Annotated in this window: 47 protein-coding genes, 1 tRNA gene and 1 pseudogene (1 of these 49 only partly in view); 25 read left to right on the top strand and 24 right to left on the bottom strand. The window is 75.7% G+C overall.

What is annotated here, in order from left to right; genetic code table 11:
• Window positions 1-144 (bottom strand): Ig-like domain-containing protein (locus FMM08_RS24055; RefSeq protein WP_369431670.1); only part of this gene is annotated, 144 nt, incomplete at its 3' end.
• Between the two features lie 408 nt (window positions 145-552).
• Window positions 553-843, bottom strand: a complete 291-nt coding sequence (locus FMM08_RS05310) for a hypothetical protein (RefSeq protein WP_147925265.1) — start codon at window positions 841-843, stop codon at window positions 553-555.
• A gap of 529 nt (window positions 844-1,372) precedes the next feature.
• On the opposite strand from FMM08_RS05310, the gene FMM08_RS05305 reads away from it, so the two are divergent.
• Window positions 1,373-2,077 (top strand): APH(3') family aminoglycoside O-phosphotransferase, encoded by a 705-nt coding sequence (locus FMM08_RS05305; protein WP_222710426.1) that lies wholly within the window; start codon window positions 1,373-1,375, stop codon window positions 2,075-2,077.
• Here FMM08_RS05305 and FMM08_RS05300 read toward each other — a convergent pair.
• Together FMM08_RS05300 and FMM08_RS05295 are read right to left on the bottom strand one after the other, a co-directional pair.
• The gene (locus FMM08_RS05300; RefSeq protein WP_147925264.1) at window positions 2,050-2,622 is read right to left on the bottom strand and encodes a hypothetical protein; all 573 of its coding nucleotides are present in this window, start codon (window positions 2,620-2,622) and stop codon (window positions 2,050-2,052) included. The two genes, FMM08_RS05305 and FMM08_RS05300, sit on opposite strands and share 28 nt — an antisense overlap.
• Window positions 2,612-2,839, bottom strand: a complete 228-nt coding sequence (locus tag FMM08_RS05295; protein WP_147925263.1) for a hypothetical protein — start codon at window positions 2,837-2,839, stop codon at window positions 2,612-2,614. The genes FMM08_RS05300 and FMM08_RS05295 overlap by 11 nt, the downstream gene beginning before the upstream one ends.
• Before the next feature lie 104 nt (window positions 2,840-2,943).
• Here FMM08_RS05295 and FMM08_RS05290 point away from each other — a divergent pair, with 104 nt between their 5' ends.
• The 4 genes from FMM08_RS05290 to FMM08_RS05275 are packed head-to-tail and all read left to right on the top strand — an operon-like array spanning window position 2,944 to window position 6,279.
• The gene (locus FMM08_RS05290) at window positions 2,944-3,615 is read left to right on the top strand and encodes an SDR family NAD(P)-dependent oxidoreductase (protein ID WP_147925262.1); all 672 of its coding nucleotides are present in this window, start codon (window positions 2,944-2,946) and stop codon (window positions 3,613-3,615) included.
• Between the two features lie 39 nt (window positions 3,616-3,654).
• Entirely contained in the window at window positions 3,655-4,365 is a 711-nt protein-coding gene (locus FMM08_RS05285; protein WP_147925261.1) for a hypothetical protein, read from the top strand.
• A 46-nt stretch (window positions 4,366-4,411) separates the two neighbouring features.
• Window positions 4,412-4,981 (top strand): ArsR/SmtB family transcription factor, encoded by a 570-nt coding sequence (locus FMM08_RS05280; protein WP_147925260.1) that lies wholly within the window; start codon window positions 4,412-4,414, stop codon window positions 4,979-4,981.
• Window positions 4,978-6,279, top strand: a complete 1,302-nt coding sequence (locus FMM08_RS05275; protein WP_147925259.1) for an MFS transporter — start codon at window positions 4,978-4,980, stop codon at window positions 6,277-6,279. The genes FMM08_RS05280 and FMM08_RS05275 overlap by 4 nt, the downstream gene beginning before the upstream one ends.
• A gap of 62 nt (window positions 6,280-6,341) precedes the next feature.
• On the opposite strand, the gene FMM08_RS05270 is transcribed toward FMM08_RS05275, so the two are convergent.
• On the bottom strand, window positions 6,342-6,644 hold the full coding sequence (locus tag FMM08_RS05270; RefSeq protein ID WP_147925258.1) for a putative quinol monooxygenase: 303 nt from the start codon (window positions 6,642-6,644) through the stop codon (window positions 6,342-6,344).
• A 58-nt stretch (window positions 6,645-6,702) separates the two neighbouring features.
• Window positions 6,703-7,089, bottom strand: coding sequence for a beta-sandwich lipoprotein (locus tag FMM08_RS05265; protein ID WP_147925257.1), 387 nt, complete (start codon window positions 7,087-7,089; stop codon window positions 6,703-6,705).
• Between the two features lie 102 nt (window positions 7,090-7,191).
• Here FMM08_RS05265 and FMM08_RS05260 point away from each other — a divergent pair, with 102 nt between their 5' ends.
• The 4 genes from FMM08_RS05260 (at window position 7,192) to FMM08_RS05245 (ending at window position 11,312) form a co-directional block, all read left to right on the top strand.
• Window positions 7,192-7,665 (top strand): deoxyribodipyrimidine photo-lyase, encoded by a 474-nt coding sequence (locus tag FMM08_RS05260; protein ID WP_187279551.1) that lies wholly within the window; start codon window positions 7,192-7,194, stop codon window positions 7,663-7,665.
• Window positions 7,666-7,834: 169 nt separating this feature from the next.
• Entirely contained in the window at window positions 7,835-9,400 is a 1,566-nt protein-coding gene (locus FMM08_RS05255) for a methyl-accepting chemotaxis protein (protein ID WP_187279550.1), read from the top strand.
• A gap of 370 nt (window positions 9,401-9,770) precedes the next feature.
• Window positions 9,771-10,322, top strand: a complete 552-nt coding sequence (locus FMM08_RS05250; RefSeq protein ID WP_147925254.1) for a ribonuclease FAU-1 family protein — start codon at window positions 9,771-9,773, stop codon at window positions 10,320-10,322.
• Between the two features lie 114 nt (window positions 10,323-10,436).
• Entirely contained in the window at window positions 10,437-11,312 is an 876-nt protein-coding gene (locus FMM08_RS05245; protein WP_147925253.1) for an FkbM family methyltransferase, read from the top strand.
• Here the strand turns inward: FMM08_RS05245 and FMM08_RS05240 are convergent.
• From FMM08_RS05240 to FMM08_RS05235, 3 genes are read right to left on the bottom strand one after another with little or no spacing between them, the layout of a single operon-like run.
• A complete protein-coding gene (locus FMM08_RS05240; RefSeq protein WP_187279549.1) occupies window positions 11,255-12,595 on the bottom strand; it encodes a glycosyltransferase family 2 protein in 1,341 nt (446 codons plus the stop codon). The genes FMM08_RS05245 and FMM08_RS05240 overlap by 58 nt on opposite strands.
• Window positions 12,592-13,665: a glycosyltransferase family protein gene (locus tag FMM08_RS22865; RefSeq protein WP_187279548.1), complete on the bottom strand. Its 1,074-nt coding sequence runs from the start codon at window positions 13,663-13,665 to the stop codon at window positions 12,592-12,594. The genes FMM08_RS05240 and FMM08_RS22865 overlap by 4 nt, the downstream gene beginning before the upstream one ends.
• Window positions 13,662-14,669: a WcbI family polysaccharide biosynthesis putative acetyltransferase gene (locus FMM08_RS05235; protein ID WP_222710424.1), complete on the bottom strand. Its 1,008-nt coding sequence runs from the start codon at window positions 14,667-14,669 to the stop codon at window positions 13,662-13,664. The genes FMM08_RS22865 and FMM08_RS05235 overlap by 4 nt, the downstream gene beginning before the upstream one ends.
• 86 nt (window positions 14,670-14,755) lie before the next feature.
• Here FMM08_RS05235 and FMM08_RS05230 point away from each other — a divergent pair, with 86 nt between their 5' ends.
• Window positions 14,756-15,946 carry a glycosyltransferase gene (locus tag FMM08_RS05230; RefSeq protein ID WP_222710423.1) on the top strand — a complete coding sequence of 397 codons (1,191 nt, stop codon included), beginning with the start codon at window positions 14,756-14,758 and terminating at the stop codon, window positions 15,944-15,946.
• Here FMM08_RS05230 and FMM08_RS05225 read toward each other — a convergent pair.
• The 4 genes from FMM08_RS05225 to FMM08_RS05205 are packed head-to-tail and all read right to left on the bottom strand — an operon-like array spanning window position 15,859 to window position 19,424.
• Window positions 15,859-16,800 (bottom strand): glycosyltransferase family 2 protein, encoded by a 942-nt coding sequence (locus tag FMM08_RS05225; protein WP_147925251.1) that lies wholly within the window; start codon window positions 16,798-16,800, stop codon window positions 15,859-15,861. The two genes, FMM08_RS05230 and FMM08_RS05225, sit on opposite strands and share 88 nt — an antisense overlap.
• Window positions 16,797-17,879, bottom strand: coding sequence for a hypothetical protein (locus FMM08_RS05220; protein ID WP_147925250.1), 1,083 nt, complete (start codon window positions 17,877-17,879; stop codon window positions 16,797-16,799). The genes FMM08_RS05225 and FMM08_RS05220 overlap by 4 nt, the downstream gene beginning before the upstream one ends.
• Window positions 17,876-19,009, bottom strand: coding sequence for a glycosyltransferase family protein (locus tag FMM08_RS05215; protein WP_222710422.1), 1,134 nt, complete (start codon window positions 19,007-19,009; stop codon window positions 17,876-17,878). Before FMM08_RS05215 ends, FMM08_RS05220 begins: the two co-directional genes overlap by 4 nt.
• A gap of 58 nt (window positions 19,010-19,067) precedes the next feature.
• Complete coding sequence (locus FMM08_RS05205; protein ID WP_147925247.1) at window positions 19,068-19,424, bottom strand: DUF952 domain-containing protein; 357 nt, start codon at window positions 19,422-19,424, stop codon at window positions 19,068-19,070.
• 476 nt (window positions 19,425-19,900) lie between these two features.
• Between FMM08_RS05205 and FMM08_RS05200 the strand changes: the two genes are divergently transcribed.
• From FMM08_RS05200 to FMM08_RS05185, 4 genes are all read left to right on the top strand, one after another.
• Entirely contained in the window at window positions 19,901-21,787 is a 1,887-nt protein-coding gene (locus FMM08_RS05200; RefSeq protein WP_147925246.1) for a peptidoglycan D,D-transpeptidase FtsI family protein, read from the top strand.
• A 444-nt stretch (window positions 21,788-22,231) separates the two neighbouring features.
• Window positions 22,232-22,316: transfer RNA gene (locus FMM08_RS05195), tRNA-Leu, on the top strand.
• A 350-nt stretch (window positions 22,317-22,666) separates the two neighbouring features.
• On the top strand, window positions 22,667-23,611 hold the full coding sequence (locus FMM08_RS05190) for a universal stress protein (RefSeq protein WP_147925245.1): 945 nt from the start codon (window positions 22,667-22,669) through the stop codon (window positions 23,609-23,611).
• A gap of 74 nt (window positions 23,612-23,685) precedes the next feature.
• On the top strand, window positions 23,686-25,761 hold the full coding sequence (locus FMM08_RS05185) for a HelD family protein (protein ID WP_222710421.1): 2,076 nt from the start codon (window positions 23,686-23,688) through the stop codon (window positions 25,759-25,761).
• Between the two features lie 21 nt (window positions 25,762-25,782).
• Here FMM08_RS05185 and FMM08_RS22860 read toward each other — a convergent pair whose 3' ends face one another.
• Entirely contained in the window at window positions 25,783-26,304 is a 522-nt protein-coding gene (locus FMM08_RS22860; RefSeq protein ID WP_187279547.1) for a DUF6328 family protein, read from the bottom strand.
• A gap of 41 nt (window positions 26,305-26,345) precedes the next feature.
• Between FMM08_RS22860 and FMM08_RS05175 the strand changes: the two genes are divergently transcribed.
• The gene (locus FMM08_RS05175; RefSeq protein WP_147925244.1) at window positions 26,346-27,080 is read left to right on the top strand and encodes a DUF2207 domain-containing protein; all 735 of its coding nucleotides are present in this window, start codon (window positions 26,346-26,348) and stop codon (window positions 27,078-27,080) included.
• A gap of 104 nt (window positions 27,081-27,184) precedes the next feature.
• Here FMM08_RS05175 and FMM08_RS05170 read toward each other — a convergent pair whose 3' ends face one another.
• Window positions 27,185-27,469, bottom strand: coding sequence for a hypothetical protein (locus FMM08_RS05170; RefSeq protein ID WP_147925243.1), 285 nt, complete (start codon window positions 27,467-27,469; stop codon window positions 27,185-27,187).
• A 249-nt stretch (window positions 27,470-27,718) separates the two neighbouring features.
• On the opposite strand from FMM08_RS05170, the gene FMM08_RS05165 reads away from it, so the two are divergent.
• Both FMM08_RS05165 and FMM08_RS05160 read left to right on the top strand, forming a co-directional pair.
• Complete coding sequence (locus FMM08_RS05165; RefSeq protein WP_222710419.1) at window positions 27,719-28,174, top strand: MarR family transcriptional regulator; 456 nt, start codon at window positions 27,719-27,721, stop codon at window positions 28,172-28,174.
• 67 nt (window positions 28,175-28,241) lie between these two features.
• Window positions 28,242-29,459, top strand: a pseudogene (locus FMM08_RS05160) (MFS transporter); the annotation flags it as partial.
• Between the two features lie 128 nt (window positions 29,460-29,587).
• On the opposite strand, the gene FMM08_RS05155 reads toward FMM08_RS05160, so the two are convergent.
• From FMM08_RS05155 to FMM08_RS05145, 3 genes are all read right to left on the bottom strand, one after another.
• Window positions 29,588-29,866 (bottom strand): SHOCT domain-containing protein, encoded by a 279-nt coding sequence (locus FMM08_RS05155; protein WP_222710418.1) that lies wholly within the window; start codon window positions 29,864-29,866, stop codon window positions 29,588-29,590.
• An 80-nt stretch (window positions 29,867-29,946) separates the two neighbouring features.
• The gene (locus tag FMM08_RS05150; protein WP_147925242.1) at window positions 29,947-30,630 is read right to left on the bottom strand and encodes a response regulator; all 684 of its coding nucleotides are present in this window, start codon (window positions 30,628-30,630) and stop codon (window positions 29,947-29,949) included.
• Window positions 30,627-31,862 carry a sensor histidine kinase gene (locus FMM08_RS05145; RefSeq protein WP_147925241.1) on the bottom strand — a complete coding sequence of 412 codons (1,236 nt, stop codon included), beginning with the start codon at window positions 31,860-31,862 and terminating at the stop codon, window positions 30,627-30,629. The genes FMM08_RS05150 and FMM08_RS05145 overlap by 4 nt, the downstream gene beginning before the upstream one ends.
• A 243-nt stretch (window positions 31,863-32,105) precedes the next feature.
• On the opposite strand from FMM08_RS05145, the gene FMM08_RS05140 reads away from it, so the two are divergent.
• Window positions 32,106-32,879, top strand: coding sequence for a metal-dependent hydrolase (locus FMM08_RS05140; RefSeq protein ID WP_147925240.1), 774 nt, complete (start codon window positions 32,106-32,108; stop codon window positions 32,877-32,879).
• A gap of 126 nt (window positions 32,880-33,005) precedes the next feature.
• Here FMM08_RS05140 and FMM08_RS05135 read toward each other — a convergent pair whose 3' ends face one another.
• The 3 genes from FMM08_RS05135 to FMM08_RS05125 form a co-directional block, all read right to left on the bottom strand.
• A complete protein-coding gene (locus tag FMM08_RS05135) occupies window positions 33,006-34,820 on the bottom strand; it encodes a DEAD/DEAH box helicase (RefSeq protein ID WP_147925239.1) in 1,815 nt (604 codons plus the stop codon).
• A 43-nt stretch (window positions 34,821-34,863) separates the two neighbouring features.
• On the bottom strand, window positions 34,864-35,763 hold the full coding sequence (locus FMM08_RS05130) for a diguanylate cyclase domain-containing protein (protein ID WP_147925238.1): 900 nt from the start codon (window positions 35,761-35,763) through the stop codon (window positions 34,864-34,866).
• A gap of 65 nt (window positions 35,764-35,828) precedes the next feature.
• Window positions 35,829-36,515 carry a DedA family protein gene (locus tag FMM08_RS05125; RefSeq protein ID WP_222710417.1) on the bottom strand — a complete coding sequence of 229 codons (687 nt, stop codon included), beginning with the start codon at window positions 36,513-36,515 and terminating at the stop codon, window positions 35,829-35,831.
• Between the two features lie 77 nt (window positions 36,516-36,592).
• Between FMM08_RS05125 and FMM08_RS05120 the strand changes: the two genes are divergently transcribed.
• The 4 genes from FMM08_RS05120 (at window position 36,593) to FMM08_RS05105 (ending at window position 38,425) form a co-directional block, all read left to right on the top strand.
• Window positions 36,593-36,799 (top strand): hypothetical protein, encoded by a 207-nt coding sequence (locus FMM08_RS05120; RefSeq protein ID WP_147925237.1) that lies wholly within the window; start codon window positions 36,593-36,595, stop codon window positions 36,797-36,799.
• Between the two features lie 75 nt (window positions 36,800-36,874).
• Window positions 36,875-37,408, top strand: a complete 534-nt coding sequence (locus tag FMM08_RS05115; RefSeq protein WP_147925236.1) for a YbhB/YbcL family Raf kinase inhibitor-like protein — start codon at window positions 36,875-36,877, stop codon at window positions 37,406-37,408.
• A complete protein-coding gene (locus FMM08_RS05110) occupies window positions 37,405-37,983 on the top strand; it encodes a YbaK/EbsC family protein (protein WP_255472062.1) in 579 nt (192 codons plus the stop codon). The genes FMM08_RS05115 and FMM08_RS05110 overlap by 4 nt, the downstream gene beginning before the upstream one ends.
• A 7-nt stretch (window positions 37,984-37,990) precedes the next feature.
• On the top strand, window positions 37,991-38,425 hold the full coding sequence (locus FMM08_RS05105; RefSeq protein ID WP_147925235.1) for an SRPBCC family protein: 435 nt from the start codon (window positions 37,991-37,993) through the stop codon (window positions 38,423-38,425).
• Between the two features lie 249 nt (window positions 38,426-38,674).
• Here FMM08_RS05105 and FMM08_RS05100 read toward each other — a convergent pair whose 3' ends face one another.
• Window positions 38,675-39,559, bottom strand: a complete 885-nt coding sequence (locus FMM08_RS05100; RefSeq protein ID WP_222710416.1) for a transglutaminase domain-containing protein — start codon at window positions 39,557-39,559, stop codon at window positions 38,675-38,677.
• A 256-nt stretch (window positions 39,560-39,815) separates the two neighbouring features.
• On the opposite strand from FMM08_RS05100, the gene FMM08_RS22855 reads away from it, so the two are divergent.
• Both FMM08_RS22855 and FMM08_RS05095 read left to right on the top strand, forming a co-directional pair.
• Window positions 39,816-40,364: a hypothetical protein gene (locus FMM08_RS22855; RefSeq protein WP_187279563.1), complete on the top strand. Its 549-nt coding sequence runs from the start codon at window positions 39,816-39,818 to the stop codon at window positions 40,362-40,364.
• On the top strand, window positions 40,273-41,223 hold the full coding sequence (locus FMM08_RS05095; protein WP_147925234.1) for a tetratricopeptide repeat protein: 951 nt from the start codon (window positions 40,273-40,275) through the stop codon (window positions 41,221-41,223). Before FMM08_RS22855 ends, FMM08_RS05095 begins: the two co-directional genes overlap by 92 nt.
• On the opposite strand, the gene FMM08_RS05090 is transcribed toward FMM08_RS05095, so the two are convergent.
• The gene (locus FMM08_RS05090; RefSeq protein ID WP_222710415.1) at window positions 41,196-42,416 is read right to left on the bottom strand and encodes a DUF418 domain-containing protein; all 1,221 of its coding nucleotides are present in this window, start codon (window positions 42,414-42,416) and stop codon (window positions 41,196-41,198) included. The two genes, FMM08_RS05095 and FMM08_RS05090, sit on opposite strands and share 28 nt — an antisense overlap.
• 80 nt (window positions 42,417-42,496) lie before the next feature.
• On the opposite strand from FMM08_RS05090, the gene FMM08_RS05085 reads away from it, so the two are divergent.
• Window positions 42,497-43,090: a hypothetical protein gene (locus FMM08_RS05085; protein WP_147925232.1), complete on the top strand. Its 594-nt coding sequence runs from the start codon at window positions 42,497-42,499 to the stop codon at window positions 43,088-43,090.
• 2 nt (window positions 43,091-43,092) lie between these two features.
• Here the strand turns inward: FMM08_RS05085 and FMM08_RS05080 are convergent, their stop codons facing one another.
• Window positions 43,093-44,838, bottom strand: partial view of a PEP/pyruvate-binding domain-containing protein gene (locus tag FMM08_RS05080; protein ID WP_222710414.1) — the 3' portion only. Its footprint extends 984 nt past the window's final position; 1,746 of the gene's 2,730 nt are visible here — the last part of the coding sequence; its start codon lies beyond the right edge, outside the window — the gene reads right to left on this strand; its stop codon occupies window positions 43,093-43,095.

Below are 44,838 nucleotides of genomic sequence, written 5' to 3'. Positions count from 1 at the left end.
CACCGCGGTGTAGGACGCCCCCAGCTCCAACGGCTCCTCCGGAGACCAGGACCCATCCCCAGCACCAGCCCCGGTGATCTGCACCCCGTCAGCACCGGTGACCACCACCGCCTGCAGCTCACCACCGCTGACCGTGGCCCGCACCACCGGCACCGGAGAGGTCACCCCACCCCCACCCGCCGGCCCAGATGCACCCGCCGAGGCAGACGCACCCGCCGAGGCAGTCCCACCAGCGTCCACACCGTCGATGGCCAACGACACCCGCGCCGCCGGAGCAGCGCTCCTCGACGGCGACGCACCAGCACTCCCAGCAGCACCCTGCGCCGCGGGCTTGCTGCCGAACGGGCCGCACCCCGTGAGCACACCGCCCACGCCCACGACCCCACCGGCGACGACCAGCAGGAACGCCCGACGGCTCGACCCGACCCTCGCGACCTCAGCGGCCACGACCGCCTCCGCTCTTCTTCCGCAGCGGCGCAGCGGCGGCGAACAGGGACGTGACCACGACGGCCGACCCCACCCACACGACAGCGGCCACGTCGATCAGCGCGCTCACAGCGAGCACCTCTCGGCGGACGCGACGGTCCAGCGGGTGCCGCAGCGCTGCGCCAGCCGGCGCAGGTGCTCCAGCACCAGCAGCTGGCCAGCGGTCCAGCCTGCACAGGCGGTCTCGTCCACCAGCAGTTCGGGCGCCCCGAGCTGGATGGCGCGGCGGACCTGCAGGGCGAACAGGCCGAGGTCGTCGCCGTGCCCCAGCGAGGGGGCGGTGAGCGAGCGGACCGGGCAGGTCGGCAGCGCGCCGCGGTGGCGCGGTCGGGGGAAGTCGCGGACGTGCACGGTCATGGGACGTCGCCGCGGCGTTCTACGTTGCACTCCTCGTGTTCGGAGCCGTCAGGCCTGCGGGAGGGCCAGTGCGAGCACGAGCACCACGACCGCCGCCGTGACGACCGCCAGCTGCAGGTAGGCGGTGCGGCGCTTGTAGCGGCGCACCTCGCTGGTCGAGCGCATGTGAGTCCCCTCCATCGATGACGACGACGTCGGCTCGCGCCGCCGCTCGCCACGGGCGAGCGCGGGGCCGACGCCGCCAGGCTGCCGCGCAGCCACCACCGGACGGATCAGCCTGCGATCGGGTCTGGTCGTGGGAGCGTCATCCCCTGGGAGTACACCTCGCGGGGGCGCTCCTCGTCGTCGTCGTCATGACCCAGCGGAGGGGTGGGACCTCAGGCGGAGCGGCCAGACGGTCCGGATCAGCCACGCCTGCAGTCTGCCCCGGCACCCGCGGCGCCTAGGGCCAGTCGGCCCGGACGTCTGCCGCGACCTGAGAGGGTCCGGCGCGTCGAACGTCTCCGGTCTGAGAGGTCCAGGAGGTCCAGTGGACGAGTGGGTCCCGGTGACCACCGGGAAGTCGGGGGCGCGCGTCTGGCGCGGCCGCGGGGTGCACCGCAAGCAGGACTCCCCCGAGAGACTGGCTGCCGAGGCCGCTCGGCTGACCTGGCTGAGCGCCCAGGGGCTCCCGTGCCCGCGGGTCGTCTCGCTGAGCGACGACGCCCTGGTGACCACCACAGTCCCCGGGCGCCCGCTGACCGCCCTACCTCCGGCCGCTCAGCCGCGCGCCATCACCGCCCTTGCCGAGGTGCTGCGGGCCCTCCACTCCCTTCCTGTGGCGAGCTGCCCCTTCGACGCCCGCCTGAGGACGACGACGGCAGCCGCTCGGTCCCGCGCCGCACTCGGCCTCGTCGACCTCACCGCACCGGACGGCGCACGCCGCGGCTGGTCCGTGCCGCTGCTGCTCGCCGAGCTCGCGGCGACCCTGCCCACGCAGGAGGAGCTGGTGGTCTGCCACGGCGACCCCGGACTCCCCAACGTGCTGTTCGACGACGACGGCGAGGTGACGGGCCTGCTCGACGTCGAGCGGCTGGGCGTGGCCGACCGGTGCCGCGACCTCGCGATCGCCGCGCGGAGCACCCGCGACCGGCTGGGCGGGACGCGGGCGGAACAGCTGCTCGAGCACTACGGGGCCAGCGACCGGGACGCCCTGGTGCTGCCCTTCTACCGCCTGCTCGACGAGTTCTTCTGACGCGCCCGCCGAGGCAGGTCCCCGTAGCCGGCGCGCACCACGTGGACGGCCTCGCCCAGCACGCGGCGCAGCGCCGTCAGCTGGTGAGCCGTCCACTGCGGACGGTAGGAGTCGAGGTGGAAGACGTACGGCACGTTCGCGGCGACGAGCTTGTCGTAGCAGCGGTCCACCGACCGCCCTCGCGGGTTCCACGCGCCGCCGGTGCTGCGGCTGACGTCACCGGCCCAGTTCCACAGGTTGAGCCCCGCATCCACCTCCAGCCACGTCCTGCGTCCCGCGAGCCAGTCCTGCGCGGGTCCGAGGTCGGAGACCAGCACGCTGCGGTCGCCGGCCTGGTCCTCGTCGTACTCCCAACCGGCGCGCGCCGCACCGGCGAGGCACTCCTCCTCGCTGTCCCAGCCCAGGACTCGTCCTCCGCAGGCGGCGATCCGGTCGCCCCAGCCGTCGCGCTCGGGTCCCCACCAGTGCCAGCGCAGGCGCCCGTCGAAGCGGATGCCGCACGGCGCGCCGCGGTCCGGCGCGGCCAGATCCGCCTCAGTCCCCATCGCCAGCTCGGCTCGACCGGTGGCCGCGGACGTGGGCGGGGTCGTGCGGGCGCTCCCCCACCTGGCAGTGGTAGCAGCGCTCGACCACACCGTCGGCGTTGAAGAAGTCGTGGTCGCCGCAGTCACGTCGCCCCTTGGCGGCCACACCGCGCTCGATGAGCCACCACGGCGTGCGCATGCGGACGGCGGTCCGCCAGCGGTAGCGGCCCCTGGTCACGCCGGGACGCTAGGCGACGGAGCCAGCGCGGGGCGATGCGTTTTCGCCAGCCGCGCCTCTGCACCAGGCTGGACCGGTTATCACCGCGATCGACGAGGAGCGCCATGTCCACTGCCGTCATCATCGGAGCCGGTCCGGGCCTCGGCGCAGCCGCAGCCCGTCGCTTCGGGGCCGAGGGTTTCGCCGTCGCCCTGGTCTCCCGCACCCAGGCCAACGTCGACGCCCTGGCCGAGCAGCTGTGCGCGCAGGGCGTGGACGCCCGCGGGTACGCGGCGAGCGTCCGCGACCTCGACTCGCTGCGCGACGCCCTTCGACGCGCCGCCTCCGACCTCGGGCCCGCCGAGGTCGTGCAGTACAGCCCCATCCCGCAGCCGGAGTTCCTGCGGCCGGTGCTCGAGACGGACGTCGACGACCTGCGCGCGGCCGTCGAGTTCTCCATCTTCGGTCCGCAGGCGGTGGTGGCCGAGGTGCTGCCGAGCATGCGCGAGCGGGGCCGGGGGACGCTGCTGTTCGTCAACGGCGGCAGCGGTGCCCGTTCGAACCCCGCCGTGGCCGGGACGTCCGTGGCCTTCGCCGGGGAGAGCGCGTACGCGCGGATGCTGCACACCGCCCTCGCCGACGAGGGCGTGCACGTGGGGCAGCTCATCATCCCGGGCGGCATAGAGGTGGGGCACCCCACGCACGACCCGGACGTCCTGGCAGGTCACCTGTGGCGGATGCACACGGAGCGGGAGGGGTTCCGCGTCTTCGCCGAGCCGATGCCCGACGTGGTCTGACGCGCGAAACCCCTTGCTCATCCCGGTGATCCTGACCGGGTGACCACCGCACCCGGGGACGACGAGGACGACCAGTTCCCGATGTGGACGCCTGACGTCACGGATGAGCAGCTCGTCGCAGCGCTGGAGCACGGGACGACGTGGGCCGGCGGGGCCGACAGCGTCGAGGAGCAGACGTGGGTGGTCGGCGCCGCCGGTGCCTGGGACGACCTCGGCTGCGTGCTGGTGCCGTACCGCACGGACGAGGACGGCCTCGAGCACGACGCCCACGTGCTGCCCCGCGCCCCCTCCGGGCGCTGGCGCCCCACGGGTGCGAGTTCGGGGACGAGCCTGCCGGAGTGGGTGCTCGAGCGCCCGGACACCGGGCCGACGAGCTGGATGGGCACGCAGACCCAGGTCGTTGCCGACCAGCTCCTCGGCTACGCCCTGACGGAGAGCACCAGCGGCGGCGTCGAGCCCTCCACGATGTGGGCGGCGTGCGTCGCCGTCCTGTGCTCCCACCAGGTGGAGCGCCTGCAGCTGATCCACCGCTCCCCCACCCGCGACCTGGTCCGCGAGCTCGTGATCGCTGTGCCTCCGAGCGGTCTCGTGGCCTTCGCGTGCCCGGTGGTGCACCACACCGGCTCCGTGCTGCTGCGCGCCCTCGGCACCGACGGTGCGCGGCTCAGCGAGGAGACGTACTGGCCGCTCCTGGACGACGACCGCCACTGGCCCGACGAGTCCCTCTGGACGGGCTACGACGGCCGGTGAGACGCCGCCCTCGACTCACCCGTCAAGGGTCAAGCATTCTTGACCGGTGGATGGCGCGGCTCCTGACTACGACCTCGACGACACCCTCGAGCTGACCACCGCCGAGCAGGTGGCCGCCATCGGCAACCTCGCCCGCTTCCGCATCCTCGAGACGCTGTCGGTGCGTGCGGCCACCGTCAGCCAGCTCGCCACCGAGCACGACCTGCTCAAGGGCAGCGCCAGCCACCACCTCAAGGTGCTCTCCGCTGCCGGCCTCGTCAGGGTGGTCCGCACCGCCAAGGTCCGCGGTGGCACCGAGCGCTACTGGGGGCGGGTCGCGCGGACCTTCGACGTGGCGCCGTCCAACCCCGCCCACGGACGCCGCGGGCTGCTGCTGCGCACGGTCGCCGAGGACCTCGACGCCGCCCCGCCGGAGGCCGAGCAGCAGCTGCTCGTCACGAGGCTCCGCCTGGACCCCGCCGCCTACCAGCGCCTGTCGGAGCAGATCGCCGCCCTGGTCGCGGCCGCCGAGGCGGACCAGACCCCCGACGCCGACGTCGCCAACCTCACGGTGGCCCTGTACCGGACGTCTGCCGCTGCCCGCCGTCACCAGGACGACGACGGGGGGCGCTCGTGACCAGCGGCACCGGGCCTGGGGCCAGCGCCACCGCGCCGCACCACCCGGTGTCTTCGCCCTCCGCGCCGAGCCCTCAGGAGCGGCTGGGCGGCGACTACTGGTGGTTGTGGACCAGCTCGACCGCCGCGAACCTCGGTGACGGCGTGCGGCGCGTGGCGTTCCCGCTGCTGGCCGTGACGCTGACGCGAGACCCGGTCCTCGTGAGCGCCGTCGCCGCCGCCACCACGCTGCCGTGGCTGGTCGTCGGCCCGCTGGCCGGGCTGGTGGTGGACCGCGTCGACCGGGTGCGGCTGCTGTGGGCGGTCAACGCGGCTCGGGCGGTGGTCGTGACCGCGGTCGTGGTCGGGCTGGGCAGCGGGCACGCGAGCATCGGGCTGCTCGTCGCCGCGGCGCTCCTCCTGGGCGTCGGAGAGGCCCTCGTCGACGACGCCGCCATCGCCCTGGTCCCCCGCACTGCGCCCGAGCCCATGCTCGAGCGCGCGAACGCCCACCTGTACGGGGCACAGGTGGTCACCGGGCAGTTCGTCGGGCAGGGCATCACCGGGGCGCTGTTCGCCGTCGCGGTGGTGGCCCCCTTCGCCGTCGACGCGGCAGCGCTGCTCCTCGCGACGGTGGCCGCGCTCCTCCTGTCACGGCGGTCGTCGAAGACGGTCACGGTGACGACGAGCGCCTCGGGCGGTGCGCTCCGGCTGGCGTGCGCCGGCATCGCCGAAGGCGTCCGCTGGCTGATGGGACAGCGGCTGGTGCGCGCGCTGTGGGTGGTGCTGGCGGCGCTCGGCTTCGCCTCCGGGGCCTTCTGGGGCGTCATCGCGCTCTACGCCCAGGACGTGCTGGGACTCGGACCGACGGGCTTCGGCGTGGTCCTGGCGGTCGGCTCCGTCGGGGCGCTGGTCGGCAGCCAGGTGGCCCCCTGGGTGCGCGCCCACCTGGGGGTGGCCGGGGCGATGTACTCCGGTGCGGCCCTCGTCGTGCTCTCCACGGCCGGTCTGGCCCTGACGCGCTCGGGGCTGGTGGCGGCGGCGCTGCTGGTGGCCAACGGCGTCGGCGTGCTCGTGTGGAACGTAGTCGGGGTCTCCCTGCGGCAGCGGGTGGTGCCCGACGAGCTGCTGGGGCGCGTGCAGTCGGCGTTCTCGGTCGCCAGCGTCGGGTCCGCCACGGTCGGGGCGCTGGTGGCAGGCGTCGTGGCTCGGGAGGCCGACCTGCCCGCGGTGTTCTGGATGAGCGCCGCGGTCATCACGGTCGCCGCCGCGGCCACTGCGCCGACGATCGCGGCGCGGCGCGCCTCAGCTGCGTCCTGAGGGTGACCGGCGGCAGGTCTGCACCCGTCCGCCCACGCGGAGCCCGCGGCCGCTCGAGGTGCTCAGTCGCGCAAGGGTGAGCCGACCACGTCGAACCGGAACCCGCCGAACTCCCCCGACAGCAGCGGCCGCGCCTGGGCGATGGCCGCCTGGACCTCGGGCAGTTCCAGCGACGCCCGGTGCGCCTCGGCGCTGTCCCACAGCTCGACGACGAACACCACGTCCGGCTGGTCGTCGCTGACACCCACCTCGTAGAGCCGGCAGCCGATCTCGCGCAGCGCGTCGTTGCGCTGCGTCAGGAGCCGCACCAGCTCGTCTCGTGCTCCGGCGACGGCGCCGAGGGTCCCCGCGTTCACGAACGTCATGCCCCGCATGGTGGCTCGGGGGTCCGACATCCCGTCAGCACAACCGCCACCGCCCCCCTCAGCCTCCGTCGGAGCTGGTGGACAGGTCGTCGTCCGGGACGATCGACTCCGGCTCGAAGGCGACCTCGTCGTGGTAGGTGGAGACGTCCCGGCTCTCGAGCTGCTCCACGAAGCACGTCGTCTTGTCGCTGAGCCCCAGCAGGTGCTGCTCGTACTCGCCGTCCCCCACCTCGCACGTCACCTCGAGCGCGTCGAGCGACTCGGCCGGGTCCACCGAGCAGCGCCCCTGGATCTCGAGCACGTAGGCGTCGGTGACGCCGTTGGAGAAGACGATCTGCCGGTCCACCTCGAACCGCTCGGCCTCGGTGGACAGGTTGCGGCTCGCCAGGTCTGAGTCGCTCGAGCAGCCCCCGAGGGTCAGCACGAGGAGCGAGGTGGCAGCCAGTGCGCCGACAGCAGTGCGGTCCGTGCGCCGGATGATGGCGGCTCACGGCGTGGGAGCGGGAGTCCCCTGCGCGCGCTCGGGGCCGCACCTACGATCGCGGGCGTGCCGAGGGTCGTGTGGCTGCGGGAGGACCTCCACCTGTCTGGGAACGCCGCCGTCGGTGCCGCGGTCGCTGGGGCCGTGGCGGACGGTGACGGCCGCGTGGTGGTCCTGGTCCCGGTCGAGGACGAGCGCTGGGCGTCCCTCCCACCGCAGGAGCGGGCCCGGCGGCTGGCGGTGCTGCGCGACCTCGACGACAAGGTCGACGGGCAGCTGCTCTTCCAGCACGGGGACCCCGCCGTCGTCGTCCCACCCGTCGTCCGAGCTGCCGGGGCGACTCACGTGCACGTGCTCGGCACCGGCCGACCGGACGACGTCGCGACCGAGGAGGCCGTGCGCAGCGCCCTCGACGTCCCGCTGGTCGTCCACAGCGACGACGACGAGCGCGGCGACCGGCGCGATGACGCGCTCGCAGCGCTCGGGCGAGCGACGTTCTGGATGCCCGTCGCCTGCCACGGCTACCCCGCCGCGCCCTGAGTCCCGTCCGCCCAGCGCGGTCCTGCGCGCGGGCCCTCCACGGAGCTGTGACAGCAGTCACGTCAGGTGCTGTTCACCTGCTGTTCAAGCGGCGGACCTCCCTGCCGATACCTGGGGCACCATCCGTCGAACCCCCGGGGAGGGTGTCGTGCTGGGTCGCCTGGCGGACATGAAGATCGCTTACAAGCTCTACCTCGGCTTCGGGGTGATCAGCGTCCTGCTGGTCCTCGTCAGCGCAGTCGGCGTGGTCCGCCTGGGGCAGGCCCAGGCCGACCTCAAGACGCTGTCGCAGAGCGGCCTGACGTCGGTCATGGAGGCGGACACGACCGCCACCGCGTTCCTCGACATGCGCTTCCAGCTGAGCAACATCGGGATGGCTCCTGACGAGGCCTCCACCGAGAAGGCGCTCGAGGCCTACCAGGCCGCCTCGAAGGACCTCGACGAGCGGTGGAAGGCGTACCTGGCGAGCGCCCCCGCGAGCAGCACGACGCAGCAGGACGCCTTCCACCAGGCGGTCGAGGAGTGGCGCGCCGGGGCGCAGCTGCAGATCCCGCTGCTGCAGGCGAAGGACTTCGCCGGCTACGCCGCGATCCGGCCCACCACCACCTCCCCGCACTCCACGGCCGCCTCGGCCGCGCTGGCGGAGATCACCAAGGCCGAGGTGGGGGCCGCCGCGAGGATGACGGCCGACGGCGAGTCCACCTACCGCTCCGCGGTCGCGCTCCTGGTCGGGTGCGCCGTGGTCGCCGTCCTGCTCGCGGTGGCGATGGCGGTGGCGGTGGCCCGCTCGGTCACCCGCCCGCTCGGGCGCGTGGTGGACGTCATGGGCGCGGTGGCCCAGGGTCGCCTGGACCGACGCGTCGCCCTGGAGCGCCGCGACGAGCTGGGTCAGCTGGCCCGGTCGACCGACACCTCGCTGGAGTCGCTGGCCTCCGCCATGCGGGAGATCAGCACCGAGGCCCAGGCGCTGGCGACGTCCTCGGCGTCCCTGACCGGTGTCTCCGCCGCGATGGCGGCGAGCGCGGAGCAGACCTCCGCGCAGACCCAGGTGGTCGCCGCGGCGTCCGAGCAGGTCACCAGCTCCATCACCACCGTGGCCGCCGCCGGCGAGGAGATGACCGCCGCCATCACGCAGATCGCCACCGCCACCGCGGAGGCCTCCTCCAGGGCGGCCACCGCCGTGGGCGCTGCCGGCCAGGCCGGTGAGGCCATCGAGCGCCTGGGCACCTCCAGCCAGGAGATCGGCGACGTCGTCAAGCTCATCACCTCCATCGCCGAGCAGACCAACCTCCTCGCGCTGAACGCCACCATCGAAGCCGCACGCGCCGGTGAGCTCGGCAAGGGCTTCGCGGTCGTGGCCGGGGAGGTCAAGGAGCTCGCCCGCCAGACCGCCCAGGCCACCGACGACATCATCAGCAAGGTCACCGCCACCCAGGGCGACGCCGCCGCGGCCGCTGCAGCCGTCACCGGGATCGGGGAGGTCATCTCCCAGATCGACGCCGTGCAGGCCACCATCGCCGCCGCCGTGGAGGAGCAGTCGGCCACCACCTCCGAGATGGTCCGCAACATCACGGAGATCTCCACGGGCTCCGCGCAGATCTCCGCCAACGTCACCGACATCGCCTCCGGAGCGGCCGTGAACCGCGGCAGCGCCGGTGACACGGCGGGGATGGCGTCGTCCCTGGCGGCGTCCGCCGGCCGCCTGCAGGAGCTGACGGGCCGCTTCACGGTCTGAGGCGGGAGCCGCGGTCAGCCGCGGTCGGGCCCTCCGGCGGCGGCGCCTGCGTCGGGGGCCGCGGGACGGAAGCGCTGGCAGGCGCAGGCACCGCAGCTGGTGCGGACGTGGGGCCGCTCGTGCTGGTACCAGATGTGACCGCAGGTGCACATCGTCATCGCCGCCGAGGCGCGGCGGTCGAGGTCCAGCAGCTCCGGAGGCCACGGCTGCCTCCGGCTCGCCTCCCTCCAGGCACCCAGTCGAGCAGCCAGCCGGGAGCCCCACCGGACGACGGCGACGATGAGCACGTCCCAGGGTGGAACACGGGCTCCACCAGCACAAGGCACTGGACGAGCACCGCCCCTGGGAGGCGGGGTCTAGCGTCGTCGTCGTGACCGGTGACGAGGTGCAGGTGGCGTTCACCAAGTACGACGGCTCGCCCCACTGGCACATCGGCACCCGCCTGCTCGGTGACGACGAGCACGGCACCTGGCTGCACTCCCCCGCGGGCACGCCCACCTGGCGGCCGGGCCTGGCGTTCACCTACGACCGCGCCAACGTCCTCTGCGTCCCCCGGGGTCAGCACTGGGCCGCCACGCTCTACGACGGCGGTGGAACGTCGCACGTGACGACGTACGTCGACATCACCACCCCGGCGACCTGGTCGGCGGGGCGCGTGACGATGTCCGACCTCGACCTCGACGTCGTCCAGCGGACCGGCGAGGAGCCGTTCGTCGACGACGAGGACGAGTTCGAGCTGCACCGCGTCCGCTACGCCTACCCGCCGCAGCTGCAGGCAGCCGCGCGGGCGGCGAGCGCTTCGGTGCTCGCCGCCGTGAGGGCCCGTCAGGCGCCGTTCGACGGCACGACCGCCCAGCGCTGGCTCTCCGTGGCGGACCCGGCGTGGCTGCCGGTGGCACCCCCTGAGCAGCCGCCCGCCTGAGCCCACCCGCGGCTCGTCCACGTGGCGTCCGTCCGCCGGGCGGTGCTGGCCGACGCGCCGTAGCCTCCGGAGCCCGGGGTCCGTCGGCGCCGGTCGCCGACGAGAGGGGCCCCTGTGGCGCGCACCTGGACCGACCTGCTGTCCCCCGAGCGGCTCACCGCCGTCGTCGACATCGGCGCCAACCCCATCGACGGCGACCCGCCCTACGTCGACATGCTCCGCGCGGGCCTGTGCACGGTGACGGGCTTCGAGCCGCAGCCGGAGGCGCTGCAGCTGCTGCTCGACGCGGCGGGCCCGAACGAGCGGTACCTGCCGCACGCCGTCGGCGACGGCGGCGAGCACGAGCTCAGGGTCACGTGGATGAACGGCATGACCAGCCTGCTGGAGCCCGACGTCGCCCGGCTGTCGACGCTCAACGAGTTCGCCCGGTACGGCGAGGTGCTCAGCCGCACGAGCCTGGCGACCACGCGCCTGGACGACATCACCGACCTCGGTCCGATGGACCTGCTGAAGATCGACGTCCAGGGCTCCGAGCTGCCGGTCTTCCAGAACGGCCGGACCACCCTGGCGGGCGCGGTGGCCGTGCACACGGAGATGTCGTTCGCGCCGCTGTACGAGGGCCAGCCGCTGTTCGGCGAGGTCGACGCCGAGCTGCGCGCCCAGGGCTTCGTGCTGCACACGTTCGCCACCCTCAAGAAGTGGCCGATCGCCCCGGCCGTCATCGACGGGTACATCTTCACCAACCACCAGCAGGTCATCGAGGCCGACGTCGCCTACGTCAAGGACTTCGGCCGCCTCGAGGAGCTCACCGCCGAGCAGCTCAAGCACCTGGCGCTGCTGGCGCACCACGTCTACGCCTCACCCGACCTCGCGGTCCGCTGCCTGGCGCAGCTCGTGGCGGACGGCGCCGTCGACGACGCGGTGGTGCCCGCCTACGCCGAGGCGATCGGCCGCTCGGTGACGCTCGACGGCGTGCGCTCGGACAGGTGACCAGACCGCTGGAAGCGCGGCTCGTGCTGGTGGTCCGCCCGGCCCCACGCCCGCTGGAGGTCCACCGCGCGCGGCACGTCGGCTGAGACCCCGTCGGCGTCGAGCACGAGCACCTCAGCGCCGTCCTCGCGGTGGTCGTCACGGGTGCGGCGCACCACGAGGTGCTCCCCCACCCGCACCGGCGCGACCTCGGCGAGCTCGGCGAGCGTCGCGCCGACCAGCACCACGGGCCGGTCGAGGTCCACGCGGTAGCGGCAGCGACCGAGCACCGCGCGCGGCGGCTCGCCGACGTGCACGCGCGGGTCGTCCAGCAGCGCCGCGACCCGGCCGTCGCGCAGCCACACCCCGGCGTCGCTGCCCGCCAGCAGGGACATCACGCAGGCGACCGCGTCGGCGCCGTCGGCGTCCTCCGCGAGCCCGCCTCCTGCCGCGTCGTCGAGGACGACGACGACGTCGGGGTGGTCCCACACCAGGCCGCCACCCGGCTGCCCGCGCGTGGCGGGCCCGGCGACGAACCGCGCCAGCGCGAGCCCCTCCACGTTGCGGGAGCGGCGCGCGTCGTCGTCGTCGGTGCGGCCGGCGAAGTCCTCGCCGTCGTGCCAGGCCACCGCGTCCCGCTCGTGGTGGAAGGTCGCGCCCGCCAGCCAGCAGCGGTGCGCGAGCTCCCAGTCCTCCCCGCCGTACGCGGTGAACGTCTCCTCGAAGCCGCCCACCTCCTCGAACAGCGCGCGCGTGGTGCTGAGCACCGCCGAGATGACGAAGCGGTAGGCGTCGTCGCCGGCGGTGCGCAGGTGGTCGGTGCGCTCGTACGCCTCGAGCAGCCACGCCGGTTCCTCGAACTCCTCCGGCGCGGACGCGGCGTCACCGCCGAACCAGCGGCGCAGCTGGTCCGGGGAGGTCGAGGCGAGGTCGCCGTGGCGGCGCCGGCCGACCACGAGGTCGGCGCCCGCCTCGACGGCGCGGACCACCGCGGAGACGTACCCGGGCTCGGGGACGGTGTCGGCGTCGAGGAAGCAGACCACCTCCCCGCTGCCCGCGGCAGCGCCCAGGTTGCGTGCGGCGGCGGCGCGGAAGCCCTCGTCGGCCTGGGCCACCACCCGCACCCGGTAGGGCCGCTCGCCGGGGTCGGGGGCCTGCGCCGAGCCGTCGTCGGCGACCACCACGTCGAGCAGGTGCAGCGGGTGGTCCTGCAGCTCCAGCGCGGTGAGCAGCAGCGACAGGTCGTGCGGCGCCTCGTAGTGCGGCACCACCACCGACACGGTCGTGGTGCTGGCGCCGCTCACGCGTCGACCTCGGTGGGGAGTGCCTCCAGCACCGCGCGCACCTGCGCCGCGGTCTGCTCGACGGTCGGGCCGGTCGGCGGACCGGGGACCAGCCACGTGCTGCCCGGGTCGGCCCACGCCCGCGCCAGGGCGACGCGCAGGTCGTCGTAGGCGGTGACGCAGCCGGGGGTGCGCTCCAGCAGCTCGGCGGCGTAGTCGCTGCGCGGCACGAGCGGACGCCGACCCGCGGCGATCCAGGCGTTGATGGACCCCGACGCCGACAGGTGGGCGTGCGGCGCCACCGGCACCACGGGCGAGCGCAGCAGGCCCGGCAGGTCTTCCGAGGCCACCCAGCCGCTGACGTGCGCCGTGCGCCCGAGCGCTCCCGCCTGCGCCTGCAGGGCGGGGACCAGGTCCTCGTGGCCCGATGACGGCCTGCCCCACGCCAGCAGCCCCACCCCGGGCGGCAGCGCGTCGAGCGCCTCGACCACGGCGTCGTGCCCCTTGCCCGGGTAGAGGTAGCCGAGCACCGCCACCGCCTGCGGCGGGGCGCCCGGGTCAGTCGGCGCCGCGGCCGTCACCCCACCTGAGCGGTCCAGCACCGGCACCGGCAGGGGGACGACGACGACGTCGAGCCCGTCCGGCCCGTCGCCCGGGGCGCCCCAGCAGGCGCGCAGCAGGCGCTCCTCGTGGCGGCTCGCGACGACCACTGCGGCAGCGGCACCGGCGACCCGCCGGTAGGCCGCGGCGCGCCGCGGGTGGTTGACGGCCCCGTCGCTGGCCTGCGGCAGGTCGTGCAGCGCCACCACCAGCTGCCGCTCCCCCGCGACCGCCTCGAGCACGTCCGCCGCCTCCTCGGGTCCGCGCCCGAAGAGCTTGTCGGTGACGTGCACGAGCACCGGCCCCTCCGGGGCGGCGCGCACGGCCCGAAGCAGCGCCTCAGCTCCTGGCCGCTCGTCGAGGCGCACGAGGTGCACGGCCCGGGGGTCGCCGTCACGGTCGGCAGCGGCTGCGAGCGCGTGGTGCTGGTGGACGGCCACCTCCACCACCCCGTGCTCGGTCGGACCCACCACCAGGCAGACGACGCTCACGCGGTCCGCCCCGTCCCGGCCAGCGCGGCAGCGGCAGCGGCGTGGCGCGCCAGACCCGCCTCGGCGACACCGGGGTGCTCGGCGTACCAGCGCAGGTGGGCGTCTCGGACCTCGTCGTCGTCGAGGTCCTGGCCGTGCACGCGCCACGAGGGGCGGGCGGAGCCCGCCTGGTCGACGAGCCCGAGGGCGTCGAGCACCTCGGGGAGCACGGGAGCGTGGACGCTGTCCAGCAGGGTGCGACCGGGGTCGGCGACGCCGTCGGGCAGGCCCACCGCCGCCAGCACGCGGCGGGCGAGCCCGATGAGCACGCCGTTGCCGGGGTGGTTCACGGTGTGCGTGGCGTGCGCGCCGGCGTCGGTGAGCAGGTCGACCACGGGCAGCGACCCGTGGCGCTCCTGGCGCGAGCTCAGCTCGGTGGCGGACAGGTCGCGCACGGCGCGCACGGCCGCAGCGGAGGGGACCTCGGGCAGCGGAGCGGCTCCGGCGGCCAGGGCCAGGGTCCGCAGGTCGTGGTAGGGCACCAGGGGGGGCTCGCCCGCCCCTGGTGCCCTCACGATGACCTGGAACGGGTGCAGCGCGGCCCAGCGCAGGACGGGCACCACCACGAGCTGCGGCGGGCGTCCGCCGCCCCGAGCCCGCTGGGCGGCCTCGAGGACCTCGGCGGTGCCCAGCGGCAGGCCGCGGTAGCCGTCGGCCACGGGCTGGGACACCACCACGTCGACGCGGGCGAGCAGCGCGTGCAGGTGCGGGAAGTCGTCGGCGGTCAGCTCGTGAACGGGCGGGACGCGCACCGTGCGCACCGGGGAGCGGTGACCCGCCTGCTGCGAACCGCCCGACAGCAGCACCCGCAGCGACTCCGCCTGGCAGTTGCCGTGCACGAGCAGCAGCGGGCGGTCGTCCTGTTCGACCTGCTCCAGGCCGTAGAACGTCCCGTAGTGCCGGTGCCGGCCCGTCACCGCACCGGTCGGCGGGCCCGTCAGCGGGGCAGGTCCAGGGCTCAGCACCTCGAGAACAGTAGGGGCGTGCGCCGATCCGGCCAGTCGGCCGACCACGGCGGGCGGAGGGGGCCCGGGGGTGGTTGCATCGGGCCGTGATCCCCCGCCCGCCGAGCCGCACCAGCACCCTCGGCGGACCGATCTCCCCGGCGGGGCCGGGACGGCGGCTGACGGTCGCCGTCCTCGGTCCGAGCCGCTACCCCATCGCCGAGCCGTACTCGGGCGGCCTCGAGTCCTTCGTGGGAGGCCTGGTCACCGGGCTGCGCGCGCGCGGGCACCGGGTGCTGCTGTTCGCTGCGGCCGGGTCGAGCGCCGCGCAGCCCGAGCTCCTCTGCGGCGGGGGGTGGCGTCCCGACGAGCTGTCCCGTCAGGACGCCTCGATGCCAGCGGAGGCCTTCCTGCGCGAGCACCACGCCCACCTGAACGTGCTCACGGCGCTGCGCACCACCTACGCCGGCGAGGTGGACGTGGTGCACAACAACTCGCTGCACCACCTGCCGATCTCGATGGCCGACACCCTGCCGTTCCCGACGCTCACCACCCTGCACACCCCGCCGACGCCGTGGCTGACCTCCGCTCTGGACGCCGGCGGCTCCTCGCACGCGTTCAGCGCCGTCAGCCGGTTCACCGCACGGCAGTGGGCGCCGTGGGTGGGTTCGGCGGACGTGGTGCACAACGGGGTCGACCCGCGGCGCTGGCCCCTCGGCCCGGGCGGGGGCGGGCTGCTGTGGTTCGGGCGCATCGTGCCGGAGAAGGCACCTCACCTGGCCCTCGCCGCGGCGGCCGCCGCGGGGCACCACCTGCACCTGGTCGGGCCGGTGCTGGACGAGGAGTACTTCGCCGAGCAGGTGGCGCCCCACCTGGGCGCCGGCGCCACCTGGCACGGCCACCTCGGCGGCACCGACCTCGCTCGTGCCGTCGGCCGGGCCAGCGCCGTCCTCGTCACCCCCGCGTGGGACGAGCCGTTCGGCCTCGTGGCCGCCGAGGCGGCGATGTGCGGCACGCCCGTGGTGGCCTTCGGCCGCGGCGGGCTGTCCGAGGTGCTGCGTCCCGGCGTCGGCCAGCAGGTCGGTGCGGTGGTCGCCCCGGACGACGTCGAGGCGATGGCCGCGGCGGTCGAGCCCGTCCTGGCCCTGGACCGTCGGGCGGTGCGCGCGGCGGCGCTCTCGCACCTGTCCGCCGACGCCATGGTCGACCGCTACGAGGCGCTGCTCCTGCGGGCCGCGTCGACGGGCTCCGGTGTGCGCTCCGCCGCGAGCGACCAGGTGTCGGTCGCGGCGTCGTAGTCCACCAGGCCGTCGGCCTGGAAGCGCTCCAGCCAGCCCGTCATCGGCCACCAGCCCCAGCGGCGCCGGAACACCGCGCCGTTGCGCACGATCGCCGCCAGGTGCTGCACCGGCGGGCTCGAGACGGGGTGGTGCTGGTGGTGGGCGTGCGCGCCACCGACCCAGAACAGCGCCCCGCCGAGGTCGCGCACGGTCGCGGCGACGTCGGTGTCCTCCCCGCCGTAGCCGCGGTACTCCTCGCAGAAGCCGCCGAAGCGCTGCCAGTCGTGCGCGGTGACCGCGAACGACAGCGACCAGAACAGCCACCACTGGTCCTCACCGGCGAGCACCACCCGCCCGTCGGCCGGGGCGGGCCGGGCGGCGTGCGGAGGCGCAGCACCGGGCAGCGCGGCGAGGTCGCGCGGGCCCGTGACCCGCACGTGCGGCGGCAGGTACGCCACGGGGCCGCACAGCAGCGACGGCCCGGCGGCCGCACGGACCTCCTGAGACGCCGCAGCGCGCTGGTAGGTGGCGACGAGGTCGGGTGAGGGGACGCAGTCGACGTCGAGGAGCACCAGCAGCTCAGCGCCGTGCGCAGCGGCCTCAGCGGCCGCGGCGTTGCGGGCGCGGGCCAGCGGCAGCTCACCCGCTCCCTCCCCGTGCTCGGGGACCGCGACGTCGACGACGACGCGCCGGGTGGCAGCCGCTGCGGGCACCTCGTCGAGCACGGAGCGCACCCGCGGGTCTCCCATGGACGCGACCACGTGCAGGGCGGGCGGAGACGTCTGGGCGGCGAGCCCGTGCAGCTGGCCGCGCAGGTGGTCGTGGCGCCCGGCGACGATCGTGAGCACAGCCGTCGCAGCGGTCGCGCTCACGCGAGCCTCCCGCCGTTCGCGGCCATCGCGTCGAGGTGCCGCGCTGCGCGCTCCGCGCCGTCTCCCGGGGCCCACCGCTGCCAGGGCCCGGCGCCGACTTCGCGCGCCCGCTCCAGCAGCGCCGGCCACTCGCGGGCCTGCGGCCAGGCGTCGAGCGCCACCAGCCCCTCGCCGCGCAGCAGCTCCGCCCGGCGCACCTGCTCGCCGAAGGGGCGCTCCTGCGCCACGACCACGGCCGCGCGCCGCGCCGCGGCCACCTCCGCCACCGCGTTGTGCCCGCCGTGGACGACGACGACCTCCGCGCGCAGCAGCGCCTCCCACACGTCGTCGCCGCCCTGGTCCGCAGACGCGCCCTGGACCGGCGCGGGCGTGGTGGCCCGGGTGGTCGTCCGGAACAGGGCCGAGCCGGGCACGCGGTGCTCCCAGCGCCAGCCGGGGGTGGCCTCGCACGCGGCGAGCAGGTCGGCGTCGGTGACGTCGCGCCCGCCGCTGCCCCACAGCACCAGCACCCGCCCGGGCTCGGACGCGTCCGTCGGGGCGTCGCGGCCGTCGAAGCGGGAGAACGCCCCGACGTGCAGCACGGGGGTCTGCGCAGCCGGAGGCGCGTCGCGGCGCTCGTCGTCGTCCTCCTCACCAGCGCGGCCGGGAGCGGGCCAGGGCGCGAGCAGCGCCTGCGCGAGGGAGCGGCCGAGGAGGTGGGCGGGGTCGTGGCGGTCGCCGAGCATCGCGGCCACCACCACGGGCACGCCGCACAGCCGCACCAGCGCGGTCATCTCCACCGAGACGTCGGTGACGAACAGGGCCGGCCGCTCCCGCGCCACCCACTCCACCACGGCGGCGCTGCGCGAGCGCAGACCCGCGTGGTGCAGCGGAGCCCAGTGCAGGGCGCCGCCGGCGGTGGCCGAGGACCTGTCGACGGGGTCGTCGTCGTCGCGGTCCAGCTGCACCCACTCCCCCGCGAAGCCCGCGGGTCGCGGCGCGGAGCTGAGCGCCGTGACGGGGGTGCGCAGGTACCGCGAGACGGCGACGAGCCGCTGCAGGTGCCCCACCCCCTGGTGGTGCACGTACCAGCCGATCACGCGGTGGCCCCTGAGCTGGAGGTGCTGGGGCTGGTGGTGCTGCCAGCGCGGGCGACGCCGACGAGGCGGCGGTAGAGGTCGCGGTGGGCCAGGGCGACCTCGCGGCGCTGCTCGCGGCGGTCGGCGGCGGTGGCAGCGGCGCCGGGCAGGCCCGATGGCCCCGCGAGCGCGCGCGCCAGGCCGCGGGCGACGTCGTCGGGGTCGAGCAGGTCGGCCTCCACCAGCGGCTGCTGCTCGCGCAGGTGCCCGACCGGGCCGGCGAGCACGGGGGTGCCGAGGTCGTGGCAGAGCTCCAGCCACCCCGAGTGCGTGCCGTGGCCGTAGGCGAGCACCGAGACGTCGAGGGATCGCAGGTAGTCGCGCAGCTCGGCGTCGTCGAAGCGGCCGTGGGCGCGCAGGTCGAGGTCGCCGTCGTCGTGGGCCCGGCGCAGCCAGGCGACCAGCTCCGCGTCGTGGCGGCCGAAGGCGGGGTCGAGGGCCTCGTCGTGGACGTCGACGCGCAGCCGCACGCCCGGCAGCGCCGCGACCGCTGCGGCGAGGCTGCGCAGCACCGGCAGCGCCACGAGGTTGGCGCGCAGGCTCTTGAGGTGCAGGCCCACCACGCGCTCGCCATCCGGCGCCCGGGGTGCGCGCGGCAGGCCGACCTCGTCCAGCGGCGCGATGTGCGGGTGGGGCACGACGACCGCGTCGACGCCCCACCGGCGGCTGATCTCGGCGGCCGCGCCCTCGGTCAGCGTCAGGGCAGCGTCCGCTGCGGGCACGAGCACGTCGAGCAGCGCCTCGTACGGCCGCTGGTCGGCCAGGTGCGGGTTCTGCAGGTCATGCGCGGTGAGCACGAGGAGCTTCCGCGCGCCGTGCAGGGCGGTGACGAGGTCGCGCAGCTGCTGCGGCGTGCGGCCCTCGAACCCGAAGTGCAGGTGGAGCACGTCGAACAGGTGCGCGTGCTCGGCGACCCAGGTGGCCTCCAGCGCCGGCGACGGCGCCCACCCGCGGCCCGGGGCCCGCGGGGCGTCGAGCAGGACGACGCCGGGGACGCGCTCGTCGGCGGTGTGAGCGACGTAGTCGTGGTCGCCCGGGACGTGCAGCACGGTGACGGGTGCGCCCGCCGGCGGGGAGGGCTCGCCGATCACGACGGGCAGTCTGCATCACCTGTTCGAACCCGGCACTCCGTCGCGCACCCGGTGGGTCTCACGCACCGCCGAGCTCCGGCAGGCTCAGCCGACCGTCAGGGCCGCGCTCGACGGACCCGGTCGAGACCACCGCGGTCAGCGGCACCGGGCCGTAGACGTGCGGGAACGGACCGCCGTGCTCGACGGGTCCCTCCCACCGCACGGGCGAGCCGGCGGCCTCGCACGCCTCGACGTCGACGACGAGGAGCACGTGGTCGGCGAGGTCCTCTCCGGCGTAGAACCGCTCGACGACCCCGGGGAGCTGGTCGGCCGTGGAGGCGTGCACGAAGCCGACCTCTTCGAGGTCGGCGCCGAGCGTCGAGCCGCGGTAGGCACCGTCGCGCTGCGCGCGCTCCCAGACCGACCTCGAGGCCATGTGCAGCACTCTCACCGGACCGGCCCTTCGAACGGCGTCACGACCATCGCGCCACCGTCGTGGGCCGCATCGCTGACGTCAATCCCGGACGGCGAGCGCTGGACCCGCGGTGCGCGGGCGCGCCGACCGGCGCAAATGCCGGTGATCGGGGGTTCTGCGCCACCAGACTGTGCGGCGTGAGCCCGTCCGGCACGCCCGGAGCCCGCCAGCCGGGCGGCACCGCTGCGCCCCGCACCACCGGACCCCGCACCGCTGCGCCCGGCTCCCCGGTGTCCCGCTCGGGCTCCGCACGCCCGACGCCCGCGCGCACCCCGGGCACCGGGGGCACCGCGACGCCGCGGAAGGGTCCGGCGCCCGTCCCCGTGCCGCGCACGGCGCAGAGCAGCAGGTCGTCCGCCCGTTCCACCAGCAGCACGGCGGCAGGTGCGACGAGCGGGTCCGCGACAGCAGCCCGACCCGCTCGCACCGCTCGTCCTGTGCAGCGCAGCACCCCGGGGCGTCCCGCGCGCCCGGTGCGCCCGGCGCGGACCCCGCGCCCCGCTCGAGCCGCCCGGCCGGCTCGCCGCCCCACCTCCCGGTGGGCACCGCGCGCGGGCTCGCCCCAGCGGCGCACGGCGGCGCTCGTCGTCGTCCTGGTCCTGGTGGCGGGGGTGTTCACCGGCCGGCTCGTGCAGCTGCAGGTCACCGACGCCGGTCCCCTCGCCGAGAGGGCACTCGGCCAGCGCCTCGCGAAGGACCCGCTGCCCGCCCTGCGTGGCAGCATCACCGACCGCGACGGCGCCGTGCTCGCGCAGGACGTCGAGCGGCGCGACATCGAGGCCAACCCCGAGCTGTTCAAGGGGCCCAGCAAGCGGCACCCGACGCTGCGCACCGCCGCGGACGCGGCAGCGCTGCTGTCGCCGGTGCTCGGCGTGCCCGAGGCTGAGCTCACCGCGCTGCTCACGCCGCGCACCCACGCCGACGGCACGCCGGTGCTGTGGACGAAGCTCGCCAGCGGCGTGACCCCCGCGGTGCGCCGGCAGGTGCAGGCACTGGCGATCCCCGGCCTGAGCAGCACCCGGACCGACCTGCGCACCTACCCGGCCGGTACGACGGCGGGCAACCTCGTCGGGTACGTCAGCACCGACGGCGCGGCGCTGGCCGGGATCGAGAGGTCGCAGGACGAGGTGCTGCGCGGGACCGACGGGTACCGCGTGTACGAGAAGGGCGCGAAGGGCCAGAAGATCCCGCTGGCGGACTCCCTGGACGTGCCCGCCGTCGACGGCCGCGACGTGCGCCTCACCATCGACGCCGACCTGCAGTTCTACGCCCAGCGCGCCGCCACCGCGCAGGCCGCGGCGACCAGCGCGGCGTGGGTGTCCGTGGTGGCGATGACCAAGGACGGGCAGGTGCTGGCGCTGGCGGAGTCAGGCTCCATCGACCCGGCCGACCCCGGAGCCACACCTGAGGCGCAGCGGCACAACCGGTCGCTGGAGGACGTCTTCGAGCCGGGCTCCACCGGCAAGGTCATCACCGCGGCCGCCGCCATCGAGCAGGGGCTGGCCACGCCGGAGACCCAGCTGGTGGTGCCCGACCGGATGGTCCTGCCAGGTGGCAGGGAGGTCATCCGGGACTCCCACGACCACGCGCCGCAGAAGCTGACGTTCGCGGGGGTGCTGGCGGAGTCGTCCAACGTGGGGACCGTCATGGTGGGGCGGCAGCTCACCCTGCAGCAGCGCTACGACTACCTGCGCGCCTTCGGACTGGGCCAGAAGCAGCTGGGTCTTCCCGGTGAGACCCGAGGGCTGCTGGACACCCCGGACACCTGGGACGACGACGTGCGCACGCCCTACGTCGTGCTCTTCGGCCAGGGGTACGCGGTCAACGCCCTGCAGGCCGCGCAGGTCTACGCCACCATCGCCAACGGCGGGGTGCGCGTGCCGCCGCGCATCATCGCCGGCACCACCGACGCCTCCGGCGCCTTCGTCGCCACCCCCGCTCCCACCGGGACGCGCATCGTCAGCCCGACGACGGCCGCCCAGGTCACCTCGATGCTCGAGGGCGTCGTCTCCTCGGAGGGCACCGGCATGAACGCCGCCGTCCCCGGCTTCCGCGTGGCGGGCAAGACAGGCACCGCCCAAGACCTCCAGGCCTCGCGGAAGACGGGCACCGCGCAGTACACGGCCTCGTTCATCGGGATGGCGCCCGCGGAGGACCCACAGATCGTCGTCGCCGTGATCGTCCAGCACCCCGACCTCGCGCACCACTACGGCGGCGTGGCCGCGGCGCCGGTGTTCTCCGACGTCATGAGCTACGCCCTCGCCCAGCAGGGCATCGCCCCCAGCGGTCAGCCGCCGTCGCTGGTGCCGCTCACCTGGCGCTGACGCTCAGGGCCAGCCAGCCGCGGCGAGCGGCTCACCAGGCCTGGCCGCACCGCCCGGGCGTGCTGGGGCGGCGCCTCCGCGCGCGCCTCGCTCGCAGCGCACAGCGCGTCCACCGCCTGCACCGGCAGGCGGGCGCGCGCGGCGGGGTGCGGCAGCGCGGAGCCGCCGCCGTCAGGCCTCCACCGTGCAGGGTCAGCCCCTGGGGGCGCGCGCAGCCTGCAAGGAGACCTGGCGCGCGCGCCGGGTGTCGGAAGGAGCGCAGCGCCCGCCGGTCACGGACCAGGTCGGCGAGCACCACTCGTCTGCGGCGCTCACGTCGACGTCTGACGACGAGCATCCGCCTCACCCGCTGGACGCCGGCCGTGCGCGGCCGGGACCCCGGCGCGTCACGCGGAGGCGGCGTCGGGTCCGGGTCGGCCTGGTGCTAGTGTCATCCACGCACTCGTCCGGGTGGCGGAATAGGCAGACGCGCTAGCTTGAGGTGCTAGTGCCCGTATAGGGCGTGGGGGTTCAAGTCCCCCCTCGGACACCGCGAAGAGCCCCTGACCAGCACAGCTGGCAGGGGCTTCGTCGTTCCTGCTCATCGCCAGGTTCGGACGCTGACGGGTCGGCCCAGCGCCTGGTCGCGTTCGGTGGTGTCCAGCTCGGCGCAGGCGCTCTGCAGGTGGTGCGCCGCAGGGCGGTGGCCGCCAGCGCCGCCGTGACGAGCGCCGGGCCGCCATCGACGTCAGCTGCCGCCGGCGCCGGAGACCTGGAGGGAGGCGCTCCCGTCGTCCGGACCGCCACCCGTCAGGCCCTTCCCCAGCGGCTGCCACCGCCGTAACCTGCGGTCTCCCGATCGGGCGACGGAGCCCGGTCGGCGCAGGAGGGAGGCCTGACGTGTCCACCTCGGAGCAGGAGCACGACGTCCGCCGGCGGCCCGACCCACCGCCGCCGGGCAGGCACCACGTGGTGGTCGGGTACGACGGCTCGGACGGGTCCGTGCGCGCCCTGGCCTGGGCGGGCGAGGAGGCCGAACGCCTCGGCGCACCGCTGCGCGTGGTGGTCTGCGTCGACTGGCACCCGGTGGCGAGCCCGGAGGCCGCGGGTGCGCTGCTGGCGCCGCCGGACCTCCGCCGGCTCGGTGAGCAGCTGGCCGACCAGGCCCTGACGCGCCTCCGCGGCGACCACTCCGGCCTCGAGGTGGGCAGCGCTGTCCACGACTGGGCCGCCGCCGTCCCCGCCCTCCTGGAGGAGAGCGCGGCCGCGCGCCTGGTGGTGCTCGGCTCGCGCGGTCACGGCGCCTTCGCCGATCTCATGCTCGGGTCCACGAGCGCGCAGGTCGCTGTGCACGCGCACTGCCCCGTCGTCGTCGTCAGGCCACCGGACGCGTCTGAGGCACCGGCGGCGACGGGGCGCGGCGTGGTGGTCGGTGCGGACAGCTCCCCTGCGGCGTGCCGGGCCCTGGTCTTCGCGCTCCGGGCCGCCGCGGCCCGCGGCTCGGAGGTCACGGCCGTGCGGGCGTGGCAGCCGCCGTCGCTGTGGGGGTCCACGCAGCACGGGCCCGCGCACGCGCAGCTCGTGGCCCTGGAGCGGGCCCAGGCCGACCTGCTGGCGCAGGTGGTCGCCGACGCCCGGCAGACCGTGCCCGACGTGGTGGTCCACGAGCGGGTGGTGCGCGACCACCCCGCGACCGCCCTGCTCGAGGCGGCGCGCGGCGCGGAGCTGCTCGTGGTGGGCACGCGCGGCTCCGGCGGCTTCCGCGGGCTGCTGCTCGGCTCGGTCAGCCGTGCGGTCATCCACCACGCGCACGGCCCGGTGGCCGTGGTCCACAGCGAGGACTGACGCGCGCCCCGACCATGAGCACGCAGGCTCGGTGACACCGAGGACACGGCGGAGAGCAGTAGGGTCTTCGGCTCGTGGCTCGATCCGGCGCAGACCTCCCACCCCCACCCGGCGACCTCGTCCTGGAGGGCGAGAGGGCCTTCCTCGACCACGTCGGCGAGTGCCTGGCGCACATGCGCAGCACCGCCGAGGCGCTCGTCGACGTCGGCGGTGACGCCTACGCCTCCGAGCGCCTCGGCGCCCAGCGCGCCGAGCGGCTGCGGTCGCTGGCCGACCTGCCCGACGTCCCGGCGTTCTTCGGACGCATCGACCAGCCCGACCGAGAGCTGCACATCGGGCGCCGCCACGTCACGGACCCTGCGGGCGACCCGCAGGTCATCGACTGGCGCGCGCCGGTCAGCCGCACCTACTACCAGGCCAGCGCCGCCGACCCCCAGGGCCTGCTGCTGCGCCGTCGCTTCGGGTTCTCCCGCGGGGAGCTCACCAGCTACGAGGACGAGGACCTCACCCGCACGGCCTCCAGAGGACACCAGGACGACGACGAGCGCGGCGGTGACGGCGGACCGGCCCTGGGGCAGCTGGTGGTCGCGGAGATCGAGCGCCCGCGCAGCGGACCGATGCGCGACATCGTCGCCACCATCCAGCCCGACCAGGACGACATCGTCCGCGCCCCGATCGAGGAGTCCGTCTGCATCCAGGGCGCCCCGGGCACCGGCAAGACCGCCGTCGGGCTGCACCGCGCGGCGTTCCTCCTCTACAGCCACGCGGATCGGCTGCGCCGCAGCGGCGTGCTGGTGGTGGGCCCGAACCGGGCGTTCCTGCACTACATCGACCAGGTGCTGCCCGCCCTGGGCGAGGTGGACGTCACCCAGTGCACCGTCGCCGACCTCGGCCCGGCGGTGGCGGTGCGCGCCGCCGACGCCCCCGAGGTCGAGGCCGTCAAGGCCGACCCGCGCATGGCGCAGGTGCTCCAGCGGGCGCTGCTGGACGCCGTGCGCGAGCCCCTCGAGGACGTCGTGCTGGAGCTGGCCGCCCGGCGCTACCGGGTGCGGGCGAGCCGGGTGGCGTCCGTGGTGCGCACCCTGGCGGAGAAGGTCGCCGCCCCGGCGGAGCGGCGCGAGGTCTACTACTCCGCAGCGCGCGCCCGGCTGGCGCGGGCGGTCGCCGAGGACGCCCGCCGCCAGGGCGAGGCCGCCGGCTTCGCCCCCACCGACGGCGAGACGGCCCGCGCCGCGCGCAGCAGGCCGGTGAAGGCAGCAGTCGACGCCGCCTGGCCGGCGCGCCGCGCCGTCGACCTGCTCGCGGACCTCTACAGCGACCCGGCGCTGCTCGCCAGGGCCGCCGACGGGGTCCTCGACGCCGACGAGCAGGCCGCCCTGCGCTGGGAGACCCGCCCGCGCTCACTGGCCCGCGCTCCGTGGACGGCCGCCGACGTCGTCCTCCTCGACGAGGTCGAGGGGCTGCTGGAGCGCCCGGACACCTTCGAGCACATCGTCGTCGACGAGGCCCAGGACCTCACCGCCATGCAGTGCCGCGCGATCGGGCGGCGGCTGGCCACCGGGTCGCTCACCGTGCTCGGCGACCTCGCCCAGGCCACCCACCACGCCTCCCTGGGGCGGTGGTCCGCGGTGATGGCCCACCTGGGCCGGCCGCAGGCGACCGTGCGGCCCCTCACCGTCGGCTACCGCGTGCCGGGTGAGGTGCTCGACTTCGCCGCCCGGCTGCTGCCCTCGATCGCCCCCGACCTGCCCGGTCCGCGCGCGGCCCGGCGCGCTCCCGGGTCGTTGCGGATGCGCCAGGCCGCCGACCTGGTGGAGGTGGCCGCCGACCGCGCCGCGCAGGAGGGGTCGACGGCCGTCATCTGCGCCGACGCCGCCGTCGAGCCCACCGCCGCGGCCCTGCGGTCAGCCGGTCTGGACGTCGCCGTGCTGGGAGACAGCGGCACCGGTGACCAGCTCTCCGGTCACGTGGTGGTGGTGCCTGCCGGCCTGGCGAAGGGCCTCGAGCACGACCACGTCGTCGTCGTCGACCCCGCCGCCATCCTCGCGGCCGAGCCCCGGGGGCTGCAGCGCCTCTACGTGGTGCTCACCCGCGCCGTCACGAGCCTGACGGTGGTCGGCGCCGAGGGCCTCCCCGCCGAGCTGACCTGACCCGCCCCCTCCCGAGCGTGATCACGCGGAGGGCTGGCGGGTGGCGCGCAGGGCGCGGCGGCGCAGGGTGAGCGGCAGCACGCCCCACAGCCCGGTGAAGACGACGACGGCGACGCCACCGGCCACGAGGCCCGGGCCACCTCCGAGCAGCACGGACACCACCAGCAGGACGACGGCGACGAGCGCCCCCGCCAGGCACGCGAGCCCCGCCACCGCGCAGCGGTGGCCCACCAGGACCAGCTCCGCTCGGGCCCGGCGCCGGAAGACCGCCCGGTGCACGCTCACGGGCGCGGCGAACAAGGCCGTCGCGAGCACCGCCAGGCCCACGCCCACGAGGTAGACCACCACCTGCCAGGTCGGCGCCTGCTCGAAGCGGGGCTGGAACGGGAGCGTCAGGAGGAAGCCGGTGAGCACCTGGACGCCGGTCTGCACCACGCGGAGCTCCTGCAGCAGCTCCGCCCAGTGCCTGTCGAGCTGGGCGAGGGTGGTCTCACCGCGCTCGTCGCGCCACCCGGCGCTCGTCGTCGGGTCCACGCCCGCCATGGTCGCGGGTCGCCGCGCAGACCGCACGGGAGGATGCGCCGGTGGAGAGCCCGCTGCTGACCGTGCCACCCGCGGAGGTGGGCCTGCTGCTGCAGCGCAGGTCGCACCCGCGGCTGGTGGGAGCGGCGCTGATCGGCCTCGCCGGTCGCGGACTCCTGCGCGTGGAGTGCACCTCTCCGAACCGGTTCCAGGTGGAGCCGTCGTGGCACCTGGAGGTCGCCGACGACCACGGCGGTGACGGTCCGACCCTGCGGTCGCACGAGGAGCGGCTGCTGGAGGCGGTGCGGCGCCTGGTGTCGAGGCGCACCGGCACGCGTCGCGAGGTGCGGGACCTCGACGACGTCGACGAGCTGCGGGGCTCCAGCGGGGCCGCGCACGTCGAGCGGGCTCTGCGGCGGGACGCGGCGGAGCGCGGCTGGCTCAGCGCTCCCCCGCGCCGCGGGCCCACGGCGTCGGCGCGGGCGCTGCGGCCGCTGGCCCTCGAGACCCGTGAGCGCCTGCTGGCCGGTGGCGCGCCGTGGACGTCGCCACTGCTGGCCCTGGCGACGGCGCTGGACGCGCTGCCCCCCGAGGACGCCGGCGCCTCGCGGTCCGGCACCCCTGCAGCGGACGAGGACGGGCCGGCCTGGTTCGTCCCCGGGCGCCGCCCGCAGGACCGGGGGTGGCCGGGAGCGCTGCAGCTGGCGCGGGCCGTGGCGGCGCCGGGCGCCTCCGGCGGCCTCGACTGGGGCTCCGCGCCGGAGCTGGTGGGGCAGCTGCTCGACCTGTGGCGCTGATCGCTCATCGGTGATCATGCAGAAGACCCGCACCTGAGGGCGTCAGGTGCGGGCCTTCCGCATGATCGGTGGCCGGGTGACCGCGGCGCCGAGGGCGGGTCCCGTCAGCTGGTGGCGGACAGGGCCGCCGCGACGACGTCGGCCTTGGACAGCGCGATGGAGAGGTCCAGCAGGTCGTCCATGGTGAGCGCGGGACCGGCGTGGTCCTCGAGCGCCTCCATGGGCAGGCTCGCCACGCGCACGCCGCGGGCCGACAGGCCCGTGACCACGCGCTCGGACGCCTGCTTGGTGACCAGGCCCGAGCACTTCGGGCAGGTGAACTGGTAGAAGCTGCGCCCCGCGTCGGAGGCGCACACCACCAGCTCGAAGCTGTCGGCCGGCAGGGTCATGGCCCCGCAGACAGGACAGGAGCACGTGATCCGTGCCGGCTCACCGGCTCGGGGGGCGGGAGTGATCGGGTCGGGCACGGTGGCCTCCTCGGGTCCTGCGGTCCGTCCTCAGACGCTAGGGCTCCGACCCCCGCCTGCGCGGGAGGCTCGCCGAACTCGTCGTGACGAATCGGTCACGGACCGCACCCGCCCGAGCGCGCACCCGTCGCCCGGCTCGACAGGTGCATAAGCGAGTGATACAAATATCAGGTGCCTGCAGCAACCGAGTTCTCTGCGGACTTCTCCGCCGCACTGGAGGACCTCCTCAGCTGGGCCCGCCGCCTCGCACCTCCCGGTGACCTGAGCCTGGCCTCCACCACGCTCCTGGCGCGGCTCGCCCGTGACGGCGGCTCCGGCGTCTCCGCCCTGGCCGCCGCCGAGGGCGTCAGCCAGCCCGCCATGAGCCAGATGGTCGCCCGCCTCGAGCGCGACGGCCTCGTGGCGCGCACGGCCCACCCGCAGGACGGGCGCGCCCTCGTCGTCGTCCTCACCGACGCGGGCCGGGAGCTCGTGGGCGCACGCCGCGCCGCCCGCGCCGCGGCCCTGGCGGACCTCCTCGACGCCTCCCCCGTCGGCGACGCGGAGGCCCTGGCAGCCGCCACGCCCGCGCTGCTGCGCCTGGCGCAGGCGGCGACCTCCCGGCGACGCGAGCTCGCGCACGCCTGACCCACCCCCGAACACCAGAACACCCCCGGAAGGACCCGCTCCCGTGAGCTCCCACGCCCCCACGTCGATGCGCGACATGCTCAAGCAACCGCGCGCCGTCTGGGCCGTCGCCTTCGCCTGCGTCATCTCGTTCATGGGCATCGGCCTGGTCGACCCGATCCTGCCGGTCATCAAGGACGAGCTGCACGCCACGCCCAGCCAGGTCTCGCTGCTGTTCACCAGCTACCTCGTGGTCACCGCCGTCGCGATGCTCTTCGTCGGCGCGGTCTCCAGCCGCATCGGCGCCAAGAAGACCCTCATCGCCGGGCTCGCGGTGATCGTGGTCTTCGCCGGCCTGGCCGGGGCGAGCGGCGGCGTGGACGGCATCGTCGGCTTCCGCGCCGGCTGGGGCCTGGGCAACGCCCTGTTCATCGCCACGTCGCTGGCCGTGATCGTCGCCAGCGCCACCGGCGGCTTCGCCGGCGCGATCATCCTCTACGAGGCGGCCCTCGGCCTGGGGATCGCGGTGGGCCCGCTGGTCGGCGGCCTGCTGGGCGGCATCTCCTGGCGCGGCCCGTTCTTCGGCGTCTCCGTGCTCATGCTCATCGCCCTCGTCGCGACGGCGCTGCTCGTGCCGTCCACGCCCAAGCCCGCGCACCCGACCCCGGTCCTCGCCTCGCTCAAGGCGCTGCGCCACCGCTCGCTGCTGACCATGGCGCTGGCCGCGCTCGCCTACAACTGGGGCTTCTTCACCCTCCTCGGCTACGCGCCCTACCCGATGGAGCTGGGCGTGCACCAGCTCGGCTGGGTCTTCTTCGGCTGGGGTCTGCTCGTCGCGGCCTTCAGCGTCTGGGTGGCTCCCCGGCTCCAGGCCCGCTTCGGCACCGCGCCCACGATGTACGCCGTCTTCGCCGGTCTGGCCGTGCTCATGGGCGTGATCGCCGCTGGGGTGGCGCGCCCCGCCGTCGTCATCGTCGCCACCATCGCCACCGGCGCGTTCATCGGCATCAACAACACCCTCATGACGCAGGCCGTCATGCTCGTCTCCCCCGTCGAGCGCCCCGTCGCGTCCTCCGCGTACGGCTTCCTGCGCTTCATCGGCGGCGGCCTGGCCCCGTTCGTGGCTGGCAAGCTCGCCGCCGCCAACGGCTTCGGGCTGCCCTTCTGGGTGGGTGCGGCGTCCTTCCTGGTCGCCATCGCGATCCTCGCCACGGGTCACCGGATGCTCGCCCGCGCCGAGGCCGAGGCCCCGGCAGCCCACGGCGACACCCCCGAGGAAGAGCTGGCCGTGCCCGAGCCCGCCGGCGAGGGCCTCGACCTGGACCGCCTGGCCGAGGAGGCCCCGCCCGCCCGCCGCTGACCGCCCCCCCGATCAAGGACGTCGCGCACACCTCGGTGTGCGCGACGTCCTTGGTCGTGCGGGCCCGGGTGCGGCTACTTCCGGGTGCTGCGGAGGACGGCGAGGCGGGCGCGGTAGCCCTCCTCGTCCACCTCGCCGCGCGCGAAGGCCTCCCGCAGCACGTGCTCGGCGCTGCGGGACCGGCGCCGCCGGACGGTGAAGACGACGGCGCCGATGACGAGCACCCAGAAGACCAGGGGCACGAGCAGCCACGGACCGGGCCCGCCGCCGTGCCACGGGCCGGGGCCCCAGCGCGGGTCGGTCGCCGCGCTCGTCAGAGTGGTGGTGATCGGGCTGATCAGGAGTGCGTCCATGCCACCAACCGTGCGTCGCCTGGGCCTGCTGCCGCGTCAGCCGGGACGCGTCACCTCGGGTGCGCCTGCGCGCGTACGCGTCAGCCCTGCCAGCCGGGGCGCACCAGCCCGGTCTCGTACGCGAGCACCACCAGCTGCGTCCTGTCGCGGGCCCCGAGCTTGGCCAGCACCCGGCCCACGTGGGTGCGGGCGGTCGCAGGGCTCAGCACGAGCCGCTGAGCGAGCTCCTCGTTCGACAGCCCCTCAGCCACCAGCGCCATCACCTCGCGCTCACGGGCCGTGAGCACGTCCAGCGCGGCGGCGCGCGGCCCGGCGCCGGTGGGCGGCGCCGCGGAGCGGGCCGCGAACTCCGCCACCAGCCGCCGCGTCGCGCCGGGGCTCAGCAGCGCGTCGCCCGCGGCGGCCACGCGCACGGCCCGCACCAGCTCCGCCGGTTCCGTGTGCTTGACCAGGAAGCCCGTGGCCCCGGCGCGCAGCGCGTCGAAGACGTACTCGTCCAGCTCGAACGTCGTCAGGACGACGACGCGCACCCCGTCCAGCGCGGCGTCCGCGGTGATGCGCCGGGTGGCCTCGATCCCGTCCAGGCGCGGCATGCGGACGTCCATGAGGACGACGTCGGGGCGCAGCTCGCGGGCCAGGGCGAGGGCCTGCTCGCCGTCGTCGGCCTGGCCCACCACCTCGATGCCGTCCTGCGCGTCGAGGAGGGCGGCGAAGCCGGCGCGGACCAGCTGCTGGTCGTCGGCGACGAGCACCTGGACGGTCACGACCCCACCTCCTCACGGGCCGTGGGCAGCTCGGCCTCCACCCGCCAGCCTCCCGCCCCGCGGACCGGTTCGCGCGGTCCGGCGCTCAGCCGCCCGCCGAGCGCCGCGGCCCGCTCGCGCATGCCGGGCAGCCCGCTGCCTCCGGTCGGCGGGGCCACGGGGGCCGCCGGTCCGTCGTCGTCGACGACGACGACCAGCCGGTCCGGCTCGCGGCGCAGCACCACCCGCGCCGCCGACCCGCCGGCGTGCCGGGCGACGTTGGTCAGCGCCTCCTGCACGATGCGGGCCGCGGCCAGGTCCACCGCGACGGGCAGCCCGTCGAGGTCCCCCGCCACCTGTGCCTCGACCCGCAGGCCAGCGGCGCGGGGGCGGGCGAGCAGCGCCTCGAGGTCGGTGACGGTGGGGGCGGGCCCGCGGGGCTGGCGCTCACCGTCGGCGCCGTCCCCGCGCAGGGAGGCGAGCACGCCGTGCACCTCCACGAGCGCGTCGCGGCTGGCCGCGCGGATGGCGGTGAGCGCCTCGCGCGCGACCTCGGGGCGGCCGTCCATGAGCTCCAGCGCCACCCCGGACTGCACGGTGATCATCGAGAGGCTGTGGCCGATGACGTCGTGGAGCTCGCGGGCGACGGCGAGGCGCTCGTCGCTGGCGCGGCGACGCCGCTCCTCCTCGCGGGCCAGCGCCTCCTGCTGGGCCTGGCGGCGGCGGTCGGCAGCCGCTGCCCTCCGGGCGCGCACGCCCTCGCCCACCGCGACGACGACGAGCAGCCACGCCAGCGACCCGGCCACCGCCTGCCACGGCACGGACAGCCGCCCCCAGACCGGCAGCCCGAGCCACACCAGGGCCCACGCCCCGCTGAGCAGGGCGTACGCGGTGACGCGCTGCCGGGCACCCGCCGGGCCCGGCGGCGACCCGGCCACCGCGCTGACCGTGGCCACCGCCAGCGCCAGCCACACGGGACCGTTGACCTGCGTCACCGCGACCCACCCGATCATCGCCGCCGCCGCGACGCCCTGGGCCGCGTGCGGGTGGCGCCGCCGGACCAGCAGCGCGGCGGGCCCGGCCAGGAGCAGCGGCAGGAGGGGCAGCAGCGCCGCGCCGTGGAGGAGGTCAGCGCCGCTCGCCAGCGCCGCGAACCGCGACCCGACCACCTGCACGACGGCGGTCGCGAACGCCGGCGCCACGAGCCGCAGCCGCGCCCGGCGCAGCTCCTGGCGCGGGGTCGCGGGGGTCACCGCTCGACGCTAGCCAGCGCGGGCGCCCGCCGTCGTCGTCCTGGGAGCGCAGCCGCCCGTACGCCGCGCTGCGTACCCGCCCTTCCGCCGCTCTCCCCCACCCGACCCCGCAGGCAGCACCCGCCCGCGACCACCGCGGCGCGCCGCCGACACACCGACGACCGTCCGTGACTAGCGTGTGACGCCGGGTGCCGTCCGGTCGCTCGACCGGCGGCACGACCGAACAGCGGGGAGGCGAGACGGGTGCTGGGTCACTCGCACGCGATGTCAGGGCTGGCCGCCGGCGCGGCGACGCTGCCGTGGGCCGGGCAGGTGGGGGTCACCGGGCCCGTCGAGCAGATCGCGTGGGTGGCCGCCTGGGGCGGCTTCGCGATGCTGCCCGACCTCGACCAGGGCGGCATCCACTGGCGCGGTGTCATGCCCAGCGCCACCGGCTCGACCGTCGCGCGCATGTGGGGGCCGATCACCACGACCCTCGCCAGCGTGGTCGGCAAGATCGCCGGCGGACACCGGCAGGGCACCCACGACCTCCTGCTGGCGCCCGCCATCTTCGGCCTGCTCACGGTGCTCGCGTCGCACGACCCCTGGGCGTCGATGGCGGTCATCGCCCTCGGCATCGGGCTCGCGCTGCAGGCGCTGCACGTGGTGATCCCCGGCAAGGTCGAGCAGACGGTCATCGGCAACCTGGTCATCTCCGTGGCCGGGGCCTGGTGGGTCACCGGCACCGCCAACCACGCGCTGGAGTGGCTGCCGTACGCGGTGGCCGGCGGCGTCGTCGTCCACATCCTCGGTGACTGGCTCACCGTCGGCGGCGTGCCCGTGCCGCTGACGTGGGTGGGCGGGCACTCCGTGCGCCTCTCGGCCAGCCTGTTCAAGACGGGCGCCAAGCCGGAGCACGTCCTGGCCACGATGTTCGGCATCGCCGCGATCGTGCTCGTGGTGGTGTTCTCGCCGCTGCAGGGCTACGTGGTGCCGGTGATACAGCCCGTGCTGACCAGCGCGCACACGTCTCCGTAACCCCTTCTCCGCGCAGCGGACCAGGACGACGACGAGGGCCCCGCCCGGTCACATCGACCGGAGCGGGGCCCCCGTGCGTGGCGGAGCGCCGACGTCAGCAGCGCGCCCCGTCAGAAGCGCACTCCGTCAGAACCGCTCAGGGCGCACGCGCACCTTGCGACCGCGGATGAGGCCGCTCTGCAGACCGGTCACCACGTCGTCGACGGCACCCGAGGGCACCTCGACGATGCTGTAGCGCTCGTGCACCTCGATGGCGCCGACCTCGCCGCCGTCCAGGCGGGTCTCGCCCGTCACGGCGCCGACGAGGTCCTGCGGGCGCACGCCCGCCTGGCGGCCCAGGCCCACCCACACACGGGAGACCTCCCCGCCGATGCGCGGCTTGCGGCCGGCGCCGGCCGGGCCCGCGGGCCGGCCGTGGGGCGCGCGGCGCCCCTCACCGCGGGCGCCGCCGATCGGGCGCGCGGAGCGCTCGGCCCCGGCACGAGGACCGGAGCGCAGCGGACGGCCCGAGGACGCGTCGGGCACGTCGGGCTCGTCCGCCTTCTCGCCCCTGGCCTGCGCCAGCAGCACCAGCGCGGCCGCCAGCACCTCGGAGGGGTCGCGCTCGGCGGTGAGCTTGGCGGCCAGCTCGCGCGCCGCGCCGTCGACGTCGGCGGCCTCCAGCGCGGCGGCCGTGCGCTCCGCGCGGCGCTCCCGCAGCGTCTCCGCCGTCGGCACCGGCACCACGGCGATGGACCCGCGCGAGGCGCGCTCCAGCCCGCCGATGTACCGGGCCTCGCGCGGCTCGGCGATGGTGATGGCCACGCCGGAGCGGCCACCGCGGCCCACGCGGCCGATGCGGTGCACGTACGCCTCGGAGGAGGCGGGCACGTCGTAGTTGATGACGTGGGTGAGCTGCTCCACGTCGAGGCCGCGGGCGGCGACGTCGGTGGCCACCAGCAGCTGCGCGACCCCGGCGCGCAGGCGCCCCATGACCCGGTCGCGCTGGTCCTGGCTCATGCCGCCGTGCAGCGCCTCGGCGCGCATGCCGCGGCCGTTGAGGGACTCGGTGAGCTCGTCGACCTCGCCGCGGCTGCGGCAGAAGATGATGGCGGCGGCGGGTGCCTCGACGTCGAGCACGCGGCGCAGCGCCGGCAGCTTCCACGCCCGCTGCACCACGTGCGCGCGCTGCTCGACGAGCGGCGCACCGCCCTCGGGCACCTCCCGCTGGAGCACCACGCGCACGGGGTCGGTCTGGTGGGTGCGGGCGATCCGCTCGATGCGCCCGGCCATCGTGGCGCTGAACAGCACCGTCTGCCGGTCGCGCGGGGCCCGCTCGAGGATGCCCTCGATGTCCTCCTGGAAGCCGGCGTCGAGCATCTCGTCGGCCTCGTCGAGCACCACGGTCTTCACGCCGGACAGGTCGAGGCTGCCGCGGGAGAGGTGGTCGAGCACGCGGCCGGGGGTCCCGACGACGACGTCGACCCCCCGCTGCAGCTCGCGCAGCTGCCCGCCGATGGGCGCGCCGCCGTACACGGCGAGCACCCGCACGCCCAGCCCGGTGCCGTAGGACTCGGTGGCGGAGGCCACCTGCAGCGCCAGCTCTCGCGTGGGGGCGAGCACCAGCGCCGAGGGGCCCTTGCCGGCCGGCTCACCGGAGCGGCTGGCGTCGGCGAGGCGCTGCAGCAGCGGCAGGGCGAACGCCGCCGTCTTGCCGGTGCCCGTGGCGGCCTGGCCGAGCAGGTCCCGGCCGGCGAGCAGGTACGGCACGGCCTCGGCCTGCACGGGCGTCGGCTCCTCGTACCCGAGGTCGTTCAGCGCCGCGAGCAGCTCGGGGCCGAGCCCGAGGTCGGCGAAGCGCGTGGACGACGCTGGCGCCTCGTCGACGGAGCGGTCCGCTGAACGGTCCGACGAGGGAGTTGAGGAGTGGTCAGGCGACGTACCAGTGGGGGCAGAGCTCACGCCCCCATCCTCTCGCAGGTCGCGGCCGCTCCCGTCCGCCGCCTCAGGTGCGCGGAGCGAAGGCCCTGTCCATCGCCCTCTCCACGGCGGCGAGCAGGTCGGCGGCGCTCACGCGCTCGGCCCAGCCGCCGTCCGTCGGCGCCTCGGGCGAGCCCTGCGAGGACTCGGCGGCGAACTCGACGTCGAACTCGGCCTCGAACTCTGCGACGGCGTCGACCTGACCACCGTCGACGGCTGTGAGGTCGACGGCGTGGTCGTCACCGGCACCGGCCTCGGCCTCGGCGGGGGCGTGCACGAGGGAGCCGACCACGGCCTGCAGCGGGTAGAGCCCCTCCTGCGTGGCCACGGGTTCGCTCAGCGAGCCGCGCACCGCACCGACGATGCGCGCCGCCGCGACCTCACCGCTGTGGGCGGGGACGTCGGGCAGCAGCACCACGAATCGCCCGCGCCCGCAGTGGGCCAGCAGGTCGCTGCGACGCAGGTGGCTGCGGATGCGCGCGGCCACGGCCGCCGTCACGGACGGGGGCAGGTCGCCGTCGCCGGCTCCGACGCCGCAGAAGACCAGCGCCGTGGCGGTGCCGGGGCGCTGGTGGTCGAGCGAGCGCTGGAGCGAGCCGATGAGCTCAGCGCGGTGCGGGAGGGTCGCGGTGGGGTCGACGTGCTCGCCGGGCACCGCCGAGCGGCCGGCCCCGCCGGTCCTGCGGTCCAGCAGGGGCGCCGCCGGCAGAGAGCGAGCAGCGGCCTCGAGGAGCGCACCGACGTCACCGCGGACCACGGAGGTGGTCTGCGCCACGCGCAGCACCTCCACGGCCAGCGGGGACGCGAGGATCTTCAGGGCGGCGTGGGCCCGGGCGTCGAGGGTGTGCAGCTCCAGCCGCGGCTCGAGGGCGGCGAGCTCGGGAGTGCAGGCGCAGTGGCGGGCGCCGTCGCGGTGGCAGGTCACTCCCGCCCATCGGCACCAGCGGCGCCACCTTGAACGCCTCCGCCGCGACGGCGGCGGTCTTCACCTCAGCGAGTGCCCGCTGCCGCCGTCCGCTTGGCGCGGTGCTTGCGCACCTGGCGCACCACGAGCAGCGCCACGGCCACGACGACGGCACCGATCACCACCTTGTCGAAGACGTCGGCGTAGCCGGAGACGCGGTCCCACTGGGAGCCCAGGGCGTACCCGCCGCCGATGAGCAGCGCGTTCCACAGGGCGGTGCCGGCGCTCGTGTAGATGAGGAACTGCCCCAGCGGCATCTCCGCCGCACCCGCCGGCAGCGAGATGAGGCTGCGCACCCCGGGGATGAGGCGCCCGAAGAACACGGCCGAGCGGCCGTGGCGGCGGAACCACCGGTTGGCGGCGTCGGCGTCGTCCTCGTCGACCAGCGGCATCTTGGCCAGCAGCGCGATGGCGCGGCGCTGCCCGATGCGCCGGGCGAGCTCGTACAGCAGGTACGCCCCCAGCACGCCGCCGGCGGTGGCCGCGACGAACACCGCCACGAGGTTCATGCGCCCGTCGTAGGCGAGGAAGCCGCCCAGCGGCAGCACCACCTCGCTGGGGATGGGCGGGAACACCGTCTCCAGGAGGGTGAGGAGGAAGACGCCGGGCCACCCGAGGGCGTCCATGACGTCGGCGACCCACCCCGACAGTCCCGTCAGCCCGTTGGCAGCGGAGGCGCTGTCGGCGGAGGCGGTGGCGAGAACGGTGATCACCGCACCCACGGTAGGTGAGGTCGGCCTCGCGGACCCGCTGGAGTGCGACCCGAGCACCCGCGCGGCACAGTGTCGGCGTGACCAGCGACCCCGACCAGCTCGCCGAGCAGGACCCGCTCGGCGTGGCCAGCCAGCTCGACGCCTCCGAGGAGGACCCCTCCGCGGACGCCACCGCGGCCCTGCCCGGCCACGGCGCCGACGAGGTGGTGGACGACGCCGAGGGCCACCACGGTCCGGCGCAGGAGCCGCGCATCGGCTCCCCGTCGCAGGACCACCCCCGCTGAGAACCGCCACCGGACGCGTCGCACGATCGTCCTGACAGCCTCGAGACCCCCGAAGAAGCCCGGAGGAGACCACCCGTGGACCTCGACCGCCCGCTCGCCCCGGAGCCCTACGGCCAGCTGCCGCAGGTGCCGTCGTTCACCCTGACCAGCACCGACGTCGCCGACGGTGAGCCCATGGCCGACCGCCACTCCGCCGAGGGCGGCAGCACCTCCCCGCAGCTGGCGTGGAGCGGGTTCCCCGCGGAGACGAAGTCGTTCGTGGTGAGCTGCTTCGACCCCGACGCCCCCACCCCGGCCGGCTTCTGGCACTGGACCGTGTTCGGGGTCCCCGCCTCCGTGACCGAGCTGCCCACCGGCGCCGGCGACGAGGGCAGCGTGCAGCTCGGCGGCGGCACGGCCGTCCGCAACGACGTGGGCGGGGCCGCCTTCACGGGTGCCGCTCCTCCCCCGGGCGACCGGCCGCACCGCTACGTCTTCGCGGTGCACGCGCTCGACACCGACGACCTGGGCCTGGACGCCTCCGCCTCTCCCACCGTGGTGCACTTCACCGCCCTGTTCCACACCATCGCGCGGGCCACGCTCACGCCGACGTACCAGGTGGCCGGGTGAGCGCTGCGGTGTCCGACCAGCCGGTGACCGGTCCCGGTGGGCTTGCGTGGGTGCCCGCGCTGACCCGCACCGACCTCCTCGCCCCGCCCGTCGCGGCAGCGCTGGAGGCCTGGGGCGGGGCGGCGCAGCAGGTGCTGGTGGCCGAGATCGACCCCGACCTCGCCGACACCGCCGCCCTCGTCGAGGCCACGGGCGCCCCGGCGTCCATCATGGCCAACTGCGTGGTGGTGGCCGGGCGCCGCGGCGAGACCGAGCGGATCGCCGCCTGCGTGGTGCTGGCGACCACCCGCGCCGACGTCAACGGCCTGGTCCGCAAGCGCCTCGACGCGCGCAAGGCGTCCTTCCTCGACCACGACCGCGCGGTCGCCGGATCGGGCATGGAGTTCGGCGGCATCACGCCGGTCGGGCTGCCGTCCGAGTGGCAGGTGCTCGTCGACGCGGGCGTGCTGGAGGTCGACGTCGCCGTCATCGGCTCCGGCGTGCGCCGGTCCAAGATCGCCCTGCCCGGGGCGCTGCTGGCGCAGCTGCCCGGTGTCGAGGTCGTCGAGGGCCTCGGAGTCACCCTCCCCTCGTGATGTCGGCATGAGGCGCGAGCTCGCGGTCACCGGTGCCGCTCCCCCGCCGCTGGCGTGGGAGCGGTACGCCGACCCCTCGCTGTGGCCGACGTGGTCTCCGCAGATCGCGTCCGTGACCGCGAGCACCACCCGGCTGACCACCGGGACGACGGGCGTCGTGCGCGGCCACGGAGGCCTGCGGCTGGACTTCACCGCTGAGGACGTCGACGACGACGCCCGCCGCTGGACCTGGCGCGTCACCCCCACGCACGCGCTGTTCGCGCACCTGCCGGGCGCACTGCGGCGGTTCGGTCGGCTCCGCCTCGAGCACGGCGTCTCGCTGAGCGGCCGCGTGGACGGCGGCTCCACCACGACGCTCGCCATCGAGGGCTCGGCGCCCGTGGTGCTGGCGTACGCCCCCGCGGCCGCTCTGGCTCTGCGCCGCCTCGTCGCCCTCCCCTGACCCGCTGGGCTGCGCCGCCGCCCCGCCCCCCGCCCTGCACGATCAAGGAAGTCGCGCGCGTACGACCTCCCCCGCCGCTGGTACGTGCCCCACCAGCGAGGCGGGGTCGCACCGGAGTGGGGAGCCTCAGTGCCGGTGGGGAGCCACAGGTCCGCTTCCGGCGCCGGAAGCGGGCTCCAGCCTGCCCACCGGACCTGAGCCTGCCCAGTGGGCAGACCCCGGCCGGTCGGTGCGATCTCGGACCGTCAGTCAGCGGGCCTGGAGGTCCACCCGGACGTCGTCGCCTCCGTACGGGGAGTGCTGCACCACCCACCGTCCTGGGTGGAGCCGCTCGTCCTGCCGGTACCGCGCGGCCAGCTCCTCCTCAGCGCCCGCGTCGCCGCCGTCGCTGCGCAGCAGCAGCTCCGCCACCTCGTCGACCAGCGCGTGCGCCTCACCGGGCCGGACGGTGTCGCCCGCCGCACCCCAGTCGTCCCACAGCAGCAGCTCGTCACCGAAGCGGTGCGCCACCTCGAACACGACGTAGCCGCGGACGAACTCGGGCCCGGCGAACGGCGAGCCCGGGAAGACTCCGAACAGCGAGGCGTCGACCTGACCCGCTCGGTAGCCGCTCCACACCTCGGCCGCGGTGACGAAGGGGGCGCCAGCACCGGTGGGCAGGTCTCGGGGGTCGAAGGGCCAGGCGTCGCCGTCGAGCTCCGGGTCGGTCCGCACCCACCGTTCGCCGTCGTGGTGCTCGACCACCACGTGGTCGTGGTGGTACACGGGTGAGAAGTAGTCGACGAACCCCACCCGCGAGCGCGCGGGCACGCCCTTCTCCCGCAGCGCCCCGACCACGAAGAGCGCGTGGTCCCGGCAGCACCCCGCGACGCGCTGCTCGAGAGGGCGAGCGACGGTCAGGGGTTCCGGGTGCCGCTGGGCGTCGAGGGCGAGCGTGCGGGCGAGCCAGCGCAGGTCGACCTCGTGCCGTCGCTCCTCGGGGAGGTCCGGCAGCTCGGCGCGGTAGTGCGCGATGGCGCCGCGAGCGGCAGCGCACACGGCGTCGACGTCGTCGGGAAGCTCCCGCAACCGGTGCGCGAACGCGCCCGGGTCGCTGTAGGCGCTGTGGACGGCGAAGCGCTCGAGCGGCAGCACGCGCCACCTTCGGCGCGGCGTGCGCGCCGTGTCAACGGCTGAGGAGTCCTCAGCCGTGGAGCCCCACCGCTGCCGACCCTCACGACACGGCACGACCTCGGAGGCGGGTCGGCCACCGACCTGCTGGTCGCCCGGCACGTCCTGGCCTCCCTCGGCGCCTGTCAGAGCGCGCTCACGAAGGCCCGGCGCGGGCCATGATCGGAGGGTGGCCCGTCGGCGGAGGAGTCCAGCAGATGTCGGCGCTCGGCTGGTCCGGATGGTGCTCGAGCACCCCCTCGTCGATCGCCGCCTGCGGCGCATCGCGGTCGAGCTGCCTCCCTCGGTGGTGGTCGACACCCCTGACGCGTGGACGCTCCTGTCCGCCAGGCGCATCACGGCCGTCGACGGTGCGCAGTCCGTCGTCGTCCACCTGGCCTCACGCGTCGGGATCCAGTGGGGGCTGTGGCGGCTGGACACCGGCGAGCTGCTGACCGGCCTCCACGCCACCGGCCAGCTCAACGAGGCGCGGTTGCTCGAGCTGGGAGTCGAGCAGCTCACGCACACCCCTGTCGAGGAGACCGAGCTGCAGGAGCTGCGGTCCGTGCTGCAGCTCGACAAGGCGCTGTGGTCGCCGCGCGGCCCGGAGCACTGGGCCTTCCCCACCTTGGCCGCCGTCGGGAGCCGCAACGGAAACTGGTGGACGGGAGCCGGTCGGCCGGACAACATGGCCGGCCGTGATCACCCAGAGCACCGCCGACCAGGACGAGGACGACGACGAGGGCTCCGACCTCTACTGCGTGGGCTACGACCTCGCCGAGGCCGGTGAGCACGGACGCGCCGTCGTCGTCTTCACCCGCTCCGCTGAGCTCGGGTACGCCGATGCGCTGCACGCGCTGGGCAACTCCCTGCGGGAGCTCGGACGCACCGAGGAGGCGGTCCGCGCCTTCACCGACGCGGAAGCGGCCGGGGTCACCGAGTCGGTCCTGAACCTCGGTCACGCCCTCCGGCAGCTGGACGACCTCGCCGGTGCAGCTGAGGCGTACCAGCGCGCCCGCGAGGCTGGTGACCCGCGGGCGGCGATGTGCCTGGCGGACGTGTGGCGCAGCCTCGGCGACGCCGACGGCGCGCGGGCTCTGCTGGAGGGTTCAGCGGCGGCTGGCGACGCCTGGTCGGCCGGTGAGCTGGCGGTGTGGATGCTCCAGGACCTCGACCACGACCTCGGCGCCGTCCAGGTGGGCGGACGGGTCGAGTCGCTGCTGCGGCAGGCCGTGGACGTCGACGGCGACGCCCGCGCCGACCTCGCCAGGGTCCTGCGACACCGGGGTGAGCTGGACGAGGCGGAGTCGCTGCTGCGCACCGGCCACGCCGACGGCCACACCGACTGCTCGATCACGCTGGCCCTCCTCCTCGAGGAGGACCGCGGCGACGTCGCCGGGGCCGAGCAGGTGCTGCGCGCGGCGGCCGACGCCGACGAGCTGTCCGCCTGGAACAACCTCGCTCTGCTCCTGCGCGACCAGGGGCGGCTGCTGGAGGCGGAAGACGCGCTCCGGCGCGGGGTGCGGGGCGGCGACGCGCTGGCGGCGGAGAACCTGCGGGAGCTCCGCCGCGACCACCGCCGGCAGCTCGGCCGCGCCCACCGCCGTGCGCGGCGCCGCGTTCAGGAGCCGGTGGTCCCGGCGTCCTGACCGACAGGGCGGACGGCCGCGCCGGTGTCCGCGACGCGCTCTCGGCGCGGGCCGTAAGTGAGCCGGCGCAGCAGCGCCTCCGCCGGCCCGGGCCGCCCGGCGCGTTCGAGGGCCACCGCGACCACCACCGTGAGCAGGTAGGTCGCGACGGCGACGGCGGACACCACGGCCGTGCCCGTGCCCGCACCGAGCCCGAGGCCCCACGGCGCCAGCAGCGGCGCCATGACCAGGCTCTGGAGGAGGTAGCAGGTCAGCGACCGGCGCCCGACCGCCACCAGCGCTCCGGCCAGCACACCGGACGGGCGCCGCACCGCGACGATCCACGCGACCCCGGCGAGGAACGCCATCGCGCCCGCCAGCCCGGTCAGGCCGTGCAGCGCCCCTGCGAGCGCGTCGGCCCAGCCGGGCCAGGAGACCACCTGCAGCGAGGCCGCCACCAGCGGCAGCGCACCGGCCACGCTCACGGCGAACCCGACCACCGCCACCCGGCGCAGCAGCGGCAGGTGCTGCCCGGGGTGGGTGAGCACCCCGCGGCGCTCCGCGAGCAGCCCCAGCACCGCCGGCGGCAGCAGGTAGAGGACGAGCAGCGGGGCCATCACCACCAGGCCGCCCACGGAGACGGCCCGCATCCCCAGCCCACCGAGGTAGGTCTGCGCCGAGAGGCCGAAGAGGGCGTCGTCGCCGCCGGCCACCGAGGTGCCGTCCAGGGCGGAGAAGGCGGCGAAGACCAGCAGCGACGCACCGCCCCACCACAGCAGCGCCCGGAGAGACGCCCGCAGCCACAGGGCCACCACCGCCAGCCCCAGCAGGCCGTACGTCAGCAGGATGTCACCGTCGAAGAGCAGCAGCGCGTGCACCAGCCCGAACACCGCCAGCCACGAGCACCGGCGCAGCAGCACCCCGCGGGTCTGCGGCCACGGCGCACCGCGCGTCCAGGCCCGCCGTGCCATGACCGCCAGCCCGAACGCGAACAGCGCGGTGAACATCGGGAACGCGCGGTTGTCCACGAAGAGGCCGATCACGGCGTCCACCGCGCGATCCGCAGGCCCCGCCTCGACGGGGCGTCCGCCGGGCCCGAGCGCCAGCCCGGACAGGTGGACGGGGGCGTTGGCCAGGGCGATGCCCAGCAGCGCCAGCCCGCGGGCGAGGTCGGGCGCGAGGGAGCGCTCGGCGGTCGGGAGGGGGCTGCTCACGGCGTCCACCCTCTAACAGGGGGGAAGGACGTCGGAAACCCGCTGGCGCCGCGCAGCGAGCGCCGCCCACCCTGGTGCGCGTGAGCGCCGATGCCGCCGTCGTCTTCATGCTCGGCTACCCCGGCACGGGCACGCGGACCGTCGGCGGGCACGTCGCCGCGCAGCTCGGCGGAGTGCTCGTCGACAACGCCCTCATCAACCGGCCGGTGCTCGAGGTGCTCCAGTGGGACGGCGTCGCTCCCCTGCCGGAGGGCGTCTGGGACCGCGTCGTCCCCATCCGCGACGCCGTGCTCGGAGCCGTCGAGGACCTTGCGCCGCCGTCCACGAGCTTCGTGTTCACCAACGTCCTCGAGGACGAGCCCAGCGCCGCGCCGGCCTACGAGCGCATCCGCTCGCTCGCCCACCGCCGCGGCTCGCTGTTCCTGGCCGTGATGATCGAGTGCGATGTCGACGCTCAGGTCAGCCGCATCGACACCCCCGACCGGATCGCCCTGCGCAAGGGCTCCGACCCCGAGGGCTACCGAGGGCACCGCCTCACCACGAGGCTCTTCCAGCCTCCGGCGGGGGACCTCCTCACGATCGACACCACGACGACGACGCCCGCGGACAACGCCGCCCGCATCGTCAGCGAGCTCCGCAACCGCGGCCTGCGGGACCGGCGGAGCGGCCGCTGACCTCAGCGGCGAACCCGCCGCCTCGTGCAGAGCGCGACGACGACCACCGCCGCCGCGCCCGCGAGCAGCAGCGCACGCGACCGCGACCACGTGGCACCGCGGCGCGCCTCCCCGGGGGCGACGCGTTCGTCGTCGTCCCCGTCCTGCCCGCCGTCGGAGGGCAGCAGGGTGACGGTGCCGGCGTCGCCGTCCACGGTGACCAGCGCGCCGTCGGTCAGGCGCTGCGTGGCCACGCCCGTGCCGAGCACGGCGGGGATGCCGTACTCCCGCGCCACGATCGAGCTGTGCGAGAGCGGCCCTCCCACGTCGGTGACGACGGCGGAGGCCAGTCCGAACAGCGACGTCCACGCGGGCGTCGTCATCCGCGCCACGAGCACGTCGCCGGGCTGGAGCCGCGCGGAGTCCTCCGGACCGCTGAGCACGCGCGCCACCGCCGTGACGCGTCCGCCGCTCGCCCCGACGCCGCGGACCACCGGCCCGGTCTGCGCCTCGTCGCCGCCCGGCATCGCCCGCACCAGCGACCGCCGCAGCCACGCTGGGGGTTGCGGCAGCAGCTGCGGCGGCGTGGCGAGCCGCTGGCCGCGCCAGACCTCCTTGCGCGCCGCGACGCGGTCGCCCAGCGGTGTGCGGTCGCCCGCACCAGCGGCCTCGAGCTCGGCGAGCCGCAGCCAGAAGACGTCCTCGACGTCGTCGAGCACCCCGGCGGCCTCGAGCCGCCGGCCCGACGCGCGCAGGAAGCGCCGGATGGTCGGCCAGGCCAGGCCGATGTCGGCGAGCGCGTCCTCGCGCGCGGCGCCCGCCTCCTGGGCGGTCCGCAGCATCCGCACGAGCACCTCACGGCGCAGCGGGTCGAGCCGTCCCAGCACGGCCGCCGTCGCCGCCTCCCGGTGCTCGGCTGCCCGCCGCTGGCGCTCGTGGGGGTCGGCGCCGTGGCCCTGGAGGTACTGGCGCAGGGCGGCGAGCAGCGGCTCGGGGTGGTCGGCGGGCACCGGGACTGCGACGTCGAGGCTGTAGAGCACGTGACCGTGCCGGCGCAGGTGGTCGTGGAGCAGCTGCTGCCAGGCCGGGTCGTCCGGGACCCGTCCCGCGCGCAGGGCCACCGCGACCGCCGGGTGCCGGTGCGCCCACTCCGCGAGGTCCCACAGCGACTGCTCCGCGCGGATCGGGGCGCTGTCCAGCCCGAGCAGCAGGTCGAGCGACGGCGGGTCGCCGTCGCGCCGGACCAGCCGGTCGTAGACGGCGCGGAACACCGCCTCGGACAGCACCGCCGCGGGCACCACCGACTGCACGGCCGTGTAGTACGTGGTGCCCGCCTCGAGCAGCGCGGCCGCAGCGGCCAGCAGCTCCGCGTGCGTCATCTCGTCCTCGCGGCGGGCCGCCCAGGCCGCCACCTGCGCGGCGTAGAGCGGGTGGCCGCGCTCGCGCCAGCCGCGCACCCCGGTGTGCGCCTCCCCGCGCGCCAGCCACACGAGGGCCCGCGGCGTCGCGGCCAGCATCCGCGCGAAGGCCCCGTTGGCGAAGAAGTAGTAGGCGTAGCCGTTCACCGTCAGGAAGCGGATGTCGTCGTCGAAGGGGCTGCCGCCGAGGGCCTGGTCGACCAGCGCCCGCAGCGACCGCGGCACGGCCACCCCGGCGAGGTCGGCGAACAGGGGCGTCAGCGGGTCGGGCAGCTGCTCGACGATGCTCGCCCGCCAGTACGTGCCCCCGCGGACCGGCACGGCCCAGTCGGTGGGCACGTCCCCCGTCGG

Origin of the sequence: Quadrisphaera setariae, assembly GCF_008041935.1 — a bacterium.
Lineage (GTDB): Bacteria > Actinomycetota > Actinomycetes > Actinomycetales > Quadrisphaeraceae > Quadrisphaera > Quadrisphaera setariae.
Note: the sequence above shows the minus strand (reverse complement) of the source record. Positions and strands in the feature narration are given on the sequence as shown.

Bases quoted from the DNA above. Each gene is read 5' to 3' on its own strand.
- FMM08_RS05310 (WP_147925265.1), bottom strand. From the start codon at position 843: ATGACCGTGCACGTCCGCGACTTCCCCCGACCGCGCCACCGCGGCGCG.
- FMM08_RS05300 (WP_147925264.1), bottom strand. From the start codon at position 2,622: ATGGGGACTGAGGCGGATCTGGCCGCGCCGGACCGCGGCGCGCCGTGC.
- FMM08_RS05290 (WP_147925262.1), top strand. From the start codon at position 2,944: ATGTCCACTGCCGTCATCATCGGAGCCGGTCCGGGCCTCGGCGCAGCC.
- FMM08_RS05270 (WP_147925258.1), bottom strand. From the start codon at position 6,644: ATGACGTTCGTGAACGCGGGGACCCTCGGCGCCGTCGCCGGAGCACGA.
- FMM08_RS05255 (WP_187279550.1), top strand. From the start codon at position 7,835: ATGAAGATCGCTTACAAGCTCTACCTCGGCTTCGGGGTGATCAGCGTC.
- FMM08_RS05205 (WP_147925247.1), bottom strand. From the start codon at position 19,424: ATGGCCTCGAGGTCGGTCTGGGAGCGCGCGCAGCGCGACGGTGCCTAC.
- FMM08_RS22860 (WP_187279547.1), bottom strand. From the start codon at position 26,304: ATGGCGGGCGTGGACCCGACGACGAGCGCCGGGTGGCGCGACGAGCGC.
- FMM08_RS05170 (WP_147925243.1), bottom strand. From the start codon at position 27,469: ATGACCCTGCCGGCCGACAGCTTCGAGCTGGTGGTGTGCGCCTCCGAC.
- FMM08_RS05155 (WP_222710418.1), bottom strand. From the start codon at position 29,866: ATGGACGCACTCCTGATCAGCCCGATCACCACCACTCTGACGAGCGCG.
- FMM08_RS05105 (WP_147925235.1), top strand. From the start codon at position 37,991: ATGAGGCGCGAGCTCGCGGTCACCGGTGCCGCTCCCCCGCCGCTGGCG.
- FMM08_RS22855 (WP_187279563.1), top strand. From the start codon at position 39,816: ATGGTGCTCGAGCACCCCCTCGTCGATCGCCGCCTGCGGCGCATCGCG.